Genomic DNA, 57671 nt, shown 5'->3' on the forward strand with positions numbered 1-57671 from the left:
GTTGCAGTACGCGCCGGTGCCAGCGGCCTTCGGGGCGTTGTTGGTGTGGCTGACGATCGTCTTGCCGCCGATGGAGACCTTGCACGTCACCGAGCCGGGGTCGCCGCCCGGGTGGATGCCGGTGAAGGTCAGCGAGCGGGCGCTGCCGTTGTAGTCGTAGGCGGCCGACCACGGAAGTCCGGCGACCGCGACGATCGGTTCGTCGTTGGCGCCGAAGTAGGACACCTGGACCCCGTCGGCGAACGTGCCCGTCAACTCGAAGACGACGGGCACCGCGGCCGATGCCGTACCGGGAGTCGCCACCAGCAACCCGGCGCCGAGCATGACCGCAGCCGTCAGAGACGTCATTCGCATTCGTCGATCATCCCACCGATTCACGGCGTCGCCTGCGGCAATTTCAGAGACGGCCCAGCCCCGGGATGATGTCGCGGAGGTCGAACGTCACCGGAACCTCGAGCTGGGCGTAGGTGCACGACCGGGGATCGCGATCCGGGCGCCACCGGTTGAACTGGGGGAGATGGCGGAACCGTTCGCCCTCCATGTGGTCGTAGCGCACTTCGACGACCCGCTCGGGTCGCAGCGGCACGAAGGACAGGCTCTTGCCGGCGTTCCACCGCGAGCCCGCGCCCCGCACCGACGCGGGCCGCGACTCTGCCTGGCCACCCCAGTTCCACGGGTGGCCATCGAAAGTGGTTCTCAGCGACTGCAATTCGGTGAAGAGCTCGCGCCGTGTCGCCATCGGGAACGCGCCGACCACACCGACCGAGGCCAGCGCGCCGTCGTCGCGGTACAGCCCCAGCATCAGCGAGCCGATCGCGTCGTCCCCGGACTTGTGCAGACGGTAGCCGGCGACGACGCAGTCCGCCGTGCGCTGGTGTTTGACCTTGAACATCACCCGCTTGTCCGGCTGATACGTCCCGTCGAGCGGTTTGGCGACGACCCCGTCGAGGCCTGCGCCTTCGAACTCGTCGAACCAGCGTCGGGCGACGGTGACGTCGGTGGTCGCGGGGGTGAGGTGGATCGGCGGGCGGCAGTCGGCAAGCGCTTCCACCAGGGCCGCTCGACGTTCGGTGAACGGCCGTCCGGTGAAGTCGTCGTCGTCGAGCGCGAGCAGGTCGAACGCGATGAACGAGGCGGGCGTCTGCTCGGCCAGCAGGCGCACCCGGGAGGCGGCCGGGTGCATGCGCAGCTGGAGCGCGTCGAAGTCCAGGCCGTCGTCGGTCGCGATGACGATCTCGCCGTCGACCACGCAGCGGTCGGGTAGCTCGGCGATCGCCGCCTCGACCAACTCGGGAAAGTAACGCGTCAGGGGTCGTTCGTTGCGGCTGCCGAACTGGACGTCGTCGCCGTCCTTGAACCAGATGGACCGGAAGCCGTCCCACTTCGGCTCGTAGGACCCGCCGCCGGGGATGCTGGTCACCGCCTTGGAGAGCATCGGCCGGACCGGCGGCGTCACGGGTAGGTGCACGGGCTCATTCTCGCACCGGACCCCCTCGGGCCCAGGTCAATCCGTCCGGCGCCTCGGTGACCACCCAGTCGGCGGCCGACCGCGGGTCGTGGCACGCGATGTAGTCGTCCTCCTGGGCGGCCCACCGATCCCAATGGGGTCGGTAGGTGTCGCCGTCGCGGAGCATTGCGCGCCGCTTGCGTTCGGCGTCGGGGGTGTCGACCCAGATTCCGAGATCGGCCAGGGCGCGACTTCCGGCGTTCAGTGCACCGACGCCCTCGACGATCAGCCGCTGCGCGGGGTCGACGGCGTGCCAGCGACCCGGGACGTCCCGCACCCAATTCCAGCTGCGCCACCGGCCGGGGCGCCCGTCGTGGCGGGGTGCGAGCAGTTCGGTCGTGACGTGGTCGGCGGCCCAGGCCAGGCCGTCCCATCCTGGGTAGACGTCGTCGAGTCGCAGGATCTGGCTGCCGTCCCACAGCCGCCGAAGGTGTTTGGCCAGCGTCGTCTTGCCCGACCCGGACCGGCCGTCGATCAGGACCGTGCGCGCGTCGGTCTCGGACAGCTCGCGGGCGACGTCATCGAGTCGCAACGAGGTTCCAATGCCCGGTCGCGACCGACGTCGCGATCGCGACCGCGACGATGACGAACGCCGCGCAGATCAGTGCGACTTCGCGACGGCCGAACGGTGACGGGCGCGCCCAGGTGCGGGTCGGGTGGGCTCCGAAACCCCGTGCCTCCATCGCGGTGGCCAACGTCGACCCGCGCCGGATCGCGGATACCAGCAGTGCAAAGGCTTGTCCGGCAGCACGTTTGACGCGCCCTTGGTCGGCCACCCCGCGGGCCCGGCGCGCGTATCCGAGGTAGCGCCAGTCCTGACCGAGCAGTCCGACCAGGCGCACACCCGCCAGGGCGCCGAGGACGAACCGTGCGGGCAGCCGCAGCACCTGCCCGAGTCCGTCGGCGAGCTCGGTGGGTTCGGCGTCGACGAACAGCAGCACCGACGGCAGGGCGATGGCGAGGACTCGCAGAAAGGTGGCGACCGCCAACGTGATCGAGCCGTCGCTGACGGTGATGAGCAGGAAGTGCCAGTACACCGTGCCGCGGGATTCGCCGTATAGCAGGATGGTGACGGCGGTCAGCGCGGCAGCCAGGGTCACCATCGCCGCGCGAGTGATCAAGGTACGCAACGGGACTCGCAGCACCAGCAGCAGGACCATCTCGAGAATCAGCGCGGTCAACGCCGACACCCAGTCGATGCTCAACACCAGGCCGACTGCGATGACCAAGGCGGCCGCGAGCTTTGCGACCGGGTTGACCCCCGTGAGCCGAGTCGGCGCCGCGGTAACGGTGCTCAACACGAGGCGTCCGCCGGGGTTTCGACGTGCCACGAACCCAGTTCGACCCGATGGTCGGCGAGCAGGGCGGCGAAGTCCAGGTCGTGGGTGATCGCCACGACCGCGGTTCCCTCGTCTGCGATCTCGGCGAGCAGGCGCATCAGTTCTTCCCAGGTGTTGCGGTCCTGACCGAAGGTGGGCTCGTCGAGGATGATCAGTCCGGGTGCGGTGGCCAGCACTGTCGCCACCGAGAGTCGCCGCTGCTCACCGCCCGAGAGGGTGTACGGGTTGACGTCGGCAATGTGGGTGAGCCGCAACCTCTCCAGCAGCGAGTCGCAGATGTCGGCGACCGCAGCATCGTCCTTCTTCAGTGCACGCGGGCCGAGTGCCAGCTCGTCGCGGACGGTGGCGGTGAGGAATTGGTGTTCGGGATTCTGGAACACACTGCCGATGCGGGTAAGTAGTTCCCGCGACTTCCACTCGACGGGTGCCCGGCGACGCGGTGCCGGTGCGAACGTCTCGTCGGCGGCGAGCGCCCCGCCGCGCGGGGGCAGCAGTCCGCCGAGGGTCAGCGCCAACGCCGACTTGCCGGTGCCGTTGGGGCCGGTGACGACGGTGATTGCGCCACGGGCTATTTCGAAGGTGAGGTCGTGGGAGCCGTCGCCCGCGCGGTAGCCAACTGCGAGGTTGGCGGCGTCCAGCAGCGGGGCACCAGGAGCGTGGTGGCGCGTGATCGCGGGCAACTCCGTGCCAGGCACCCAGACGCCGGCCCGCCGCAGCATGTCCCGCTGCCGGCCGAGGGTGTCTTCCGGAGGTCCGTCGGCCACCACCCGACCGTCGTCGCCGAGGACGATCACGCGGTCGACCACGGGAAGCCATACCGCCGTGCGGTGTTCGATGACGACGAGCGTCGCGCCGGTCTCCGCGGTGGCCGCGGCGACGGCGTCCCGGACCTCGACGACGCCTGCCGGGTCGAGGTTGGCGGTGGGCTCGTCGAGCAGGATGAGACCGGGGTTCATGGCGAGCACGCCGGCGAGCGCCAGTCGTTGTTGCTGTCCGCCCGAGAGTGCCGACGTCTCTCGTGTCAGTGGAAGGTCGAGGCCGACGGCGGCCAACGCCCGGCGCACCCGAGGCCAGATGGCGGCGCGCTCGACGTTGAAGTTCTCCATGCCGAACGCCACGTCGTCACCGACGCGCGAGAGGATCACCTGGGAGTCGGGGTTCTGCAGCACCATCCCGATCCGACTACGGCGGGTGGCCGGGGGCGCGCCGTCGACCAGGAGGCGACCGGTCTCGTCACCGTCCTCGTTGCTGTCGAGCAGGCCCGCAAGTCCTTGCAGCAGAGTGGATTTGCCGGAACCGCTGGCGCCGAGCAACAGCACCCGCTCGCCCGGTTCGATCGTCAGGTCGAGGCCGCTGAGCGCCCACTGTGCGCGGCCGGCGTGGCGCCAGTGCCAGTTCTGCGCGGTGACTGCGACACCGCCGGACTGCGGCGGCGGGACGCTCATCGCGTCAGGTTGGGCTGTGACCCCACTCTGCCGGACGGGAAGCGTGACAGCGCACCGGTCTTCGCCAGGCCACGGACCACGAACCAGGACAGGGCGCCCGCGATCAGCGCACCCGAGACGATCGCCGACACGACGTAGATCGCCGAGAACGTCGCCGTCGAACCGGGGTACCAGAGAATCAGGTCGTTGATCGCAAGCGCCAGGCCGGCGGCCGCGCCCGACAGCACCGCTACCGGCAGGTTCCACGCGCGGTAGAGGAACACCGCGAACACCAGCTCGGCGGCCAGACCTTGCACCAAGCCCGATTCCAATGTCAGCACGCCCCACTGGTTGCCGACGAGGGCCGAGACGGTGGCGGCGACCATCTCCCCGTACAGCGCCGCGCCCGGCTTGCGGATCACCAGCGCGGTGAGGACGCCGGCGAACAGCCACCCTCCGCCAAGCAGTGCCTGAAGGCCGGGCAGCACCGCGCCGAGGGGAGCGCCGATCGGGTTGGAGGCAATGTTCCACAACACGAACACCAGCCCGGCCGCGACGGCCAGCACGCTGGCCACGACGATGTCGACCACGCGCCAGCGGTAGCTCCGCGGACTGCTGGTTGGTCGATCGGAAACGATGTCGGTACTCATCTATTTCACTCCCTACGCCGGCATGATCCGGTCAGGTTCGTACGGTCGACGGCGCCAGCCGTCCTCTCAGCGCACTTGGCGTGCACTCCCGTGTGGGTCGCCTTCAATCTAGCTCAGTGCTGGCGGTATGCGAAGTTCCGTTCGACCGCGGACCGTGGGGTCAGGCCTTGACGGAGATCTTGAAGATCAGGGCGACGAGTGCGCCGAAGGCGCCGTGGGCGCTGACGTAGAGCCGTTTGGTGTCGTATCCGGCGACGTCCTTCATCGTTTCGGCGCCGAAACGGGCCGGGAGATTGCCGTCGACGACGGTGACGTCGGCGCCGAGCAGGGCGTGTCGGACGCGGTCCCGTTCGGCGCCGGTGGCAGTGGCCACTACTTCGCCGATGGTCCGCGCCGTGCCCGTGGTGGGGACCGCGGCGCAGGTGACGCCGTGCTCGTCGAGGTAGCGGTTGACCGCCTCGACGGTGGCCTCGGCGCCGACGACCAGGCTGAGGTTGCCGAGGTTGACGGCAACGCCGGTGTTGCCGCCGGTGGTCAGTGGGGCGTCGGGGTCGGGGGTCAGCGTGCCGGCGAGCGCGGCGCGGACCGCAGCACCGAACCCGGCGGTGTCGGGCTCGTCGGTCGACAGGTCGGGCAGCATGATCCCTGGGTTGAGCAGTCCGTCGGGGTCGAACGCCTTCTTGATCGAGCGTTGGGCGGCGATCTCGACCGGTGTGAAGCGCTTCGTCATGAACTGGATCTTCTCGGTCCCGACGCCGTGCTCCCCGGTGATGGTACCGCCCAATCCCAATGCGGCTTCGATGATTTCGTTGTTCGCCGCTACCAGCGATGACGCCGCCAGCGGGTTGTCCCCGTCGTAGAACGTGGTGGGGTGCAAGTCGCCGTCTCCGGCGTGGCCGCACACCGCGATGAACAACAGGCCGTCGGAATGGCGCGCCGCGGTGGCCTGGATGGCTACCTGCATGTCGGGAATCCGGTCGCGGGGCACGGTGACGTCGCCGATGAAGAAGCCCTTGCCGCTCTGCACCACCGAGTTGGGCGCGTTGAGGCGGCCGTACCAGAGGGTAGCGCGATCGTCGTCGCTCTCGGCGACCCGAACCTCGGTAGCCCGTTCCCGCAGAACCCCTTCCACGATCGCCTGGTCGTGGGACACCTCCGCTGCCGTGCCGTCGACGTCGACGAGCACGATCGAGTCGGCGTCCAGCGGGTAGCCGGTGTCGTAGAACTGTTGCAGCCCGGCGATGCCCGCGCGGTCGAGCCACTCCACGGCGGAGGGCACCACGCCGCTGGCGATCACCGCGGCGATGGTGTCAGCCGCTTCTCGGGCAGAGGCGAACGCGCCCATCAGGCTGTGGGTGACGGCGGCGAGCGGGCGAAGTGCGACCGTCACCTCGGTCACGATCGCCAGCGTCCCTTCGGATCCGATCACGACGCCGAGGAGGTCGGGCCCCTCGTCGTCGGCGGCGCAGGTGCGCGTCGAGCCGTCGGGCAGGACGACGTCGGCGGACAGGATGTGGTTGAAGGTGACGCCGTACTTCAACGCGTGTGGGCCGCCGGCATTTTCGATGAGGTTTCCGCCGACGGTGGCCAGATGCGCCGAGACGGGATCAGGTGAAAAGCACAGCCCATGTGGGGCGAGCGCCGACTGTAGGTCCGAGTTCACGACACCGGGTTCGACGCGAGCGCGTCGGTTCTCGACGTCGACGTCGAGGATGCGATCGAGACCGGAAAGGTCGAGCAAGACACGAGCCGCGGTGGGCATCATTCCGCCTGAGCAGTTCGACGCCCCGCCGCGCGGCACGATCGACACGTGGTGTTCGGCCGCAAGCCGCATGATCGGTGCGATGTCGTCGCGTCCATGGGGGCGTAGGAGAAGGCCCGCGAGCCCGCCGACGCCCCAGTAGTCGTGGCCGCGTTCGGTCAGCACGCGTTCGTCGGTGATCAGCTCGCCATGGGCGGCGACCGCCGCCGCGAACCGTTCGATGGCGGGATCGGTTGTGGCCGTCTGGTTCTGCGGACTCTGAGTGGTCATGTCAACCTGGGTCCTTCTGGTCTCGGAGCCACGCTTCTTCTTCGCCCGGATCTGGCAGGACTCGGCCACCCTCGATGGCGAGGTGCGCCGGACTGTTCTGGATGACGACGAGGACCTGCTTGGCCGGGATGCCAGTCACCCGGGAGGCGGCGGCGGCAATCTCGGCCACCAGCTGGCTACTCTGCGCTTCGGGGTGTCCCGTGCGCACCCATCCGTTGACCAAGAGTGGTTGTGCGGGTGCGCCGTTGGTGTACAGGTCGTCTGGCGGCAGCTCGTGGAAGACGACGTTGACGTAAGTGCCGGGGACGTGGTTGATCATCGAGTGAATCCTCGTGACCTCGCCGGCGAGGCTGGCCTTGGTCTCGGCGCTCAGCACCGATTGCACCGTCGTGCAGGTGTACACGGGCATCTTTCAGCCCAGGACCGGCAGGTGCGGCTGGGTGGGCACCACCAAGACGGTGGGTCCGTCGGCCGCAAGGGCGGCCTTGAACTCTTGGGTGAGCTCTTCGGTGCTCCCCACCGTGGCCGTTCGACAGCCGAATCCCGTTGCAAGTGATCCGATGTCGAGCCCGGGTAGGTCAAGGCCGGGAACGTTGGGTGTCTCCTCGAGAAGCGCAAAGGACTTCAGAACGCAGTATTCGCCGTTGCGCTGGACCACGAACACGATCGGGAGTTGGTGCTGCGCGGCGGTCCAGATGGCCTGAATCGAGTATTGGAAGGAGCCGTCGCCGATCGAGGCGACGACGGTCCGCTTCACACCGCGGGCCCGGTCTCCGAGCGCGATGCCCACCGCAGCGGGTACACCCCAGCCGATGCCGCCGCTGCCGGTCGCGAAGAAACTGCCGGTGCGCCGGGTTGGCCACCACCTGAGCAGGTCCGCCAGCGTGGAGGTCGACTCCATGACGACCGCCGCGTCCTCGGGTTTGACCGCACTCAGCACCGCGTAGACGGCGTCGGGCATCAGCGGCGCGGACCCGACGGGGAGGTCGCCGCTGAAGTCTCTGGTCAGTCCCCGCGGAGCCTGCCGGTCGACCGGTACCTCCACCAACTCCAGGAGCTCTTCCAGGGCGGTGTTCATGTCGCCGACCAGGCTGTCGCCCACCGGCGCGACCGCGGCGAGGTGAGGATCGCCGGTGATCTGGAGCAGTTCGGTTCCTTCTGGCAGATACTCGCCGGCAACGTAGGGGTAGTAGCTGAACACCTGTGCCCCGATTACGACGACCAGGTCGAAGCCCGTCACGGCCTCGTTGACACCGGCGATGGTCAACGGAAGCGGGCCCGCGTACAGCGGATGGTCCTCGGGGAACGAGCACCTTGGCGACAGCGGACCGCCGCGGACCGGCGCGCGTAGCTTCTCCGCGAAGGCGACACCGGCATCCCAGGCGCCGGCGCGGTCGACCTCTGGGCCGAGGACCAACAGCGGTCGCTTGGCCTGACTGATCCGCGTGGCGAACTCTCGCAGGCGCGATCTGTCGGGTTGGACGCGTTGGCTGACCGTCCTGACCACCGCAGGCCCCAATGCCGGCTTGTTCCAGTCGTCGAGGGGGATCGACAGGAACACCGGACCCGCGGGTGGCTGAGTGGCCACCGCATACGCCCGCATGAACGCCGCGGGCACGTCCTCGGCGCGCGCCGGTTCGAAGGCCCACTTCACCCACGGTTGGGGCAGCATCGTCGCGTCTGGGCTGTTCAAATACGGGTCGCACAACGACATTTCGCGGGTTTGCTGGCCGGCGGTGACGATCATGGGCGTGTTGGCCCGGTAGGCGGCGATGAGACTGCCCATCGCGTTGCCGGTGCCCGCCGCGGTGTGAAGATTGACTACGGCGGGCTTGCCGGTCACCTGGGCGAAGCCGTCGGCCATCGCGAGGACGGATGCCTCCTGCAGCCCAAGCACGTAGGTGAAGTCGTCTGGGAAGTTCTGCAGGAACGTCTGCTCCGTGGAGCCTGGATTGCCGAATATCGTTGTCAACCCCAGGTTTCGGAGCAGGTCGTAGGTGACGTCGTGGACGGTCTTGGTGTCGGCCATCGTGAAAAGCCCTTTCTAGCCAGGGTGACGAAACTCAACTGCTGAAATCACACACCCGACGATGCTTGGCCCACCCCGTGGAAACCACGGGTCGACGGAGTGCCCGGGGGCAGGTGAAGTCCGTTGAGCCGCCGCCGTTGTGCCCACTTCGAGGTACCGCTACCCCTCTGAGGTGGGAAGATGGCGAGCATGGGCCGGGAGACTCCGCGCGTGGCGCTCTTGGGGCGCCGACGCGAGCGAGACGTTCTGGCCGGAGTGCTCGCGCGGGCCAGGAAGGGACGCAGCGGCGTTCTGGTTCTGCGGGGCGACGCAGGCATCGGAAAGACGGCTCTGCTTGCCGACGCCACCGCAGCCGCCGCCGACCTTCACACCATCGCCATCAGCGGTGCTGAATCGGAGATGGAGCTTTCCTACGCTGGCGTGCAACAGTTGTGCGCCCCTCTGGTTGACCGAGTCGACCGGCTACCCACGCCCCAAGGGAAGGCGTTGCGGATCGCTCTAGGCTTGTGTGAAGGCGCCGTGCCCGACCGCCTTCTGGTGGGCCTTGCCGTGTTGACTCTGCTCGGAGACGCCGCTGGCGAATGCCCCGTCGTATGCGTCGTCGACGATGCCCAGTGGGTGGACCGAGCGTCCCTGCAAGCGTTGACGTTTGCTGCCCGACGGTTGGTCGCCGACCCGGTCGTGATGATCTTCGCCGCGCGCACACCGGTCGTCGATCCGGAGCTGGCCGGGCTCCCCGAGCTGAACGTGACAGGTCTCGCTCACGCGGATGCCAGCGAACTGCTCGCCGCGGTGTTGCCCGGTCCGATGGACGAGAACGTCAGGGAGAACATCCTGGCCGAGGCAAACGGTAATCCATTGGCGTTGCTCGAGCTCCGAACTGCGCTCGCCCCGGCGCAATTGGCGGGCGGATATGGTCTGGCCTCGGCAAAGCCGCTGGCGACACGGATCGAGCAGTCGTTCAGCAGCCGGTTGCGCGAACTACCGCCGCACACGCGCATGCTCCTCCTGCTCGCGGCCGCCGAGCCGACCGGTGAGCCGGCGTGGTTGTGGTCGGCCGCAGCGAAGTTGGGACTCGGGGTGGATGCCAGTGTCCCCGCCGAACGGAGCGGGTTGGTCAGCGTCGACACCACCGTCCACTTCCGGCACCCACTGGTGCGATCGGCCGTCTACCGCGACGCCGTTCCGTCCGAGCGACGCCAGGCTCATGCCGCGCTGGCCGACGTCGTCTCGGGGAGTGGCTCAGACGAGCACGCCGCGTGGCACCGTGCGCACGCGGCAAGCGGGCCCGACGAGGCGGTCGCCGCCGACCTGGTGCGGTCAGCCGCGCGGGCTCGCTCCCGTGGCGGTGCCACCGCGTCGGCCGCGTTTCTTGCCTACGCGGTAGACCTGACCCCCGACCCGGTACGGCGGTCCGAGCGCGCACTTCACGCGGCCGAGGCCAAGCTGGACGCGGCCGACCCGGACGCCGCCGCCGGGCTGTTGGCGTCCGTTGTGCGCGTGCGCAGCGACCTGCTGGATGCGCGCGCCGATCTGCTGCGGGCGAAGATCGCCTTCGCCGCGCGGCGCGGTCGCGACGCCCCGCCCCTGCTGCTCGCGGCAGCCGAGCGACTCCGGACGTCCAATCCGGCGCTCTCGCGCGAGACCTACCTCGAGGCGCTGATGGCGGCGATGATCGTCGGTCGGCTATCCGTCGGTGCGCACGCGTCGGCGGCCGCGATCGCCACGGCGGCGCAGCACGCGCCGCCACCATCGGATCCTCCGTCGGCGGTCGACCTCTTTCTGGAGGGGCTGATCGTGCGGCTCACTCGCGGGCACACCTCGGCGGTCCCGCTGCTGCAACGAGCCGTCCGTCAGTACTTGGCGGACACCGATGCCGGCGTGGCTGACCCGCGGTGGCACGACATCACCAACCGGGTCCTCCTCGACCTCTTCGACCAAGACACCTACGACGCCCTCAACGCCCGCCAAGCGGACATGCTGCTGTCGGCGGGGGAATTGACGGTTCTCCCCTCAGCGCTCACGACGTACGCGGGTGCCTGCGTCACCTCAGGCGACTTCACCAAGGCGGCCCAACTGCTCGACCAATCCGACGCGATCTCGTCGGCAACCGGGGCGCCGCCACACCGCTCGATCCGGACCTACCTCGCCGCTTGCCGAGGGCAGGACGAGGTTGGAAACGAATTGGCGCGGAGCACGATTCGAGAGTCCACCTCGCGTGGGGAGGGCAGCGAGGTCACCGTCGTACTCTTCTCGTTGGCCGTTCTGCACAACGGGCTCGCTCAGTACGACCAAGCGCTGGCGGCGTGCACGTCTGCGCTGGAGTACGACGACGTCGGCATGCACGGCCATCTGCTGAACGAGATGGTGGAGGCTGCCGCCCGGTCCCGCAACATGACACTCGCCGAAACCGCTGCTGCACAGTTGATCGAGATCACCGAGGCGTCCGGAACCCCGACCGCACTCGGCTATTCGGCGCGTGCCAGAGCGCTGCTGAACACCGGCGCCGAAGCCGACGGTGAATACCAGACCGCGATAACGGAATTGGAACGTTCACCGCTCAGAGTCCTGACTGTGCGCACACGCCTCCTCTATGGTGAATGGCTGCGCCGCGCGAACCGACGAGCCGACGCGTGCAGTCAACTGCGGATTGCCCACGAGGCGTTCCTGAACATGGGGGCCGACGGCTTCGCCGAGCGGGCGCGCCGCGAGCTCCACGCAGCTGGCGAGCCCCACCGACGGGACAGGGGTGGCACGTCGGCGGCCGGCCTGACCAGCCAAGAACGCTACATCGCCCGGCTCGCCGGCGACGGCTACACCAACTCCGAGATCGCCAGTCACCTGTTCATCAGTCCGCGCACGGTGGAGTGGCACCTGAGCAAGATCTACCCGAAGCTTGGGGTGACGTCACGACGCGAGTTGAGGCGCCTGCGCTTCTAATCGAGATGACGTTGATTGGGGCCCCGATCTCGACGCATACGGAACGAGCCTGCGCGAGTCAGGTCTGTTCGGGTGAGTTGAGCGGCGCGGTTTCGCGACGCTGTCGCCCTGGGTTCCGCGCTCATGGCAGACCCGATCGGCTTCGCCTAACCTGTTGGAATGAGCGAAGGTTCGTCAAGTCGGGACGAGCGGGCGGTGATTGCCAAGGCTGTTGACTTGCTTGAATCCCTAGCTGGGCAGCGGGCCGGCCTTGGGGTCAGCGAACTCGCCCGCCGAGCGGGGATCAGCAAGTCCACGGCCTTCCGTGTTCTGGGTTCCTTGGAGCGGGACGGGTTGGTCGATCGCGTCGGCACCGGCTATCAGATCGGCGGCGTGGTGCGTCGGCTGGCGCGCAACGCGGTGTTGCCGAATCCGGAGATCGTGAGGGATGCGCTGGTGCCGTTCGTTGCGGACCTCTTCGTTCTCACGGGGCAGACTGTGCACGTCGCCGTTTTGGACGGTGCCGAGGTGGTCTATCTGACGAAGCTGTTCGGCCACCGGCAAGCCCCGACCCGTCCGTGCCCCGACGACAGATTTCCCGCCCACGGGGTGGCGATCGGCAAGGCGCTGTTGGCATACGACCACGCTTCCTCGAATGACCTAGAAGCGGTTCCGCTCAAGGCATTCACCAACTGCACCACGACGGACCCTGCTGCGTTGCGCGCGCAGTACATGGAAATCCGTTCTGCCGGAATCGCATTCGACGCCGACGAGGCCCGCGTCGGGGTGAGTGCCGTCGCCGTACCTCTTCGCGGCCCCGACGGCGCCGTGGTGGCTGCCCTGTCGATCACGCACGCGAGCACCGACCCGGCCGCATCCCGGTACGCCGAGCACGTCCGCAATGCCGGGGCTGCTGCCGCCCCGGCATTGCGGCGGGCGCTGACTCAGCTGTCGGCCGGAGAATCGGGGTAACGGCCGCCCCGCACCTCCTCGGGATCGAAGAGCGCGCTCAGCTGGGCGACCTCGTCCGCGCTCAACGCCACCTCTGTCGCTGCGGTGTTCTCCCGCAGGTATGACACCCGCTTGGTACCTGGGATGGGCACCACGTCGAGCGGCTGTGCCAGCAGCCATGCCAGTGCGACCTGCCCAGGGCTTGCCCCCTTACGCGAGCTGAACAACTGTAGGCCGTCGACGAGCTTGGCGTTTCGGTCGAGGTTCTCGCCGGTGAAGCGGGGTAACACCGACCGGTAATCGGTGGAGTCGAAGACTTGGCCGCGCCGCACCTGGCCGGTGAGCATCGCACGGCCAAGCGGGCTGTAGGGCACCAGCGTGATGCCGGCGGCGCGGCAGGCGTCGACGACGCCATCCGCCTCAATTGACCGCTCCCACAGGGAGTATTCGCTTTGAAGCGCGGACAACGGAAAAGTCGAGTGGGCGCGGGCCAGCTCGTCGACCGGGAGCTCGCAGTGGCCGATTGCCCGCACCTTGCCCTGACGTACCAGTTCCCCCATCGCGCCGACGGTCTCCTCAATCGGAACGGTGGGGTCTTGCCGGTGGCAGTAGTAGAGGTCGATGTGATCGCTACGCAGCCTTCGCAGGCTCGCGTCGCAGGCCTGCACGACGTATGCGGGATCACCCGCGAGCCCGATGGCACCGTCGGCGCCCATCTGGACGGCGAACTTGGTCGCTATCACCACCTCGCTACGACGACCGACGATGGCTTCGCCGATTAGCTCCTCGTTGTGCCCAAAGCCCTTGATGGGGGCGCCAAACGCGGCGTCGGCGGCGCCGTAGACGTCCGCGGTGTCGAGCATGCCGACCCCGAGATCGATCGCCTCGCGGATGGTGGCGATGCTGGTCTCACGGTCGGCGTCACCGTAGGACTGCGACATCGTCATGCAGCCGAGTCCGATGGGCCGCATGACGATGTCCGAGTGTCCCAACGTCACCCGTGCCCGTACCAAATCCTCACCTGCAGTGACTAATTCATCCTGAGTCATGAGCTCAAGCCAAGCACGTCGGTTGCAGGTTGCTCAACGCATCGTGCCGAATGGCGGCACGCCCCGGCTGTCGGGTTGCCCAGCACATTCCCGGCCCGTCGGTCAGGGGATCAGCACGGTCGAGCCGTGCGTTCGGCGACCTTCGAGATCGCGGTGGGCCACAGCGGCATCTTCGAGGTGGTAGCGCTCACCGGTGGTCACCCTCACGATTCCTGCCGATATCGCATCGAACAGTTCCCCTGCACGCCAGGAGAACTCATCGTAGGAGCGATTGAAGTGGGTCCGCATGGGCCGGGTGAGGTACACCGAACCGGCAGCGTTCAATCGCTGCGGATCGACGGGCGGCACGGGCCCGCTCGCGGCACCGAAGAGTGCCAGGGTGCCACGAACCGCCAGGCTGGCCAGGCTCGCGTCGAACGTCGACTTGCCGACACCGTCGAAGACCGCCGCAACCCCGTCACCGCCGGTAAGCGCGCGCACCGCCGCGCCAAACTGCTCCGGGTCGACGGGGTAGTCCAAGACCTCAGCCGCTCCCGCCGCCCGCGACAGCGCGTTCTTGGCCGGGGTGGACACCGTCGTCAGGACCCGGGCGCCCTGGGCGGTTGCCCACTGCGTGAGTATCAGTCCGACACCACCGGCGCCGGCGTGCACCAAGATGTCGTCACCGGGTGCCACCGGGTAGACCGACTTGAACAGGAAGTGCGCGGTTAGGCCCTTCAACAATGCCGATGCCGCTGTCTCCGAGGGGATGGCGTCGGGCACGCGTGCCGTCAGATCGGCAGCGGCGACGCAGTACTCGGCATACGCCCCCTGCGCATCTGCGCTGGCGACCCGGTCACCCACCCGGACCGAGGTGACGTCCTCACCGAGGGCGGCGACGGTGCCGCACACTTCGCTGCCGATGATGAACGGCAACTCGCACGGATACAGTCCGGAGCGGAAGTACGTGTCGACGAAGTTGACGCCGATCGCCTCCGCTTTGATGAGGATCTGGCCTAGGCCGGGCGTTGGGATCGGACGTTCGACGTAGGTCAGGACGTCTGGGCCGCCCGTTTCGGTGATTTCGATGGCGTGCATGGCGGTCTCCTCAACCGAGGTGCGGCAGCTCTGGTTGGGTGGGAACCACGATCACGGTCGGGCCGTCCGCTTGCAGTGCGGCCGTGAACTCTCGCGCCAGCTCTTCGGTGGTGTCGACGTTGGCCGTACGGCATCCGAATCCCGTTGCCAGTGCCGCGATGTCCAAGCCGGGAAGGTCGAGCGCAGGTACACCCGGTGTGTTCTCCAGCAACGCAAACGATTTGAGGATGGCATAGGCCCCGTTGCGCAGCACTACGAAGATGATCGGCAACTCGTGCTGAGCGGCCGTCCAGATCGCCTGCACGGAGTACTGAAACGAACCGTCACCAATGGTGGCGACGATATGGCGCTTGACGCCACGCTCGCGGTCGCCAAGTGCCACGCCAACGGCTCCAGGAACGCCCCAGCCGATACCCCCGCTTCCGGTGGCGTAGAAGCTGCCGGGCCGCGTGGTGGGTAGCCACTGCAGGAGCTCGGCCATCGTCGACGTCGACTCCATGACCACCGCGGCATCGTGGGGTTTGACCGTGCTCAGCGTCGCATAGACCTCGTCGGCGGTCAGGGGCTCCGACGGTGCCGAGGACCTTACGGCCCGATCCCTGTTCAAGGGTGGATTCATGGGTCGGCCAGTTGGTTCGTCGATCAAGTCGACCAGTTGTTCCAGAGCTACCCGAACGTCGCCGAGGAGGCTGTCACCAACGGGGGCTACCGAAGCCAGGTGAGGATCGGCGGTGAGCTGGATGAGTTCGGACCCCTCTGGCAGGTACTCGCCCGCAACGAAGGGGTAGTAGCGGAACGCCTGCGCACCGATCACGATGACGAGGTCATGCCCATGGATCACCTGGTTCACCCCGGCGATCGTCATGGGCATCGGGCCTGCGTACAGCCGATGGTCTTCTGGGAACGACACTCGGTCGGTCAACGCGCTAGCGCGCACGGGTGCCCCAAGCTTCTCGGCGAAGGCGATGCCGGCGTTCCACCCACCGGCACGGTCCACCTCCGGTCCGAGAACCAGCAGCGGGTTCTGCGCCCGGTTGATCCGCTCGGCGAACACGTTGAGCCGCAGTGTATCTGGTGAGGTTTGCTGGCTGACCGTTCGCACCGTTGCCGGGCCGAGGGCTGACTTCTGCCAGTCGTCCAGCGGAACGGACAGAAACACCGGTCCGGCCGGCGGCTGCAGGGCGACGGCGTAGGCCTGCATGAACGCCGCCGGAACGTCCTCGGCGCGAACGGGCTCGTACGCCCACTTGACCCACGGTGAAGGCAACACCGTCGCAGCCCTGTTGTTCAGGTAGGGGTCGCCCAGCGACATCTCGCGGGTCTGCTGCCCAGCCGTGACGATCAGCGGGGTGTTTGCGCGGTAGGCGGCCACCAGGCTCCCCATCGCGTTGCCCACGCCCGCGGCGGTATGCAGGTTGACCAGAGCCGGCTTGCCGGTGGACTGCGCGAAGCCGTCGGCCATCGCCAGTGCGGACGCCTCCTGCAACGCCAACACGTAGGTGAAGTCGTCCGGAAAGTCCTGCAAGAACGTCTGCTCGGTCGAACCGGGGTTCCCGAACACCGTCGTCAGACCGAGCGTACGGAGTAGCTCGTAGGTGACGGCGTGCACCGTTTTTTGATCAGTCATGTAAAACACCAGCTTTCGATGGGCCTGACGATTGCGGAGATGCCGGTACTCCGGCGAGGTGTCGGCGGCGACGAATCGCGTTGAAGCTCCGACTATTTGCCGCTGGGAGGTGATGCAAGCAGACGCATCCTCCATTCTCCTGATCAACCTTCAGATGGCCTGTACCAGCACTACCGACCCGCTGGTGACAACAGAGGCGAGGGGGAGTCGTCTCCTCCGGCAGCTTCGATGACGGCGTTTCGCGACTGAAAGTGAAGCGGCTCGTCGGGAAACTCCACCCGGCAAAGGTCGGCCTTGTCTGCCCAGTAATCCTGCGAGTGACGCCAGATGGGCTTGTCGCCTCGTCTGGGCAATGTGCTGGCCGCGCGCTGTACGTACCCGGGGTTGAATTCTTCGGTGTCCAGGTATGGCAGAAGGGCCATGTCGGCATCTTCTGGGCGAAGCCGCGGGATGACTGCGTCGACCCCGTGGCGCCGCATGTGATTGAGCAGTCTGCATACGAACGCTCCGACGAGGTCGACGCGCAACGTGTACGGGGCCGAGCGGAAATAGCCGACAACCCAAGCGAAGTTGGGGGTTTCGGTGAAGAGGATGCCGCGATAGGTCACGGTGTTGCGCATGTCGAACGGCACGCCGTCCTGCGATATCGCGATGTCACCGAACGCGGAGACGTTGAAGCCGGTCGCGGTGATGATCACGTCTGCCTCGAGCACCGCACCGGACTTCAGACGCACGCCCTCGGATACGAAGGCATCGATCTCGTCGGTGACGACGTCCGCCGTGCCCGACCGAATCGCGTCGAAATAGTCGTTGTCAGGCACGTAACACACTCGCTGCCGCCACGGCTTGTACTGCGGGACGAAGTCGTCGGTCAGTTCACCGCCGAGTGCTTCACGCACGCCGGCGAGCAAGTCTTGCTTGGCGTCCTCCGGGTTCGCCAGACTGTGTTTGACCCATTCATCGTGGTCCGTGAGGACCTGTTGACGCACGATTTCGTGTATCCACTCCTTGGGAATGTCGAGCTTGCGAAGCCGAGTGGCCAGTTCGTTCTCGTTCGGTGCTGCCACGAAGTACGTCGGGGAGCGCTGAAGTTGCGTCACGTGTGCAGCGGTGTCGGCGAGAGCCGGGATGATCGTGACCGCCGTTGCGCCCGAACCGATTACCAGCACCCGCATGCCGGAGCAGTCGTATCCCTGTGGCCAGCGCTGCGGGTGCAGGACGTCCCCGGAGAAGTCGCTCAGACCCGGCCAATCGGGGATGTATCCCTCGAGGTGTCGGTAATAGCCCTGGCACATCCAGAGAAAGGTGGCGGTGTATCTCTCCGTGCGGCCGTCCCGGCACATGGCGGTGACGACCCAGTGCGACTTCTCCGAGGACCAATCCGCGGCCGTGACTTTGCGCGAGTACTGGATGCGGTCCTGCAAGCCATGCTCGTCGATGACCTCGCCGATGTAGTTCCTGATGGGCCCACCTCTGGCGATCGGGGCACCTTCCCACGGCTTGAAACTGAATCCGTAAGTGAACAGGTCGGTATCGGAGCGGGCGCCTGGATAGGTGTTGGATCGCCAGGTGCCTCCGGGACCGTCGAAGGCGTCGAGAATGGCGAAATCAGCCCAAGGGCACTGCTTGGTGAGGTGGACGGCCGACCCCACGCCGGAAAGTCCCGCCCCGATGATCAGGACGTCGAGATGTGTTGCCACGGGCCACTCCCTGCCTACTGGGAATCGCCGACGCCGTCCGTCCGTCGCCGGTCGATCGGCTCCCAGGATGCGCGCTCCAATCTGCAATCGCGGAGTGCTTTACACGCCAACAATGTGGCAAAATGAGCCAGATGGTGGATGCCTACGGCCTGCCAAGCCCGATCGGCTACTTCCGCACGATCCAGCGTGCGCTTGGTGCTGATGGCGACTTTCTCGAAGGAACCGGCCTGACTCAAGCCCAGGTGGAGTCCTCCACGGTGGACATCGACCTTGGCAGGCAACTCCAGCAGATCAGGAACGTCGTGGATCGGTGTGGACGCGACTGGGTGTTCCAGCAGCCGGAGATCTGGGGCGCTGCGATGCACGGCGCAGTTGCAATCGCAGCCACCTCTGCTCCCACCATCGGCCGTGCACTCGAGGTCATGCAGCGCTTTGGCAGGTCGCGCGCGAGCTGGTCGGAGACCCGCATAACGTCGACGAGGCAACACATTTGCTTTGATCTCGACCTCAGTGTTCCGCTGGAGGTGGACGAATGGCGTCACCTGATCGAAGTTCACTTCGTGACGGTCCGGTATCTGGTGCAAAGTGCACTGGGGCGGGAGCCGAAGGAGATGAGCTTCTTCTTCCGCTGTCCTCAACCTGACTACGACGGCAGGATCCGGCAGGTATTGGGGCACGACGTCCAATTCTCGGCGTCGGCGAATCGTGTTCGCATTCCGCGTAACTGGGGCTCCATGCGTCCGGTCGGAGAGGATCCGCGACTGCATGCGCAGGCGATCGACGAACTGTCGGGGTCGGCCGACATTGCTGCAGACACCGCGTACTTCAAACTTCGCGTCGAGCGGACTCTGCGCGGTTCGCCGCAGGGCAGGCTCTCTGCCGACGACGTTGCGAAGTCGCTGGCGGTATCGCGTCGGACGATGGCACGACGACTACTGGCAGAGGGAACCACCTTTCGAGTGCTGAGCGACAACGAGGCCAAGCGGAGGGCGCGCGCCATGAGCAGGGCGGGCCTTACCCGCGAGGTGATGGCAGTGCGCCTCGGCTACGACGATCCGACGAGTCTGAGCCGGGCGTGGCGGCGCTGGGCGGCGCAGGACTCTGTCGAGACATGACCGTGGGAGGCGGGTGGTACGTCTGCCTGCCCGGATACGCGTACGCTGTACCTCTAATTGGCGACCTGGATGGTGTGGCGGAAGGCTGGTGCGGAGTGCGGGCTCGCTTCACCGTCGACGAGATCGCTCAGTGTGCCCTGAACATCGTCGAGCGTGACGGCGTGGGCGGACTGACGATGCGTGCAGTGGCTTCCCAATTGAAGACGGGTCCGATGACGTTGTACAACTACGTCAGCGGGCGGGAAGGTCTCGAAGATCTGGTGGTCGGTGCGATCATCGAGTCGCTGGTGCTGCCAGAGACCACCGACGATTGGCGGACCGACCTTCGGGAAACGGCAACGGCCCTGTGGGAGGTGTTGCGTGCGCATCCGAACGTCATCCCCCTCATTCTGATGCGCCGCGCGGTGTCGTTGTCTGCCTTCGCTCCAGCCGAGCAGATGATCGCCGCGCTATCCCGGTCGCATTTGAGCGAACGTGACGTATTGGCCGCGTTTCGCGCCATCCTGGCGCTGGTGACGGGGTCTGCCCAAGCGGAGTTTGCCGGGCTCTTCGCGGGCACGTCGGAGCACGATGAGGCGAACGCCGCCGGTGCTGCGAGGGTCGGCGAACTCGCCCGCGATCAATATCCGCACATCGCAAAGTTGGCGAAGGTCAGCGATCGATCGACGGCGGCTGCCGATTTCCAACGCGGCCTCGCGATCTTCCTGCAAGGCCTAGGCGCCGTCGAGGAGCAGCCTGGGGCGAATCGAGTTCAGAAGCCGACCCGACGTGGAACCCGCTCATAGCCGCCCAAGAGCATGCCCGCCGCTTCGTCACAGCAGGGCCCTGGACATGACGACTCGTTGAATCTGATTGGTACCTTCGTAGATCTGAGTGATCTTGGCATCGCGCATCATGCGTTCCACGGGGAAGTCGGTGGTATAGCCTGCCCCACCGAACAATTGGACGGCGTCCGTGGTCACACTCATGGCGACGTCGGAGGCAAAGCACTTACATGCTGAGGAGATGAAGCTGAGGTCGTCCTCGCCACGCTCGGCGCGGGCGGCGGCGGTGTACACCATGAGTCTGGCCGCTTCGATCTTCATCGCCATGTCAGCCAGCATGAACTGCACGGCTTGGAAGTCCGAGATGGAACGTCCAAATTGATTGCGCTCCTTGGTATATGCGATAGCCGCATCCAGAGCACCCTGCGCAATCCCCACGGCTTGAGCTCCGATGGTCGGACGGGTGTGGTCCAAGGTGGCCAACGCGGTCTTGAATCCGGTACCGGGTGCGCCGACGATCCGGTCTCCGGGAATGCGGCAGTCGGTGAAGTACAACTCGGTCGTCGGAGAACCCTTGATGCCAAGCTTGCGCTCCTTGGCGCCCACCGTGAACCCATCGTCGTCCTCGTGAACCATGAATGCCGATATTCCGTTTGGCCCCTTGCTCGGATCGGTGACGGCCATCACGGTGTACCAGCTCGAAGCGCCGCCATTGCTGATCCAAGCCTTGGCTCCGTTGAGGATCCAATCCTCACCGCTGGCCCGGGCCCGCGTCCGCATCGCTGCGGCGTCGCTACCGGCCTCTCGTTCGGACAGCGCGTATGACGCCATGGCCGTGCCGGATGCGAGGTCGGTGAGGACCTGCATCTTGAGTTCCTCGGCGCCGTTCAGGATCAAGCCCATCGTGCCCAGTTTGTTCACTGCGGGGATCAAGGATGCTGAGGCATCCACCCGGGCGACCTCCTCAATGAGGATGCACGTTGCCACCGAGTCTGCACCCTGTCCTCCGTAGGCTTCGGGTACGTGCACTGCGTGAAACCCTGCGGTGGTCAAAGCCTTCAGGGCCTCGTGTGGGAAGCGCGCGTTCTCGTCCACGTCGGCGGCGTGGGGGGCGATCTGCCTCTCGCACAGGACGCGTAGCGCCCTCCGCAATTCTTGGTGCTCCTCGGGTAGTTGGAACAGATCGAAATCTGACGTCAGGGACATGGCGGCTCCCGGGTGGAAGTGATGTGGCCGAACAGGTCAAGCGTCACGTCGGGCGTGGCCGGATGGTGCGACGATCCTGGAGCTGAGAGTTGACACTCCGTCGCCGGAAAGAAAGGCGAGTGCACGTGGGCGTCCCGCCAGCGCCGATGCGAGGTGCGCTGCTCTTCCCTCGACCACGCCGAATGCGTTGCCATCGGCCGTTGACGTCCAGCCCGTGTCCGTTGCGCGGAGGGTCAGGCCCGCTGCGTTTCGCTTCGCGGGAACGAAGGGATTGGGTAGGCCAACCTCCGTGGCGAGAACCGCGTCGACTATCTCCTCGGGCACGTCGGCTGGTCTGCTCAGTGCCAGGGCAATGTCGAGATGATGCAGGACGTGGTCGCCCAGCAGCAGCCCGGGCGGGAACACGCGTCCGATCCCATGCCTATGGTCGATCAGCAGTTCGAAGGAGCCGATCAGTTCCTCTGGAGTGCAGCGGTGTGCAAGGCGCTGCGCCAGTGAGGTATTGGTCTCGTCGAAATCCATCCGATGCCTCGCCATCGACCAGCAGAGCGATGGCACGGAGATGCTGTATCCGATGACGAGGTGAGCGAGGACGTCATGTGTGGTCCACTCGGAGCACAGGCTCGGCCGCGTCCACTCCACGGGCGTCAGCGAGCGGGCGAAGTCCACGAAGTGGTGGTCTTGGCGCTTGAGCAAGTCACGGTTCGACACGCAGTTCCCTACGTAAGAAGGCTGTTTGGTCGGCCACCAACGTGTGCACTAGCGGGGGATGGTAGATCTCGAAGTGGTCACCGTCATAGGAACGGACCGTCGTCCTCGGAGCGGCACCAGCCACGTCGTACACGTGCTTGACATCCATCAAGTTCTCCTTGGAGGATACGCAGATCATCAGCGGGGCTTTGATTTTCGATGCCTTGCGCTTCGCGCTGATCACTGCGAGACCCAGGGCGTTGGCCGCCGCAATCCGGTTGTCGAACGGAGAATCCTGGGGCGCCGTGGAGTTCCAGCCTTGGAGTGCGCCTGGCGCGGTGACCACGGCTGTGCCCCCCGGGGCGCCAACGATGGGAATGTACTTGCGTGCGGATCCGGTGGCGGCGCGAACCACGTCTTCGATGATCGGCGGGGTCATCCTGAACACGGGTCCAAGTCCGGAGTGCAGTGCGGCGCCCGGGCCGTACACGATCGGGCACTGAACCACGACTGCGGCGACGTCACTGCGTTCGCTGGACAGGCGCAGCGCATGCATGGCGCCAAGGCTGGTGCCCCACAGGCCCACCCGCCGGGCGTCGATGTGCGAGTCGGACTTGAGGAAATCGTAGGCAGCCTGCGCGTCGGCGTGTTGGCGCCGCATTGACAGCCGCTGGCGAGGGCTGCCCGCGGAGGCTCCCGTGGTGCGGTAGTCGAAAGCGAGTGTGGCTACTCCCGCTGCGCTGAAAGCCTGTTCGTACTGCTCCAACATCATCTGATGTGTCGCGCCAAGACCGTGGATCAGGACGACCGCCGGGTGCGGTCCTGGCCCATCGGGGTAGGTCAACCAGGCCGCACACCGGGTGCCGTCTGAATCGAAGCTCGCGTCGGTCGTCGTCGTCATGTCCTCTTTCCCCTCAATCGGAACGCACAATAAGTACGGCGTACGCATCAATGAGTACAACGTACTGATCCGAGTGTCAACACCCCCGGATTTGGCGAAGCCGGAGGGGGCCGGTGAGGCGTACGGTGTACCTATGAATGGGAATCATCGATGGAGCGGTCTCGGCGAGCGCACGCCGTCACTTCTCGGTCGCGCTTGCGCGATCGGCTGCGCAGGAGGGCGCCATGTCTAGAAAGTCGTTGAGGCACACTGCAAAAGGTGAGCACACCCGGCAACGAATCGTGGAAGCGGCTGATCGTCTAATCGGATGGCGCGGCGTGACCCGCGTGACCCTGGAGGACGTTCGCGCCGAGGCGAACGTGAGCAGCTCCCAGATCTACCACTACTTTGCCGACAAGCAGGCCTTGATCGCCGCCGTCGTCGACCGTCAGGACTCCCTGTCGTCGGTCGGTGAGTCGATGCTGGGCGCTTTCGAGTCGGCGGACGCCGTGAGGTCGTGGGGCCGACGCCTCGTCGAGGCGCAGCGCGAGTCGCGGTCGGCAGGTGGTTGTCCCATCGTGACGCTTGGCACCGGGTTGATGGATCTCGACGTCGACACGGTCGGCCAGCTCGCGCGGATCTTTCGCCGATGTGAGGACGGAATTCGCGCTGGATACCGAACCATGCACGCCAACGGGGAGCTCCCGCGCAGCGCTGATCCAGACGCCCTCGCGACCATGACGTTGGCTACCGCCATCGGTGGGCTCGTGCTCACCCAGCTGAACGGCGACCCCGAGCCGCTGCAGGTGGCGTTGGACGCCATGCTCGACTGTCTGCAGTCCCGTCAGGCACTAACGCCAAAGACATTGGTGCCAAACTAGATTGGATTGGAAGTTCCAAAAACTTGTGTCTACCGTTCGGGATATGACTTTGGACTTGGCAGGATCGACGGCGTTGGTGACGGGTTCGACGAGCGGCATCGGGACCGCGATAGCAACGGAACTGGCTCACCGTGGGGCCCACGTATTGGTCTGTGGACGCGACGCGGAACGGGGCGAGCGGGTCGTCGGCAACCTGCGCGGCGCCGGCGGCCGGGCGGACTTCATTCCTGCTGACCTCGGGGGAGGTGCTGCGGCAGCCAAGGATCTGGCCGCTCGGGCTCAGCAGATCGCGGATCGAAACGTAGACATCCTGGTCAACAATGCGGCAGTGGGGATCATCGCTCCGACGGCGGACATGCCCGAGAGCGGATTCGATGCAGCAATCGCGACCAACCTCGCCGCGCCCTACTACTTGGTCGGTGCATTGGCACCTGCGATGGCCGAAACAGGTAGGGGGGCAATCGTCAACGTGGCCAGCATGGCAGGCGAATTCGCGCTGCCCGGAATGTCCGTGTACGGCGCAACCAAGGCTGCGTTGCTGTTCTTGACCAAGAGCTGGGCTGCCGAATTCGGGCCGCGAGGCGTTCGGGTCAATGCAGTAACCGTCGGCCCGACGCGTACCCCCGGTTCGGCTGAACTGGGTGAGGCGCTCGACGCGCTGGCCGCGCAAGCGCCTGCGGGTCGCGTTGCCGACCCCGCCGAGATCGCCTCGGCCGTCGTATTCCTGATCAGCGACGCAGCGAGCTTCGTGCACGGCGCAGCGCTGTCCGTTGACGGCGGCCGTACCGCGGTGTGATTTTTCGGGCATCCAGCATGGACGGGGCCAGCATGGCGAATCTCGCACTCAACCTTGTAGATTCGGCGCAGCGCCATCCTCTCCGCATCGCCGTGATCACCGAGACGGTCAACATGACCTACGCGGAGGTTGACGCCGCTGTTGCGCGGTTGGCGACACTGTTGCACCGCAGCGGCGTTCGAGTGGGAGATCGGGTCGGCGTCATGTTGCCCAACATCGCGGCGGCGCCCATCTCGTACTACGCCATCTGGCGGGTCGGCGCCATCGCAGTGCCCATGAATCCACTGCTACAAGCAGGCGAGGTGGAGTTTCAATTGGCCAACACGGCGGCCCGGCTGTTGATCGGCAGTGTCGGATTCGCTTCCGCCGCGACCGAGGCGGCCGAGCGTACGAATACGGTGTTGCATCTCGTCGACGACGCATTGCTGGCAGCCATGACGGCGGGCCTGCCCTCTTTTGGCGATCCCGTCGAGCGCGGATCACAGCACACCGCGGCAGTGCTGCACACTTCCGGCACCACGGGCACTCCCAAGGGCGCAGAGCTGACGCATGGCAACCTGGGAGGCAACCAAAATACGTTTCGTAGCAGTCTAATCCGACTCACCGAGATGGACGTGGTGCTCGCGTGTCTGCCCTTGTTTCACGTGTTCGGCATGACCTGCGCGATGAACGCCGCCATCGCGTCCGGTAGTACGTTGTCGCTCCTGGCGCGGTTTGATCCAGCGTTGGCGATTGGGCGGATTGCCACTGACCAGGTCACCGTGTTCGCAGGCGTGCCCACCATGTACACCGCTCTGCTCGCAGTCGCAGATCAGTTACCGCGGGGATCAACCGCGTCTCTGCGCACGTGCGTCTCCGGGGGCTCGGCATTACCAGTTCAAGTGCTCAAGGACTTCGAAAAGACCTTTGGTGTAATGATCCTCGAAGGCTACGGGCTCTCCGAGACATCGCCCGTCACCACCTTCAACCATCCCGGGGAGGAACGTCGGCCCGGCTCGGTTGGCACCCCGGTTCACGGTGTGCGGCTACGCCTGGTCGACGACGAGGGGAATGAGGTGCCAGAGGGGAGTGCGGGTGAGATTCAGGTCAAGGGCCCCAACGTGATGAAGGGCTACTGGAATCAACCCGAAGCCACCGCGGAATCACTGCGCGGAGGATGGTTCTCGACCGGTGACATTGCCGTAGTCGATCGCGATGGCCACTACTTCATCGTCGACCGCAAGAAGGACTTGATCATTCGCGGCGGATACAACGTCTATCCTCGCGAAGTCGAGGAGGCAATGCACGAGCATCCGGCGGTCGCAGAAGTAGCCGTGGTTGGCATACCGCATGAATCCCTCGGCGAGGAGATCGGCGCCGCCGTGGTACTCAAGTCGGGATTGTCGGTCGACGTCGAGGAATTGTCCGACTTCGCCAAGGAGCGGGTTGCGGCCTACAAATATCCGCGCCACATCTGGTTCGTCGACGGTCTGCCAACCGGTCCAACCGGGAAGATACTGCGCCGCGAGGTGAAACCACCGCCGACGGTGATGGGATGGCAGACGCGACGATATGACGTGTCTCGCAGCGGTGATGAGTTTCGCCCTAGCGGGTAGTCCCTTCCTTGGGCAGCAATGGGCCGGCCCGCATTGACTGATGAGCCAGGATGGGAACCATGGACCTCCCCGTGATGCCGCCGGTCGAGCCGATGCTGGCCAAGGCGGCGGTCAACGTGCCCGACGAGGCCGGGGTCTGGTCCTATGAGCCCAAGTGGGACGGCTTCCGGGCGCTGGTCTTCCGCGACGGCGACGACGTGGTGCTGCAATCGCGCAGCGGCAAGGAACTCGGGCGGTACTTCCCCGAACTCGTCGAGTCGCTGCGTGACGAGCTCGCGCCCCGCTGCGTCCTCGACGGCGAGGTCGTCGTGCCCCGGGAGGTCGACGGACGCATCCGCCTTGACTGGGAGTCGCTGAGTCAGCGCATCCATCCCGCCGAGAGCCGCGTGACGATGCTGGCCGAGCAGACGCCCGCACACTTCATCGGATTCGACGCGCTTGCCACCGCCGACCGGTCGCTGCTCGACCAACCGTTCCGCGTGCGCCGGGAGGCGCTCCTCGAGCTGGTCACCGAGAAGACGTGGTGCCACGTCACCCGCACCACCGAGGACCCGCAGCTCGGGACACAGTGGCTGACCACCTTCGAGGGGGCCGGGCTGGACGGGGTGATCGCCAAGCGGCTCGACGGACGTTACCTTCCCGGCAAGCGCGACATGGTCAAGGTCAAGCACAAGCGCGACGCCGACTGCGTCGCCATCGGATACCGCGTCCACAAGAGCGGCGAGGGCGTCGGATCGATCCTGCTCGGTCTGTACGACGACGACGGCGAGCTGCAGATGATCGGCGGCGCAGCGTCTTTCAGCGTCAAGGACCGCATCAAGCTACTGGCCGAGCTGGAGCCGCTGCGCGATGGCGACGCGCGCGACGGCGACCCCAGCCGGTGGAACTCCGCGGCCGACAAGCGGTGGATCCCGGTGCGTCCGGAGCGGGTGGCCGAGGTGGCCTACGACCAGATGGAGGGCAACGGCCACAGTGGTCGGCGCTTTCGGCACGCGGTGAAGTTCCTGCGCTGGCGGCCCGACCGTGAACCCGCAAGCTGCACCTTCGCCCAGCTCGACGTCCCGCTGAACTACGACCTTTCCGACGTATTGGAGAGCTGAATGGCCAGTCCTGCAACCGAAGTCGACATAGACGGCGTGGCCGTCCGGTTGACCAGCCCGGACAAGGTGTACTTCCCCAAGCTCGGCGCCGGTGGCACCAAGCGGGTGCTCTTCGACTACTACCTCGCCGTCGCGCAGCCCATGGTTGCGGCGCTGCGGGACCGCCCCACGCATCTGCAGCGCTTCCCCGACGGCATCGACGGCGAGGAGATCTACCAGAAGCGTGTTCCTGCAAAGCATCCCGATTACCTGGAGACGTGTCAGGTGACCTTTCCGTCGGGCCGGACCGCCGACGCGTTGAAGGTGACCCACCCGTCGGCGATCGCGTGGGCCGCGCAGATGGGCACGATCACGTTCCACCCGTGGCAGGTGCGGTGCCCCGACGTCGAACATCCCGACGAGTTGCGCGTCGACCTCGACCCGCAGCCGGGCACCGACTTCACCGACGCAGCCGAGATCGCCGTCGAGGTGCTCAAACCCGTGCTCGACGAACTCGGCCTCGTCGGCTACCCGAAGACGTCCGGTGGCCGCGGCGTGCACGTGTTCATTCGGATCAAGCCGGACTGGGACTTCATCGCCGTCCGGCGGGCGGGGATCGCGCTGGCCCGCGAGGTGGAGCGGCGCGCGCCGGACCGGGTGACGACGTCGTGGTGGAAGGAGGAACGGGGCGAGCGGCTCTTCATCGACTACAACCAGAACGCCCGCGACCGGACCTTCGCGTCGGCGTACTCGGCGCGGCGCACTCAGATCGCCACGGTGTCCACCCCGCTGTCGTGGGCGGACCTGTCCGGGGCCGACCCCGACGACTACACGATCTCCACCGTGCCGAAACTCGTTGCCAGCCGGAAGGATCCGTGGGCCGACCTCGAGAAGGTGGCGCACTCCATCGAGCCGCTGTTGGAGATGGTGGCCGCCGACGAGGAACGCGGCCTCGCCGACCTGCCCTACCCGCCGAGCTATCCCAAGATGCCGGGCGAACCGCCGCGCGTGCAGCCGAGCAAGAAGGTTGCGGCCCACTGGAAGGACGACGGCAGTCCCGCGACCTGACCTACGCCGCAGCGATCACTGCAACGCGCCGACGGGGACGTCCTCGCCGCCGTCAACGGTCACGGGGACTTCGTCGTCGTCGGCAGCCAGTTCGTCGGCAACCGCCACGGGCTCGACCTCGGCACCACGTGATCTGCGGCGAATGGACAGCACGACTTCGACACCGAGCACCACGAGCACCGATACGCCGAACGCGGGATAGAGCACTCCCAAGAAGACTGCAGCGATCGACACTGCCTTCACTGCGCGCTTCGGGGTGGCGGCGCGGGTTGCGGCGTTGGCGGGCTTGGGCAGACCGGTGCCCCCTGTGGGTCGACGTTTCCACCACATCAGGAATCCGGTCACCACGCTGGTCAGCACCCCCAGGCATGCCAAGGTGGCCGAGATGCGGGTGAGCACGCCGAGTTGGTTGCCCATGTGCATCGCGATGCCGAAACTCGTCAACCGCGACAGTGCCCCGTCCTGCGCCGTGGTGGCATTGGTGATGGTCGCCCCGGTGAACTGGTCGAGGTAGAGCGTTCTCTGTTCGGACAGTTTCTGCGGCCAGCGGTTGACCACTGTGTAACTGCCCCAGGTGGTTTCGCCGCTCTCGGTGGAATTCGAGGGTGGAATGATCGCGTAGCCGGGGACCATGCCCTCGTCCTTCGCGATCCGGTCGACGTCGGCGAACGATATTGGACTCGCCGTCGGGCCGCCGGGTTGCGAGGCGTACACCGGGTCGTCGGTGGCCGCCCACGCGATGCGCCGACCCAACCGGTCGTAGTCGCCCATCTTCGCGGGCGTCGAAGGTGCGTCGACGGACGTCGACGGGGCGACGGTAGCCGAGAACGCCCGCCAGTTCTCGCCCCAGTACCGCGACCACGTCAGCCCCGACAGGACGTAGCAGATCAGAATCACCGAGAGCACGACCCCGGTCAGCGCGTGCAGGTCGCGCCAGCGGATGCGACCGCCCTTGCCCCACCGGATCTTCAGCAGCGGCTTGGCGCTTTGGATGGCCCTCGGCCACCACAGGTAGAGGCCACTGCCCAGGAGCACCAGAATCCATCCCGCCGTCACCTCCATCCAGAGATTTCCGATGCCCACGGGAATGGTGGCGTCAGGGTAGGACGTCGGGTCGATCAGGTGCCCGAGTGATGGCAACTGGATCTTCGGCCCGTCGTTGCCGAACATCCGGTGCACCTGGTTGGCGTAACCGACGAGTCCCGACAACGCGCTGCGCTGTCCGAGGTAGTTGCCGGTGTAGGGGTCGACGAAGACCTGCGTGTTGTTGGCTTCGCCGGCCGGGTAGGCGGGAGCATCGGGAGGCAGGAAGTCGACCCGCGTGGAGTGTCCGGGAGCATCGGGCGGGGTGACGGCTTCGAGTGTGTAGCCCTCGCCGACCTGTCGCTGCGCGGTGGCCACCTGCTGGTCGAGAGGTACCGTTTCCGGTCCCTGGGTGACTGTGAGCAGGTCGCCGTTCAGCCAGTTGTCCAACGGTTGGCTGTACAGGATCACCAGTCCGGTGCAGGCCAGCACCACCAGCACGGGCGCTGCGAACAGGCCTACCCAGAAGTGCAGTCGGAATATCCGGCGCAGGACCGCTGCGTCGCCGCTGCGCGTCGAAGTCGTCGTCGAGCTCATTCATTCCCCTCGGGCTTGGCGGACATCGGCGGGCAGGCAGACATCGCGTTCACGGCATTAGTCGCGTCGATGCCCCCCATGGTTCCCGGGGTGGTGCCTTTCATCCGCTGGCGGGTCGATCCAGCGGATGGCCTGGCGGCTCCCAGGAACCAAACAGGTCCGCGGTGCGACGAATGTGATGGCACTCGGGGCAACGAGCCAAGAACGAACTCACCCTCTCAAACCGCGCAAGAGATGGAGTCTGATGAGACGCACGAGTATTGCCGCCCTCGCCGTGTGGGCGGCTCTGACGGTGTCAGGCATCGCAACCACCTATGACGCGGCGCCCGCGAGGGCGGAAACCGTGTTCACCCTCCCGCCGCTGCCCTACGCGCCCAGCGCCTTGGAGCCGGTTATCGACACCGAGACGATGACGCTCCACCACGACAAGCATCATCAGGCCTACGTTGACGCACTCAACAAGGCGGTGGCGGCGGATCCCGCACTCCAGGACAAGTCCTTGGAGCAGCTCGTCGAGGCCGCTGGCACGCTTCCAGACGTGGTGCGCAACAACGCAGGCGGCCACTGGAATCACAGCTTCTTCTGGGCGACGATGGCGCCGCCGGCGCAGTCCGGCCAGCCCTCGGCAGCGCTACAGGCCGCGATCGACCGTCAGTTCGGCTCGACCGATGCATTCGAGGCGGCGTTCGACGACGCGGGGACGAAGCGGTTCGGTTCGGGCTGGGTGTGGCTGATCGTCGGGCACGGCGGTGAACTGGCGATCACCTCGACACCCAATCAGGACAACCCACTGATGGACGTCGCTGACGTGAAGGGTGCACCCATCCTCGGTAACGACGTCTGGGAGCACGCCTACTACCTGAAGCACCAGAACCGCCGGGCTGAGTACCTGACCGACTGGTGGCAGGTGGTGAACTGGGCGACCGTATCCGACCGCTACGCCGCGGCCACCGCTCGCTGACGAGCTGCTTCGGGAACCATCCCAAACCGACGTCGACCCCCGACCTGAAACGGAACGGGGGTCGACGCCTGTTGCCGCTAGTTGTCCAGGACCGCGAAGTTCCCTTCTGCGTCCAGTGCGGACTGCACTTGGGCCACGGTCACCTGCTCGGCGGCGTCGATCTCGACGGTCGACGACCCCGTGGTGTCGAGGACGACTCGTACGGACCTCACCTCGGCCAGTCCTGAGATGGCAGAGGAAACGGTGTCCGCGCACCCCTGACAATGCAGGCCGTCGACGGAGAACGTCTGAACCATGTAGAGCTCCTTTCGCTTGCTTGCGTTCCCTCGGCGACCATGCGCCAGGGGTATGTGGGCCGGGGTCAGGGTCGCGAAGATCCTGGCAACGCATTCTCTCGATCGAGGGACCTCCGATGACGTACCAGTCCGATCAGGACGTCCGCGCATAGGAAGGCCGCGAGACTGATCCCGAGGAGGGGGACGAACCAACCGATCACGACGGCGGCGACCACCGTGGTGACTGCGGCACCCGGCGGCAGATGCGTCAGCACCCCCCGGCGGGGTGGCCGCCCACCGGTACGGCCGCCGGTGGTGGGCCTGCGCCGCGACCACATCAGGTAACCGCGGATGATGACGGTGACGAGCGCGGCGGCAAGGGCGACGAGCACGAGCTGATTGGCCAACCCGAACAGCGAGCCCATGTGGAGTTGAATGCCCCAGGCCGACAGTTTCGCCGCGAGTGGCCAGTCGGCGAACCAAGACGCGTCGGTGATCCGTCCGGTGGCACCGTCGACGGCGACGGCGTTGTTCGACATGACCCACGGCTGTCGAGTTTGGGCCACCGTGAACGCGGTGCCGGGCTGTGAGGGAATGCTCACCTCGACCTTGCCGCCGATGCCCGCAGCCCGAGCGGCCTCCACCACGTCGTCCAGCTCGTCGACACGGGGCGCGGAAGCCGTTGCAGGCTGGTCGAATTCGCCGGCAGCACCATGGTCGTGCCCGACGTGGGCGGACTCCTCAGCCGACGCCGCGGTCGCGCCCCCGTCTTCCAGGGTGGTGGTAACCGTCGGTGTCGTCCACGACATGGCCGCCCGCAAGGAGGTGATGTTCGCGCCCGCGTACGTCGACCAGGTCAGTCCCGTCGCCGACAGGAACAACAGGCCCGCCGCGATCCAGAGGCCCACTGCACCATGCCAATTGAGGGTCAGGGCCCGTCCCCGAGCGCTTCGTTCCACGGTCAGCAGGCGAGCCTCGGCGGGACGGCGGATCTTCGTGCGGCGGTAACGGCTGACCCACAGGGCGAGCCCGGCGAGGGCGATGACCCAGAGCCATGATGCAGCCAGTTCGCTGTAGATGCGGCCGGGGTCCCCCAGGTGCAGGCTTCTGTGCAGGTTGCTGATCCAGGTTCGTACTGGCAATGCGCCGCTGCTGCCGTAGACGGTCAGCTCCCCGAGGGATTCACCCTTCACCGGGTCGACGAATACGCCGCGGCGTTCGGACGGTCCCAGCGTCGGATCGCTGAACATCACCCGCGTCGTCTCGCCGGGCTCGGCGGCCGGCCGGACGGCGGTCACGGTGAGGTCGGGCCGAACCCGTTGCGCAATGCGCACCTGATCGGAGAGCGGCAGGGCGGGGCCGGTGGCGTCGACGTGGAGATGATCGCGGTAGACGAGCTGCTCGATGCTTGGGGCCATCGCGTACAACCCGCCGCTGAGTGCTGCAACCAAGAGAAACGGACCAACGAACACCCCGGCGTAGAAGTGCAAGCGAAGGAAGAAGGCGCGATACCCGGACTTGTCGGCTGCCGGCATCCGGCCCTGCCGCTCGGTTTCGGTGATGGCCATCGCAGATCGGATCTCCAATGTCAGTTCTCGGGCATGGAAAGGTGTCGCGCGGGGCACACGCCAGCGCGAACCCCACGCTCTCACAGCCGGTCTCACCTGGGCAAACATGATGACTCCGGGAACCAACCGGGCCCAAATCACGACTAATGCAGCCATTTCGAGGCGGGCTTCACATCTGCCGCAGTCGCCGGGTGCGGGGAACAATCCGGCGATCGTGAGCGACTATAGAAGGGTGAATTGCGACGTGGCCCGGGACGCGCTGTCAGCGCGGATCGACGGCGAGCGCGAGCCGGTGCCCGCTGCCCGGGTGGACGAGCACCTCGGTGGCTGTGCGGATTGCCGGGTCTGGTTCGAGCGGGTGGCCGTGCAGGCTGCGAGCTTGCGCCGAATCGCTCAGCGCCCGGTAGCGCTACCGGATCAGAGCCTCGGCCGCGTGCGCGGAATGCCGCGTCTACGGATGTCCTGGCAGCGGTGGGCGTTGGTGGGGGTCGGCGTCGTGCAGATCGCCGTTGGCTCCATCCAGGCGCTGGGATTGAGTGTCGGTTTGAGCCATGAGCACGGCATGGGATCGGGTGGACATCTGTTGAACGAGTCCACGGCATGGTCGATCACGCTCGGCGTGGTCATGGTCGCCGCGGCCGTGTGGCCGAGCGTCGCCGCGGGCTTGGCCGGCGTGTTGGGCGTGTTCGTCGGGCTGCTGACGGTCTACGTCGTCGCCGATGCGATGTCTGGGACCGTGACCGCCACGCGGGTGCTGACGCATCTTCCGATCGTCATCGGTGCCGTTATGGCGATTCTGCTGTGGCGCCAGACCGCCATCCCACCCCCGGAAGCGCGCGTCGCGGAGCCCGAGCCAGAGATCATCTTGCCGGGCAACGCTTCCCGCGGCAGAAGGCGTGGACACCTGTGGCCCACTGATGGTTCGGCTGCCTAAACGCTAGAGCATCGCCCCGAACATGAGGGCCATTCCTGCGGCCATCATCGCTTGGGAGGCGGTCCCGAGGAATCGGTGGGACGGTTGCGACGGTTCGGCCTTGCGCTCGCCGAAGTATCGGTAGAGCCACCACAACACCGCGAGAGCGAAACCCACGGCGCACAGCCAGTTGACACCGGTGATGAACGGTGGAGTTCCGGAGCTGTCCGCGGCGTCGGGCATCTCCATCCCGGGCATGCCGGGCATGGAATGGTGCCCGCCAGGGCCCCCGGCCGGACTCGTACCGCCGCTCGTCGCGGGTAACAGGCTGCCGCTCATGACGGCATACATCCAGACCATCGCCAGCATCATCGCCGCGTGGTACGCGTTGATGCCGCGGTGGCCGGAACGAGCGAGGGTGAAGGCGAAGAACCAGACCGCTGCCACCGCGAAGAAGAGCATCGGACCCGTCGTGGGTAGCGTCATTCCCCAGGGCCACGCCATCACCACCATCGCCAGGGCCATGACGAGGTGCAGCACCTGGCTGACGATGTGCGTCCACACCCGCCGCCCAGTGGCGATGGCGTACCCGCATTCGGCCGCGCTCAACAGGAACAGCGCGGTGACGATCCAGCGCAACAGCAAATCCGGGATCATCGTGGTCCCGGCTGACTTGGGCGGTCGGATTCGTCTGCTGAGGTGCGGTTCACGCTGTACAAGGCTCCGTTTCGACTGTCGGGGTTCGTGTGCAATGGTCGGAGCCGACGCAAGGAAAGTTCCGACGACTTCCAAGGTCTACGACCAGCCGTCGTAGTCTGGACGCAGTACCCGTGCGCTGGTGAAAGGTCGTGACCGTGAAAACTGGGCACACACCGAAACTGGATTCCGGGGTGACGATACTTCGCCCGGTTCCGACGCTGGTTGCAGCTGTGGTGGCCACGGCGGCCGGCCTAGCGTGGTACGCGCTGGTGACAGGCGGGCGCGTCTACGCCTCGACGGGGAACTCCTATCCCGGTGTCCTGACGGCAGTGGTCGAACCCGTCGGGTACTTCCTCGCGACGCTGGCCGGTGTGCTGTCGTTCGGTGGCCTGGTGTTCGTCGTCACGACTGCGCTTCCCGATGCACGGGGTGTGATCGACGGGGGTGCGTTCCGCGCCCATCTGATGGTCGAACGGGCATCAACGCTGTGGGCGATCGCGGCGACGGCGATGGTGCTCGTCCAAGCCGCTAGCGACGCCGGAGTGTCGGTGACGCGCTTGCTCGTCAGTGGCAGGGTGGCGGAGTCGCTACAGGCCTCGGAGATGTCGCGGGCGTGGGTCGTAGTGGCGATTGCCGCCGTCGTCGTGACGTTGGCAGCGCGGCTGTCGGTGCGATGGGTCACCCACGCGCTGCTGCTGCTTCCGGCTCTCATCGGGGTCGTGGCCGTCCCGGTGAGCGGAAATGCCGGGCAGGGGCCGGACCACGACTACGCGACCAGTGCCGCCATCGTGTTCGTAGCGGCACTCGCGACGCTTGTCGGTGTCAGAGTGGCGGCGGCGACTGCACCGCCGGTGAAGGAATCCGGCTACCGCATCATGGTGATGCAGACGGTGTGCGGCGCGATCGTTCTTGGCTACGGCGCCATGCTGTTGGCGTCATTGCTTGGCTCAGGCGGTTTGTTTGGCACGACGTACGGATGGGCCGGAGCCATCAGCGCGGGAGTGCTGCTGGTGGTGTGGGCGAGCGACCTGATCGCGCTGGCGTCGTTGCGGCGCGGCGGACGCTCATCTGGCTCCACGGGCCAGGTCGCGGGCGCGGTGGCAATGATCGCCGTGGTGGCGTTGACCGCGTCGATGGCGACCCAGCCTGCGCCGAGATTCCTCGAGCACGAGTTCACCACGTGGGACATCTTCCTGGGGTACGACCTGCCGGACCCGCCGAGCGTGCTGACGATCCTGACCGTGTGGCGCTTCGACGCCTTCATCGGAGTTGGCGCGGTCCTGATGGGCAGCGCGTACGTGCTCGGCTACGTCCGACTGCGTCGGCGCGGTGACGCCTGGCCGGCCGGTCGGTTGCTGGCCTGGCTGGTGGGCTGCCTGATGCTGCTGTTCACCAGCAGTTCGGGGGTGAAGGCCTACGGCTCGGCGATGTTCAGCGTGCACATGGCCGAGCACATGACGTTGAACATGTTCGTCCCAGTGCTTCTCGTGTTGGGCGGCCCGGTCACCCTGGCGCTGCGGACGCTGCCGTCCGCGGGGGACGGCAACCCCCCGGGTCCTCGGGAATGGGTGTTGTGGCTGGGGCACTCGAAGGCGACCGCGCTGCTCGCCAACCCGATCGTGGCGTTCATCCTGTTCGTGGCTTCGTTGTACGCCGTCTACTTCACGCCGATCTTCGACACCTTGATCCGCTATCACTGGGGTCACGAGTTGATGAGCGTGCACTTCCTGCTGGTCGGCTATCTGTTCTTCTGGGGAATCATCGGAATCGACCCGGGTCCCCGCAAGCTCCCGTTCTTGGGCCGGCTCGGGCTTCTGTTCGCCGTCATGCCGTTTCACGCGTTCTTCGGGATCGCGACGATGACGATGAACACCGCGATGGGTGAGCAGTTCTATCGATTCGTCGGTCTTCCGTGGTTGTCGAGCATCCAGAGCGACCAACATCTCGGCGGCGCGATCGCGTGGGGATCGAGCGAATTGCCGGTGATCCTGGTGGTCGTCGCGCTCGTCGCTCAGTGGGCGCGGCAGGATCGGCGGGTATCCGTTCGGTCCGATCGGCGTGCCGAATCCGACTATGCCGACGACGAATTCGACGCCTACAACGCGATGTTGCGCGAACTGGCCCGCACTCGTCGCTGAAAATGAAAAACCATCCAAATTGCTAGGGAACTCGTCGGTGCCGCCGTGCGACTATTCACCAGGGGGGCAGGTCGCGTCCCGGTGGAGGAAAGGCGGGCGCCGCAGTGCACATCGAACCGGGAATCGTCGAGGGTCCGAAGATAATCCTGAGTTACGTCACTGCCGGTGGCGCTGGGGCCTACGCGCTATACCTGGCGGGACAGCTGTTCAAGGATCGCGGACTGGGTGCGCTGGTGGCCCGCACGGCGGCGACCACCGCCCTGGTGTTCGTCTTCTTCCAGGTGTTCCCGCACTACCCGGTGGGCGTGTCGGAAGTGCACCTCATCCTGGGCTCGACGCTGTTCCTCATCTTCGGTGCGGCACCGGCGGCGTTTGGTTTGGCCGGTGGCCTGTTGTTGCAGGGACTGTTCTTCGCGCCCTTCGACCTGCCGCAATACGGCATGAACGTGACCACGCTACTGGTGCCGCTGTTCGCCCTGCAGTTCGTCGCACGCAAGGTGATCGCTCCGGAGACTCCCTACGTGCAGCTGAAGTACCGTCAGGCACTTGCACTTTCGACGACCTACCAGGCGGGGATCGTGTCGTGGGTTGCCTTCTGGGCCCTTTACGGTGAGGGTTTCGCCAGTCAGACCGTCACAGACATCGTGACCTTCGGCGCCGCCTACATGCTAGTGATCATCGTCGAACCCCTCGCGGATCTCGGTGTCCTGGCAGCCGCCAAGGGGCTGCACAAGATGCAGAACAACCCCATCCTCGAGCGCCGCCTGTTCAACCCTGCCTAGACGCCGGAACCATCACCCCGGTTCGTCCGACTACTGATTGGGCCCGTCGACCGCGCCCAGTTGAGGAGATGGACGTGGCCGGTAAGGCGCGCACTGTCGAGCGCATGCTGGACGACATCGAACACCACGTGCTGGAAGAAGTCTGGCTCGGACGCCGCCGTTCGGTGATTGGATGGGCACTCGTGGGATCGCTGTTTGCGACGGTGATGTTGTGGCGGATCGACGTCGCGGGCTACGTGCCGACCGCCGCCGTGGTGATGCTCTCAACCGCATCGATTCTGTCTGGACTGGCGCTTGCCGTGCGTCGCTATCGTTGGTGCTGCGTCGCGGCGTACAGCTGTGGACTCGCATCGGTCGTCGGGATTGGCGCCTTTTGGTGGGTCCGGACGGGCCGCCCCGACACACCTTTGACATGGTTGATCATCGCTGACATCGCCGTCGTGACGCTAACCGTCCATTGGCTCGCGGTGATCGTCACACCCATTGAACGGTCGCAGCCTGATATAAGGTTCGCGAATCCTTGAGTGAGAAGTGCAATCTACGGCCGAGTCGCCCTCTTATGCAGTAGTTTTCGTCATCGGCTTATTGCAGCTCACTTCTGAGTGAGCACTGTCCGAACAGCAGGGGCAGTCCTTTTCGTATCGCAGCGTAGATCCGCATTCACTGCATTCGTACCGATCTCCGGACTTTCGAACCATCTGGCGTCCTCCTGCTTCGTGAAACTGCCCCACGTTGGGGCGTACACCGCATCGGCGGGAGGAGCTATTCTGCACCTAGACGGCGCGCCATTCGGCGTAGTCGTCGCCGGAGGCGACAGTCACCCCGTTCCGCCGTCAACGTCGAACGTCCGCCGCGTCGACGGCGTGTTCTTCCTGGGCCGCGGTGCGATCTCGGTGCGGCCCGAAGTTGCGCAGCCGCAAGCTATTCGACACCACGAAGAACGACGAGAACGCCATCGCCGCCCCGGCGACCAACGGGTTGAGCAGTCCCAGTGCGGCGACGGGGATGGCGGCGACGTTGTAGGCGAAGGCCCACACCAAGTTGGTTTTGATCGTGCGCATCGTGGCGGCGGCGAGGTCGAGTGCTTGCGGCACGACCGCCAGGTCGTCACGGACGAGGATGATGTCGGCGGCGCCAATGGCGACGTCGGTGCCCCGACCGATGGCCATGCCCAGGTCGGCGCAGGCCAGTGCGGGTCCGTCGTTGATGCCGTCCCCGACCATCGCCACCACGCGGCCGTGCCCGCGGAGTTGCTCGATGACGTCGACCTTGCCGTCCGGCAGGACGTCGGCGATGACCTCGTCGATGCCAACGCGCGCGGCGACGGCGGCTGCGGACTCGGGGTTGTCACCAGTCAGAAGGACGGTCCGCAGTCCGCGTGCATGCAAGGCGGCGACGGCATCGGCCGCGGTTTCCTTCACGGTGTCGGACACCGCGATGACACCACATGGCTCGCCGTCGACTTCGACGAAGACCACGGTCTCGCCCCGGGTTTCGGCATGCCGCCGGGCTGCAATCATGATCTGGGATTCGCGCGCCGGCGCGATCCACGACGGCTTGCCGACACGCACCGATCGGCCGGACACCACGCCCGTGACACCGCGGCCCGGCACCGCGCGAAAGTCGTCAACCGTCCCGTAGTCGGCAGACGCCGCAGTGATCGCAATCCCGACGGCATGTTCGGAGGCCGATTCGACGGCCGCCGCGAATCCGAGGACGGCATCCGCATTCCATCCGTGTGCCGCCACCACGGCGCTGACCGTCAGCCGACCGGTCGTGAGGGTGCCGGTCTTGTCGAAGACGACGGTGTCCACGGCACGCGTCGCCTCCAGCGCCCGGTGGCCCTTGAGGAAGATGCCCAGTTGGGCCCCCCGGCCCGACGCCACCATCATGGCAGTCGGTGTGGCCAGGCCCAGCGCGCATGGGCAGGCGATGACCAGCACCGCCAGTGCCGCCGCGAACGCGCGGTCGGGTCCGCCGCCAGCGATCAACCACACGGTCGCGGTCAGGGCTGAGATGACGAACACGCAGGGCACGAAAATCGAAGCAATGCGGTCGGCGAGACGCTGCGTGTCAGCCTTCTGCGTCTGGGCCTCCTCCACCAGGCGGACCATCCCGGCGAATTGAGTGTCGGCACCAACTGCGGCGGCCTCGACGATCAGCCTGCCGTCCAACACGACCGTGCCACCGATGACACTGTCGCCCGGATCCACCCGCAGCGGCTTTGCCTCCCCGGTCATGGCGCTCATGTCGACGGCGGCCGAGCCCTCCATCACGAGACCGTCCGCGGCGATCGTCTGACCGGGGCGCACGACGAAGCGGTGCTGCTCCTTGAGTTCGTCGGCCGGGATGGTCATCTCCGACCCGTCGGCCAGCAGGATGACGACGTCCTTTGCGCTCAGCGCCGCCAGAGCGCGCAACGCTCCGCCCGCCTTGGACTTGGCGCGGGCCTCGAAGTACCGCCCGGCCAGGACGAAGACGGTGACGCCCGCTGCGACTTCGAAGTAGATGGCGTCACTGCCCAGCAATGCCTGCCAGATGCCGCGGCCGCTGCCGCTGGAATGGTGGTTTCCGAACACGGTGTAGAGCGACCAGATGCTCGCTGCGGTGATGCCAACGGAGATCAGCGTTTCCATGGATGCGTTGCCATGGCGAGCCTGGCGCAGAGCCGCCCGGTGAAAGGGCCAGGCGGCCCACGTCACGACGGGCACGGCCAAGGCGGTGAGCACCCATTCCCAACCGGTGAAGCGAGTGCTGGGCACGACGGCGAACATCACCGACAGATCGGCCAGCGGGACGAAGAGGACTGCCGCGACGGCCAATCTGATCATCAGGTGGCGGGCGTGGTCGGAGTCGGGATCGACGTCGCGGTCACCACCCGTTACGCGAGGCTGCGCTTCGTAGCCAGCGCGCTCGACGGCGTCGCACAATTCCTGCGGGGACAGATCCGAGCCTGCCTCGACCGTGGCCACCCGGGTGGCGAAGTTCACTGATGCCCTGACTCCGGGGAGTTTGTTCAACGACGACTCGACCCGGCCCGCACATGCAGCACACGACATGCCCGCTACGTCGAGTTGCACTCGGTGTGCATCGGCCGTGCCATCGCTCGCCACGGCGGTTGTCATGGACATCGTCGACTCCACCTCATCTTCAACCGACTGCGCCCCTTGGCGCCCTAGGAAACAAAGTCGTCACAGTGCTGCGAAGAGTTCCCGAAGCCGATGCCTTAAGCTCCGTACTCGTGGCGACATGCGATGATGACGAGGTTACTCACCTCGCCAAAGCTGCAGGCCGAGGCGACCGTGCCGCTCTCACCCAGTTCATCGAGGCCACCCAGCGCGACGTCTGGCGGACTGTCGCCTATCTGGCCGACCCGGCCAGCGCAGACGACCTGACGCAGGAGACCTTCCTGCGGGCGATCAAGTCCTTGCCCCGTTTCAGCGGCCGTTCGACGGCGAAGACCTGGTTGATGTCCATTGCCCGTCGGGTGGTCGTCGACCAGATCCGCTACAACACCAGCCGGCCCCGACCTGCGTACGTCCTGGATTTGGACGACGTACTAGGCGCCCGCCGGGGCGGCGACCGGATCGAAGAGATGGTCGAGATCCGAATGCTTCTCGACGGACTGGACGCCGAGCGCCGCGAGGCCCTCGTGCTGACCCAGGTTCTCGGGCTGACCTACGCCGAGGCCGCCGAGGTCAGCGGGTGCCCCATCGGCACGATCCGCTCGAGGGTGGCCCGGGCGCGCGACGATTTGTTGCGGGCTGTCAACGAGGAAGGCTGCGCGGGATAGCTCCGAGGTACCGGGCCAAGCTGGTCTCACCCGCGCGCTAGTGCATCGGCGGCATGGCGATCGCAAGGAGCTCCATGCCGTAGAACATGTAACCCATCGACAGCGCCATGATCGCCATCAACGTGCGGTTTTTCCAATCAGACACGACGAGGTGACCGCCGGTGTGACATTCCCGATCATGGCGCACCTCTGCGTTTGTCGACTGTGATGTCGCTGAACCTGCGGTCGCGGGTTGTCGCATCGTCACTCGTTGTACGGCAATCCCTTTGGGCACCAGCTCGTAAGGGAGCCAATGGCGGTTCTCCCGGTGGCGAACGTCATCCGGCAGGACGTTCCCAGCCCAGCCGAACGTCTCGATGGCGAACCACGACACGAGAACGAAGACCAGGATCGCGTTCCAGTCCGTCATCGGGTACCACATGTAGGCCATCGCCGCCTGCTGCGCCAGCAACAGAATCCAGAGCAGGTTCACGCTCTGTCCGCGGACGAACTTGGTGAGCAGATAGCCGACGATCGCGATCGACGTGGCCATGAAGAACCACATCTGCCACGCGGACGGCAGCCAGTTCCAGTGGTACGACATCGACAGGAACATGTAGATCATCGACAGCGCCATCGCGGTGTGTCCGGCGTGGAACCACCTGTTCGCGTGCCCGAAGATCAGGCATGGTAGGTGATGAAGGACGCCGAGGGCGAGGCCGACGGAGAACACGATGCTCACCCAGCCGGGAAAGTAATCCGGGCCGGAGGTCAGGACGTCGGGCATGGAACGGCTCCTTGGTTGAACGTCTCGAGGCGGTGACCGTCGACCTCGGCAAGCGCGCGCCGCAGCGCGGCGGTCTCGTCCAGTCCGACCTGTCCGACGAAGTGCACGAGCGCGGCCTGCCGGTCAACCCGGTCGGCGACCTGGTTCAAGGCGTCGACCATCAAACGGGCCACCAGTTCGTCACGCCCGTGGACCGGGGCGTACCGAAAGGCTCGGTCGTCTCGGATTTCCCGCACCAGATTCTTGCCGGCAAGCCGGTGCAAGACGGTCATGATGGTGGTGTAGGCCATTTCACGGCGGGAACAGAGGGCCTCCCGGACCTCGCGTACCGTCTGCGGTCCGCCGGTATCCCAGAGGTGGTCCATCACCGCCCGTTCGAGGTCGCCCAGACGTCTCAGCTTCGCCATGTCCCCGTTTCCGTTTCCGTAGCCACTGCAGGGGCGTTTGGTACTAAGTCGTGAGAAGACGAGGGTTGGTTCCCCGCTGGTCGTTTTGGGGCTCATCGAACACGGGTGAAAAGAGCAACAGGTGGCGTCGCTCCTCGGGTCACGGGTGTCCGGACAGGAGTGATCCGACACCCGTGCCGGGGCCGACACGATCGAGTGGCCCGGCGCCAACGAATGGTCAATCGGTCGGCGACTGCACCTGCCAACGCTTCTCGACGCCGGCGGCCTTCCAGTAGGTCACTGCGCACAGCCAAGTGAGAACGAACAGCCCGACGATGGCAAACCCGGCGTTGTTGAGGTCGATCGCGCTGACCCAGTTGGTGAACGGATCCTCCAGATCGAGGTCGTCGTGCAACACCGAGACCAGTTCGATCGTTCCGATGAGTAATGCGACCGCAACGGACAGCCCGGTGATCGACAGGTTGTAGTAGATCTTGCGGACCGGGTTGGCGAAGGCCCAGTCGTAGGCAACCGTCATGAAGAGCCCGTCTGCGGTGTCCATCAGGCTCATCCCGGCGGCAAACAGCACGGGAAGTACCAGTACGGCGTACCACGGCAGTCCGGCAGCTGCGCCGGTGCCGGCCAGCGCCAGTAGTGCGACCTCGGTCGCAGTGTCAAAGCCCAGACCGAACAGGACGCCGACCGGGTACATCTGGGCGGGCCTCTTGATCCGCGTCATGACCGGACGCAGGATGCGGGCGAGGAATCCGCGGCTGTCGAGAGCCTCCTCGAGTTCCTGCTCGCTGAACCGGCCCTCGCGCAGGCCGGTGAACACCCGCCAAATCCCAATCAGGGCAACGAGGTTGATGATGCCGATCAGCCACAGGAAGCCGCCGGATGCCACGGTGCCGGCCAGGCCCAGGGCATGTTTGGTCGGCGAATCGTCGTCGAGCAGAGAGCTGACGGCACGGGTGCCGGCAACCACGAGGACTGCCATCAGCAGCACCATCGTCGAATGTCCCATGGCGAACCAGAATCCGACCGATTTCGGCTTGCTGCCGTCGGCCATCAGCTTGCGGGTGGTGTTGTCGATGGCGGCGATGTGGTCGGCGTCGAAGGCGTGGCGAAGCCCGAAGGTGTAGGCGGTGACACCTAGTCCGATACCGAAGACCTGCGTGCCGACCTGGTAGTGGTGCGGTGCCACGAACAGGATCAGGGCACCGAACCCGACGACGTGCAAAGCCGCGACGACGGCCGCCAACGCGCCGACTTCGAGCCAGTCTCTTCGGGTCCAGGCGGCGGCCAGGCGGCGGAGTGCCGTTGCGTGAGGAGGTGTGGCGGGGGGTGAATCGGGCATGGTCGGGCCCGTCCTTCCGGGGTGAGCGCGCCCCATCGTGGGTCCGTGAGCGACGGGTCTGGCTTCCCCGCGAACCGACTCTCGAGTCGACCGCGGGTCACAGTGGCGCGACCGCACCGGGATTGCACCGGTTTCCGCACCGCTCACGCTGAACGAATGGACCATACCCGGGGCGTCATCGAAAAGTCCCTGCTCACAGTGCATTCCCAGGGAACCATTCGATCGCCGATCGCGACTTCTTGAGTATGGAGATGGCCTCGGCGGCGCTGCGGTGGGCGCTCACGGGTGTGTTCGTCGCGTGTGCGGGTCTCTACCTCGCCCGGGTGCTCGCGGCTGGCGGGCGACTGGCTCAGGTGGCCTGGTCGCTGCACGTGTTGATGGCGGTCGCGATGTTGGCGATGGCTTGGCCCTGGGGTGTGTACGTCTCCCCCCTGGCCTACGTTCTGCTCTTCACCGCAGGTGCCCTCTACTTCGCCTACCTTGCGCTGTTCGCCGCCGACATCGGTCACACCGTCTATCACGGCGTGATGATGGCCTCGATGGTAGTGATGGCGTTGGTGATGTCCTCGACGTCACTGCCGGCGGCCCCGGCGGTCGGCGCTATGCGCGCGATGCCCGGGATGGACATGGCCGGTGGGAGTGGTCCCGGTGCCCCACCGTCCACCCCGATCTGGGTGATCGTCACCTGTGGCGTCGCCGTGGCCTTCTTCCTCGGCGCTGCCCTGCGGTCGTTCTTCGTCGTGATCCGGGGTCCGCAACGTCCGCTCGCCGACCTGCTGATGGCAGCGGGGATGGGGGTGTCGTTCGCGGCTCTCATCATCTGAATTCAGCGAATTTACCTGTACGACAAGAGGAATCGAATCATGAAGCGAATGATACGCACCACCACCGTGGCGGCGATGGCTACCGCAGCGGCAATCGGATTCGCCGCGCCCGCCCTGGCCCACGTGGAGGTCTCCGGAACCGACGCCACCCAGGGGGGCTATGGAGTCGCGACGTTCCGGGTGCCGTCGGAGTCGGACACTGCATCTACGACGGAGATCCGGGTGACCCTGCCCGACGACACTCCGATCCTGTCGGCGTCGGTTCAGCCAAAGGCCGGTTGGACGGCGACGGTGACCAAGAAGAAGTTGGCCACCCCGCAGAAAGACGATGACGGCAACACCGTTACCGATTACGTTTCGGTGGTGGACTGGAAGGCCGACACTCCGCAGGCTGCGATTCCGCCCAATCAGTTCGACGAGTTCAACCTGTCTGTCGGTCCACTGCCCAAGGCGGCATCGGTGTCGTTTCCCGCCGAACAGTTCTACAGCGACGGAAGCACGGTGAACTGGAACGAGAAGGCCGCCGAGGGGCAGCCGGAGCCGGAGCATCCCGCGCCCGCCCTGACGCTCGTGCCGGGTTCGGGCGAGACGGCTACCCCCGTGGCTGCGGAGCCCGCGTCCGCCGCACCCGCGAGTGCACCCGCGTGGCCGGGAATCGCCGGGCTGATCGTCGCCGTCCTCGCCGTGCTGCTCGGCGTGGCGAACTTCGCGTTGCTCCGCCGCAAGAATTGAGACCGGTTGCGGCGTTGCTGACAGCCGTGGTCTTGGCGTTTGCCATCCTCGGTCTGGCGGCAGCGCCCGCAAACGCCCACGCCGTTCTCGTGGCCAGCTCGCCAACGGACGGGGCACGCGTGGCGTCTGCTCCGGCAACGGTAACGCTGACCTTCGACGAGTCCGTGAGGTTGGTTCCGGCAGCGGCACAGGTCATTTCGACGACGGGTGAGAGAGCTGACGAGGGAACGGCTCATCTCTCCGCCGACGCGACGACCATCGTGATTCCGCTACGCCCGGAACTTCCCCGCGGGGGCTATGCGGCGACCTGGCGCGTCATTTCGGCGGACGGCCACATCGTCTCTGGATCGGTGAGTTTCGGTGTCGGTCAGGATGCCGGCGCTATGCCACCTGCACCTCCCAACCGTTCGGGCCAGCTGACCCTTGCGTCCGACCTCGCCCGCGGGGTTCTTTACGTCGGGTTGGTGCTGGCGGTAGGGGTGTCGCTGGTGTGTCGAGTCTTGTGGCCATGGGCGCTCGCACTGGCCCGGATGAGAATGCTGATCGCCGGTGGGTGGGCCTCGATCGCGGTCGCCACCATCGCGCACTTCCTGCTTCAAGGACCCCAGAGCCTAAACGCCAGCTGGTCGGCGGTCCTCACAGGAGACGCGCTGTCCGACACCCTCTTCAGCAGGACCGGGGCAATCCTCGTCCTGCGGGCCATGCTAATCGCGGCACTTGGCGTCGCCCTGCGCCTTCAGCGCCGTGGTTCCACGAGCGTTCTCGCCGTGTGCTCGGTGGGGGTGGCCCTGACCGTGGCGGTCGAGGGTCATGCCGGAGTTGGGGACCAGGCTTGGTTGGCGACCGTGATCACGGCCTTGCACTTGCTGGCTATGACCCTGTGGTTGGGGGGTCTCGTCACGCTCTGTTTGGCCGTGTTGCCAGCGCGACGCGTGGACAATCTGCACCGCTGGTCCCTGATCGCCTTCGGATGTGTTTCGGTGTTGATCCTCAGCGGTGAATACCAGGCATGGCGCCAGGTTCGACCTGTCGAGGCGATGTGGTCCACCGGATATGGCATCACCCTGTCGGTGAAACTGGCGATCGTGGCCCTGATGTTGGCACTCGCCCGTCTAGGGCAACGGCGCTTGGACCCGAGGACGTTGCGCCGTACGGTGCCCGCGGAGATAGCGCTCGGGCTGGCCGTCGTCGCGGTGACCACCGCGCTGGTGTCCCAGCCCCCGGCGCGTGCCACCTATGGCCCTCCGGTGACACTGAGTGCACCACTGGACCGCCGATCGGCGCAGGTCCGCCTCGACACCACCCGGCGCGGTCCCACCACGATTTCGGTGAAGGTTCTCGACGCCGCGGGCCATCCGATTCGGGCCACGTCGGTGAGCGGCACACTCTCGTCGGAGGACGCGAGAATCGCAGCGCTCAACGTCAAGTTCGAACGGTCCGCCGACGACGAATGGCACAGCTCCAACGCCGTGGTGCCCCTTCCGGGTTCGTGGACATTGAAGTTGGTCGTGGAGTTCAGCACCTCCGACGCCATCGCCACCGCGGCGCACTTCCGCGTCTGGTAGCGGCATACCGCGAAGACGAAGAGCGGCAATTACCACCGAATCGTTGTCGCCGAGCGCCGCTTGGCTGAGGGGACGACCACGGACTCTGGCAAATCTGCACGGGCACAAGCGAACTCATCGTTCGCTGGCGGCATGAGGATACCCTTGACTTCAAACAGGAGCCGCGCTAAGGAGCGCTCCCATCGACGGTATGCGACGGGTGATGTCTCGCGACTGTGGATGCAATGGCCTGCAGGATTTCCGGTGTGCTCTTACCCGTGCTCACCTCCATGCCCATCAGGAGCAGCCCAGCCAAGTTGACGAGTCCCGTGATCAAGCCGGGGTGCCCGCCTGGGGCCGACGAGTAGGCGGCGATTCGCTCGTGGACGAAATCGCTGTCGCTGTCGTGATCGACCCACGCGGTCATCACGTCAATCGCCCATCGGGTTTTCTCGTCGTCAGCCATCACAGGACCCCAAATTGTCGAACGTACGAACTCGGCCAGATGCATCCGCACGATGTTCCGGCCTATGCGTGGATCGCGCCCGAATCCGCAGTTCCCCTTGATTTGCAACACATTTCAGTTGACGGCACCTCCGGCAACCCGGTACGAGCTTCACCTCAAGGCACGCCATGAATCCGAACGGTCGCGCATGGCATTGCTCCCGCCCTTGGGCTGGCGCTATGCGACGTAGTGCACCTCTCGTCCTAATTTAACACACGATATGAACATATGGACAGATGACAACGATCCGCCCCAGGCCGCGCATCACCACGAACCGCATTCGTATGCGGGGCTTACCGTCGCGTCGTCATACGGTGGCTTGGGCGGGGGATTGGACCTGGGGGACAGGCCGGAACGATCAGCCGGCGATCCATTGCTTGACGCCGCCGTTCTCCGCGCAGGTCGCCCCACGTTTCGGGCTCTGGGTGAACGTGTACGAGTCGTCCTTGCACAGGTACACCTTCACGCCAGGCGGCGGCGGGGCCGGGGTAGGTGGCGCCTCCCACCCGCATCGGTTGATCACCGGGGGATCGGTCACCGGGCAGCCAGGCTCCGGACTCGACGGGTCGGCGCTGGCCGACCACGGGCTCATTGCGGTCGCCGCCGCGGCAAGCGCGGACGCGAGGAGCAATCGAAGTGCCATGCGCGCCAATCTACTCAGTCCTCAGGACGCGAGGGTTGCCTTGCCGGTGAGCTGCTGGCCCGACCGGTCGATCCACACCAGGTCGACGACGTCGCCGGGATAGTGGCGGTCCAAGACGTTGGTCAACTCCGTCGCCGAACCGAGTTGCTCCCCGTCGATGCTGAGCAGGACGTCACCGTCGTGCAGACCCGCCTGCTGGGCCGGACCGCCGCGAAGCACCTCGAAGATGATGACGCCCGGCAGGTCGTTCGGCTGATTGCGGGAATTCACCCCGACCCCGAGCAGTGTCGGAGGCCCGATGTGGACCGTGCTCGACGGCGATCCCGAGCGAATCTGATTGGCCGTCGCGAGGGCGTCGTTGATAGGGATGGCGAAACCGGAGCCGCCGGGATCCATCCGGAAGTTGACCGTCGCCGCGGTGGTGACGCCCATGACCTGGCCTGCGGCGTTGACCATCGGGCCGCCGGAGTCGCCGGCACGCACCGGTGCAGCGAACTCGATCAACCCAGTGGCCTGACTCGAACTGCCAGTCAACTCGTCCTTGGCGTTGATGGTGCGTCCGAAGCCGACCACCTCGCCCGCCTCCTGAGTCAGCGGACTTCCCGAGCCCCTTGCGTTGCCGAGCGCGACGACGGGATCACCCACCGCGAGCTGCGACGAATCGCCAAGCACCGCGACCGGTAGGCCGCCCGCGCCGCGCAGCTGCAGCACGGCGATGTCCCTGTTGCGGTCGTAACCGACCAGGTCGGCGAGGTAGGGCCGGCCGGAGACCGTCGCGGTGATGCTGTCCGCGCCCTGCACGACGTGGAAGTTGGTCAAGAGGGTTCCGCCGGGGTCCAACACGATGCCCGTACCAGCGCCGATGGCGTGCTGGTAGTTGATGGTCGTGTCGATGCGCGCCACGGCCGGCTCCACCTGGGCGGCGACGCTCGACAGATCGATGGGCGCGGCTGACACCACCGCAGGTGCGACGACCGTCGACGTCGCGGCGGCCGTGGCCACGACGGCGACGATGAATCGCCATCTGGTGTGGAACCTGCGCATGGGGCACCTTCCGCCGTGTCTAGCTCGAGTTCATACCCACGATTCTGACGTTGACACCGTGGGCTGTCGACGCAACGGCCCCGTGAGGTCAGTCGTCGAGTGCCACTCAGAGGCGCGAGCGCCCGAACAGCCGCGAAGTCGACTTGCCGCTCGGGCGTCGGTTGCGCAACTTGCTATCGGACTCATCGGCGGTGGACTCGTCGGCGTTACCGGTGTCTTCAGCGGTTTCAGCAGGCACGGCGGTCTCGGAGGGCGCGGCAGGCTCAGCAGCCACGGCAGCCACGGCAGGCTCAGCGGTCTCACTGGCCTCGGGAGTCTCGGAGACCTCGGTGGTCTCAGCCGTCTCGGCGACCGTGACGGGTTCCGGGACGTCCTCTACCTCGGTGTCGCTCACGGGCTCGTCGACGACCCCGGCTTCGGTGGTCTCGACGTCGTCCGATTCGTCGACTTCACCCGTTTCGTCGACTTCGTCGACGGTGTCGATGTCGGCACCCCGACCGCGACGGCGAGTTTGGGCCTTCGGGCGCAGCGGCTTCGGCGGGGGTGGGGGCAGTTCGGCGGCGTAGGCCAAGTAGAAGCTCAGCGCGCCGAGAACCGCGATCGCCGCCGCGGCCCCGTAGATGCCGAACAACGTTGGACCAGCGGCGTCCAGGCTGACCCAGATCTCACTGACGGCGGCGCCGATGATCAGCGCACCGGCGAGAACGTGCAGGACGATCGACCAAAACCTCAGCGTGAGCGCCAGCTGCGGCGTCCCGAACTCAGGTCGCCGGGACTTCAGGAACGTCAGCACGACGGGAAGGGCCGCCAGACCGATCAACGCACCACACACGACGCGGATCGGCAGCCCGAGACCGGACGACCATGCGCCGGTCAGCTCGAACCAGCGGGGCAAGACGAAGAAGAAGTACAGAGCTCCGGCGATGACGAAGAAAGATGCGTGCCACAGGACCGCGATCCAGCGCCGCATACTCCTCCTCGAGTCGGTGGGCCGTGCAAAAGGGTCAAGGTATGGCCAGGCTCAAGAAGCCTGGCCATACCCGGACCAGCGCGGAGGATAGGGGATTTGAACCCCTGAGGGCTATTAACCCAACCCGCGTTCCAGGCGAGCGCCATAGGCCACTAGGCGAATCCTCCGCGGGCCATGTTAGCCGACCGAACCGCCCACTCTTCACGAGCGGCATGCGTCACCGCCGACGCCGGGGTATTACACTCGCTGTCGGACCCCGCGCGGCGTCCATCCTGTGAACTCCCCCAGGGCCGGAAGGCAGCAAGGGTCAATGGGCTCTGGCGGGTGCGCGGGGTCCCCTTTCAATTCACGGCCCAGCGGAAGGCCTGCCTTGTCGTTTCTGTCCCTCGGTCGTGACGAACTGGATGCGCAGCACGAGCTGCAGCGCCGCAACTACGCCGAGCTGCAGGCCAAGAAGCTCAGCCTGGATCTCACCAGGGGCAAGCCGTCTCCTGAGCAGCTCGACCTGGCCAACGACCTGTTGACGCTGCCTGGCGCCGATTTTCGCGACGGTGAGGGCACCGACACCCGCAACTACGGGGGTCTGCACGGGTTGCCGGAGCTGCGGGCCATCTTCGGGGAACTGCTCGGCATCCCGGTGCAGAACCTGATTGCGGGCAACAACGCGAGCCTCGAGATCATGCACGACCTGGTGGTGTTCTCACTGCTGCACGGCGCCGTCGACTCGCCGCGACCGTGGAGTCAAGAACCCGTGGTCAAGTTCCTCTGCCCGTCGCCCGGCTACGACCGCCACTTCGCCATCACCGAGACCTTCGGCATCGAGATGATCCCGGTGCCGATGCTCGAGGAAGGTCCCGACGTCGACCTGATCGAGGAGCTCGTCGCCGGCGACCCCGCCATCAAGGGCATGTGGTGCGTCCCGGTGTTCTCCAACCCGACTGGCGTCACCTACTCCTGGGAGAACGTGCGCCGACTGGTTCAAATGCGGACCGCCGCAACCGATTTCCGCTTGTTCTGGGACAACGCCTATGTCGTGCACACGCTGACCCACGACTTCGTCAAGCAGGTCGACGTCCTCGGGCTGGCCGCCAAGGCGGGCAACCCGAACCGCCCCTACGTCTTCGCCTCGACCTCGAAGATCACGTTCGCCGGAGCCGGCGTCAGCTTCTTCGGCGGCTCGCTCGGCAACATCGCCTGGTACCTGCAGCACGCCGGCAAGAAGTCGATCGGACCAGACAAGGTCAACCAGCTGCGTCACCTTCGCTTCTTCGGCGACGCCGACGGGGTACGGCTGCAGATGCAGAAGCATCAGCAGCTGCTGGCGCCCAAGTTCGCACTCGTCGGCCAGATCCTCGAGGACCGTCTCGGCGAGTCCAAGATCGCCTCGTGGACCGACCCGAAGGGCGGCTACTTCGTCAGCCTCGACGTGTGGCCCGGCACGGCGCGGCGGACGATCGCTCTCGCCAAGGATGCCGGCATCGCGGTGACCGAGGCGGGAGCCGCCTTCCCCTACCGAAAAGACCCGGAAGACAAGAACGTTCGCATCGCTCCGTCCTTCCCGTCGGTACCCGATCTCAACGAGGCGGTCGACGGTTTGGCGACCTGCGCGCTGCTTGCCGCAACCGAGTCCCTGCTCGCCGGTGACTAGGGCGCCGCGCGTCGGAGAGTCTGAGTAACCTGCTTCCGTGGCTCTCTACCGCAAGTACCGACCAGCGTCCTTCGCCGAGGTGGTCGGTCAAGAGCACGTCACCGAGCCGCTGTCGACGGCACTGACCTCAGGGCGCATCAACCACGCCTACCTCTTCTCCGGTCCGCGTGGCTGCGGCAAGACGTCGTCGGCCCGCATCATGGCCAGATCGCTGAACTGCGAACAGGGGCCAACCCCGACGCCGTGCGGTATCTGTGACTCCTGCGTCGCGCTGGCGCCCAACGGGCCCGGCAGCGTCGACGTCGTCGAACTCGACGCGGCGAGCCACGGTGGCGTCGACGACACCCGCGAACTGCGGGACCGCGCGTTCTACGCCCCGGCCCAGTCGCGCTACCGCATCTTCATCATCGACGAGGCGCACATGGTCACCACGGCGGGCTTCAACGCCCTGCTGAAGATCGTGGAGGAGCCGCCGGACCACCTGATCTTCGTGTTCGCGACCACCGAACCCGAGAAGGTGCTGCCGACGATCCGCTCGCGCACCCACCACTACCCGTTCCGGCTGCTGGCGCCCAAGACGATGCGCGGCCTGCTGGAGCGCATCTGCGCCCAGGAGAACGTCGGCGTCGACGACGCGGTCTACCCGCTGGTGATTCGCGCTGGCGGCGGCTCGCCACGCGACACCCTTTCGGTGCTTGATCAGCTGCTGGCCGGCTCCGACGGCAAGCAGGTGGCCTACTCGCGAGCGCTGGCCCTGCTGGGCGCCACCGACCTGGCGCTCATCGACGCCTCGGTCGACGCGCTTGCCGCCGGAGACGCAGCGGCGCTGTTCGGTGCCGTCGAGGCGCTCATCGACGCGGGCCACGACCCTCGTCGGTTCGCCGTCGACCTGCTCGAGCGGTTCCGGGACCTCATCGTCCTCCAGGCCGTTCCCGACGCCGCGGCGCGCGGTGTCGTCGACGCACCGGACGACGTCGTCGAGCGGATGCGGGAACAGGCCGCGACGCTGGGCTCCGCGACCCTGACCCGCTACGCCGAAGTGGTCCATGCGGGGCTGGGCGAGATGCGCGGGGCGACTGCACCGCGGCTGCTGCTCGAGGTCGTCTGCGCGCGTCTGCTGCTGCCGTCGGCCAGCGACACGGAAGCTGCTCTGCTGCAACGCATCGAGCGACTCGAAACCAGGATGAACGTCTCCATCCCGGCCGGGGAGGCGGCCCATTCGGCCGCCGTTGTCGCCGAGGCGGAGGCGGCGGCACCTGCCAAACAATTCGTGCGCAGGAGCAACGCCGCCCCCGAGGCGTCGGCACCGCCGCCGCAGGAGGAGCGACCCGCGCCCCCTTCCGTGACACAGCCGCCGGTGGCCCAGCCGCCGGTCGCCCAGCCGCCCGTCACACCGCAGCCGGCACGGCCCGAGCCCGCGGCGCCACCACCACCGGTGGCACCCACGCCACCACCGGTGGCCCAGCCGCTCGTTGCACCGCCGCCACCCGCTCCGTCGGCCGCCGCTCCCGCGGCTCCGGGCCAGCCGGATGCCGCCACCGTCCGCACCATGTGGTCGACCGTTCGGGACAAGGTGCGCGAACGCCGGCGCCCGACCGACGTCATGCTCGACGGCGCCGTCGTGCTCGCGGTCGAGGGCGACACCCTCGTCCTCAGCCACGTGTCGGCGCCGCTCGCGGCCCGACTCAACGAGGTGCGCAACGTCGAGATCATCAGGGACGCGTTGAAGGACGCGCTCGGTGTGGACTGGAACATCCGCTGCGAAGCGGGCTCGCCGACCGCGCCGGCGCCCGTCGCCCGCCCTCGTCAGGTGGAGGAGACCCCACCCCCGGTCGAGGAGGACGACGAGGAAAGCATGCTCGCCCAAGCCGTCCACGAAGAGCCAGGGCCACGTCGCGACCCGGAAGAGGTCGCACTGGAGCTACTGCAGAGCGAACTGGGCGCCCGGCGGATCGAGGGAGCTTAAGCTGGCGGCGTCTCCGGCTGCCAGCCTGCCGACTGGGACGCCTTGGGAGGCATCGTGGGACGCGACGATTACGCGTTCGCCATCGGTGCCCTGCGGTGGAGCGGACATTCGGGAGCTCTCAAGGTAGCGATCAGCGGACTGTGCCTGTCGATGGCGGTGCTCGGATTCGTAGTCGAGTTGCACCCTTTGAGCCCGGCGACGCCAGTCGCCATGCTGGTGCACCGGGCTGTCGTGGCGTCCTCGGTGGTCGTCGGCATTGCGTGGCTGCTGGCCCCGATGCCGGGCTATCGCATGGCAGTTGCGTTCGTGGTGTGGGCCGACGTGTCGATCGGCGTTGCGGCGACCGTTCTGTCGGCGCCCGAGGCTCGGTTGTGCGCGACCCTCCACATGGGCCTGATCGGGGTGTTCGCGGCGTTCCTGCTTGGCGCCGGGATTCTGATGGCGCATTGCGTGTTCAGCACAGTGTTGATCGTCGGCCTGACGGCCTGGGCGGTGGTGGTCGAGGGGTACGGCACCTTCGACCTGTTCATCTTCTACGCGCCTGCCCTGTCGACGGTCGTATTGCTGCCCCTGCTCATCCAGGCGGTCATCGAGGGCGGACGACGGGCGATCGCGCGCGTCACGAATTCGGCCGGACGCGATCCACTGACCGGGTTGCGAAACCGCAGGGCATTGCACGCCGAAGCGGACGTGTTGCTGCGGAGCGCCAGGCAGGGGGCGGTGGTGGTGGCCGCGGTGTGCGACATCGACGAATTCAAATCGTGCAACGACGAGTTCGGCCACGCGTTCGGTGACCAGACGCTGCTCGCCGCTGCGCGCCGATTGACGTCATCGGTACGACGAGGTCACGACATCGTCGCCAGGCTGGGCGGGGACGAGCTGGCGGTGATCGCACTTCTCGAAGACGCCACCGGGTTGCCCAACCTCGTCGACTGGCTCACCAGCCTCGCGACGTTTCGCCACGAGGGCGTGCCCGTGACCATGAGCATCGGGGTGGCCGCCCGGTGGAACACCCAAAGTCCGCTATTCCTCGACGATCTGCTGTCGCAGGCCGATCGAGAAATGTATCGGGTGAAGCGTGCAGGAGGGGGCGACTGCAGCGTTGACGTCCAGCTGGAGAACGGCGTCCCGCCGACCTAGCGTCAAGCCGTCCACCACGGACGCAAGGGCAGCCCGCCGTCGCCGCCCTTGTTGTCCAGCTTGACCGCCAGAACCTGGTGCAGCTGAACGACGTTCGTCTCGAAGCCGAGACGCGATCCGGCCATGTACAGGCCCCACACCTTGGCGGTCGGGAGCCCGACCTCGGCCACCGCCTCGTCCCAATGCTCGACCAGGTTTGCGCACCAGTCGCGCAGCGTCAGCGCGTAGTGGTGGCGCAAGTTCTCCTCGTGCAGCACCTCGAGGCCGACGTCTTGGACCTCGGTGATGATGCGGCCGGACCCGGTGAGTTCGCCGTCGGGGAAGACGTACCGGTCGATGAAGCCGCCTGCGCCCGCACCAGATCGGTTGTCGGGGCGGGTGATGCAGTGGTTCAGCAGCAGGGCGCCGGTGCGCATCTTCGACTTGAGGAATCGGAAGTACGACGCGTAGTTCTGCACGCCGATGTGCTCGGTCAGCCCGATCGAGGACACGGCGTCGAACCCGGACTCGCGCACGTCGCGGTAGTCACCGTGACGGACCTCGGCGAGGTCGGAGAGCCCCTCGTCGGCGATCGCCTTCTGCGCCCACGCCGCCTGCTCCTTGGACAGCGTCACGCCGACGGCCTTGACACCGTGGCGTGCTGCGTAGCGCACCATGCTGCCCCAGCCGCAGCCCACGTCCAGCAGTCGATCGCCGGGCTGAAGGCGGAGCTTCTCGAACACCAAGCGGTACTTGTTGTCCTGGGCTTCTTCCAGGGTCACGTCGGCGTCCGGGTAGGCCGCGCAGGTGTAGGTCATGGACGGCCCGAGGACCCACTCGTAGAACGTGTTCGACACGTCGTAGTGATGGTGGATTGCTTCGGCGTCGCGAGTCTTGCTGTGCCGCAATCCCTCTGCGACGCGACGCCAGCGGGGCAGCGCCTCCTGCGGCGGCGGGGCGATCGGTCGCAGATGCTCGAAGCCGATCGACCGGACGATGTTGGCCAGCACCCGGGCCGACGGCCGCTTGAAGTCCATGTTGTCGCCGAGGGCGCGCAGCAGCTCGTAGGGATCGCCGGGATGCACGCCGGTGGGCACCACGTCGCCCGAGACGTACGCACGGGCCAGCCCCAGCTCGCCGGGCGCGGTCGCCAGGTACGTGGTGCCGCGGGGGGTGCGCAGGTCGAGCCCCACCTGAGCGTCGGCGGGGCCCGCCGAGCTGCCGTCGTATGCGGTGAACTTCATCGCCAGGTCGTCACCGGCCGTGAGCACCTCGAGGATCTCGGCCAATGTCAGCTTGCCGGTCGTCACCGAATCGTCTTTGTAGGTCGTCATGCCGGTCCTTCACTGTTCGTGCAAGCGCTCAACGGTGTTCTCTGCTCATCGGTGAGCTCTCATCGCCTTTGCACGGCTTTCGAGTACAAGTCGAGCAGGCGCGAGTCTGGGTCGTAGGTCTTCTTCACCGTGGAATAGGTTTCCCCGCCGTAGAGCTCGTCGAACTCCTCCGGCGAGTAGTAGGCGTCGGAGTACAAGGATTTGTGGCCGTCGAGCTCGCTGACCTTCTCCTCGATCAGGCGGTTCGTCTGTCCCTCTACCGAGCCGGCGGGCACCGACGACCAAAAGCCTATGTTGACGTAGGTGTGATGCGCGGCAATTGGGTAGAGCGGCCAGCCCTCGTCGTCGCGCAACCTCAGCGGACACAGCCAGATGGGTTCGATCGGCACGTTGTCGAGGAACCACTCGACGAACTCGGCGGTGCGCCCGATTGGCACCTCGATGTCCTGCACGACGCGCTCCAGCGGGGGCCGGCCGTTGCGCTTCTCGATGCGGTCGGCGATGTCGAACCGCCGGTCGTAGCCGATGAGCTTCCAGTAGAAGCTGCTGCGCCGCAGCCGACGGGGCCAGAGGCGCCGGATCGTCGGGTTCTGGGCGCCGAACGCCCGCGAGCACCAGAACCAGTCGGTGTCCCACCGCCACAGGTAGTCGTGAATCGTCAGCCGGTCGCGCTTCTCGCCGTCGGCGTGCTGGATCGAGCGGTAGTAGACGTCTTGGCCGGTGTAGTCGCTGACCGGGCCGGGCGTCGCGGTCCGCACGCCGATGCAGAGATAGGACTCGTCGGCGCTGAACACCACGCCGTCGAGGTAGTCGACGGGCGAGTCGTCGTAGCGTTGCGCGTCGACGATCTGATCCATGGTGGCGACGAGCTCGGCCACCGAATGGAAGCGCACGTGCGTCAACGCGACGAACGGCTTGACCGGCTCGAGCTCGATCTTGAGGCGCACCGAATAGCCAAGCGTGCCATAGGAATTCGGGAAGGCGTGAAAGAGGTCCGGATTGAGGTCGCGGCTTGCCGTCACCACCTCGCCAGTGCCGGTGAGGATGTCCATCTCCAGCACCGACTCGTGCGGCAGGCCGTTGCGGAAGGATGCCGACTCGATGCCGAGCCCCGTCACGGCGCCCCCGAGGGTGATGGTCTTCAGCTGTGGCACCACAAGCGGCGACAAGCCATACGGCAGAGTGGCGGCGACGAGATCCTCGTAGGTGCACATTCCCGCGACGTCGGCGGTGCGCGCCTCTGGGTCGACGGAGATCACACCCGTCAGACCGGAGACGTCGAGACCCTTGACGGTCGACTTCTCGCGGGCCCGGAAGAGGTTCGAGGTGGGCTTCGCCAGGCGGACCGTCGCGCTGGGCGGGATCGCGCGGTAGCTCGCCAACAGTCTCTCCACGCCTACTGCGTGGGCCGACTGCGCTTCGTTCGCTGCAACAGTCACACACGTACGCTAGACCTCGGTCGCACCCGATGCGACAGGACCGACCCGGGATTACCCCCGTTCACCCTCAGATCTAGGAGTCTTCACCGATGGGACAGGTCAGCGCCTCCAGCACTGTCTTGATCAACGCCGAACCCGACGTCGTGCTCGCAGCCGTCGCCGACTACCAGACGGTTCGCCCGAAGATCCTCTCCTCGCACTACCGCGACTACCAGGTCCTGGAGGGCGGGCAGGGCGCAGGCACCGTCGCCACCTGGAAGCTTCAG

General features: G+C 66.4%; 52 protein-coding genes, 1 tRNA gene, 1 other RNA gene and 2 riboswitches (1 of these 56 running past the window's edge). Of the genes, 23 read left to right on the forward strand and 31 right to left on the reverse strand.

Features of this window, described 5'->3' with window-relative positions:
• From B1790_RS01225 to mdlC (B1790_RS01265), 9 genes are all read right to left on the reverse strand, one after another.
• On the reverse strand, positions 1-348 hold a 348-nt coding region (locus tag B1790_RS01225), incomplete at its 3' end, for a hypothetical protein (protein WP_142270950.1).
• 49 nt (positions 349-397) lie between these two features.
• Positions 398-1468, reverse strand: a complete 1071-nt coding sequence (locus B1790_RS01230) for an ATP-dependent DNA ligase (RefSeq protein ID WP_079921326.1) — start codon at positions 1466-1468, stop codon at positions 398-400.
• A gap of 4 nt (positions 1469-1472) precedes the next feature.
• On the reverse strand, positions 1473-2039 hold the full coding sequence (locus tag B1790_RS01235) for a hypothetical protein (protein WP_079921327.1): 567 nt from the start codon (positions 2037-2039) through the stop codon (positions 1473-1475).
• Entirely contained in the window at positions 2026-2805 is a 780-nt protein-coding gene (locus tag B1790_RS01240; protein WP_079921379.1) for an energy-coupling factor transporter transmembrane protein EcfT, read from the reverse strand. The genes B1790_RS01235 and B1790_RS01240 overlap by 14 nt, the downstream gene beginning before the upstream one ends.
• Positions 2802-4292 carry an ABC transporter ATP-binding protein gene (locus B1790_RS01245; RefSeq protein ID WP_079921328.1) on the reverse strand — a complete coding sequence of 497 codons (1491 nt, stop codon included), beginning with the start codon at positions 4290-4292 and terminating at the stop codon, positions 2802-2804. Before B1790_RS01245 ends, B1790_RS01240 begins: the two co-directional genes overlap by 4 nt.
• Complete coding sequence (locus tag B1790_RS01250; RefSeq protein ID WP_079921329.1) at positions 4289-4921, reverse strand: ECF transporter S component; 633 nt, start codon at positions 4919-4921, stop codon at positions 4289-4291. The genes B1790_RS01245 and B1790_RS01250 overlap by 4 nt, the downstream gene beginning before the upstream one ends.
• Positions 4914-5023, reverse strand: a riboswitch (TPP riboswitch). Its footprint overlaps the gene before it by 8 nt.
• Before the next feature lie 58 nt (positions 5024-5081).
• Positions 5082-6953, reverse strand: coding sequence for an FAD-linked oxidase C-terminal domain-containing protein (locus B1790_RS01255; RefSeq protein ID WP_079921330.1), 1872 nt, complete (start codon positions 6951-6953; stop codon positions 5082-5084).
• A gap of 1 nt (position 6954) precedes the next feature.
• A complete protein-coding gene (locus tag B1790_RS01260) occupies positions 6955-7362 on the reverse strand; it encodes a tautomerase family protein (protein ID WP_079921331.1) in 408 nt (135 codons plus the stop codon).
• Positions 7363-7365: 3 nt separating this feature from the next.
• Complete coding sequence (gene mdlC, locus B1790_RS01265) at positions 7366-8982, reverse strand: benzoylformate decarboxylase (protein ID WP_079921332.1); 1617 nt, start codon at positions 8980-8982, stop codon at positions 7366-7368.
• 180 nt (positions 8983-9162) lie between these two features.
• Between mdlC (B1790_RS01265) and B1790_RS01270 the strand changes: the two genes are divergently transcribed.
• Positions 9163-11922, forward strand: a complete 2760-nt coding sequence (locus B1790_RS01270) for a LuxR family transcriptional regulator (protein WP_142270951.1) — start codon at positions 9163-9165, stop codon at positions 11920-11922.
• Between the two features lie 159 nt (positions 11923-12081).
• On the forward strand, positions 12082-12873 hold the full coding sequence (locus tag B1790_RS01275) for an IclR family transcriptional regulator (protein WP_079921333.1): 792 nt from the start codon (positions 12082-12084) through the stop codon (positions 12871-12873).
• Here the strand turns inward: B1790_RS01275 and B1790_RS01280 are convergent.
• From B1790_RS01280 to B1790_RS01295, 4 genes are all read right to left on the reverse strand, one after another.
• Positions 12846-13850, reverse strand: a complete 1005-nt coding sequence (locus tag B1790_RS01280) for an aldo/keto reductase (protein ID WP_255407237.1) — start codon at positions 13848-13850, stop codon at positions 12846-12848. The two genes, B1790_RS01275 and B1790_RS01280, sit on opposite strands and share 28 nt — an antisense overlap.
• A 153-nt stretch (positions 13851-14003) precedes the next feature.
• Positions 14004-14978, reverse strand: coding sequence for a quinone oxidoreductase (locus tag B1790_RS01285; RefSeq protein ID WP_079921335.1), 975 nt, complete (start codon positions 14976-14978; stop codon positions 14004-14006).
• Positions 14979-14988: 10 nt separating this feature from the next.
• Positions 14989-16605: a benzoylformate decarboxylase gene (gene mdlC, locus B1790_RS01290; protein ID WP_079921336.1), complete on the reverse strand. Its 1617-nt coding sequence runs from the start codon at positions 16603-16605 to the stop codon at positions 14989-14991.
• Between the two features lie 170 nt (positions 16606-16775).
• The gene (locus B1790_RS01295) at positions 16776-18305 is read right to left on the reverse strand and encodes an NAD(P)/FAD-dependent oxidoreductase (RefSeq protein WP_198951879.1); all 1530 of its coding nucleotides are present in this window, start codon (positions 18303-18305) and stop codon (positions 16776-16778) included.
• Here B1790_RS01295 and B1790_RS01300 point away from each other — a divergent pair.
• Both B1790_RS01300 and B1790_RS01305 read left to right on the forward strand, forming a co-directional pair.
• On the forward strand, positions 18296-19420 hold the full coding sequence (locus B1790_RS01300; protein ID WP_198951880.1) for an AraC family transcriptional regulator: 1125 nt from the start codon (positions 18296-18298) through the stop codon (positions 19418-19420). The two genes, B1790_RS01295 and B1790_RS01300, sit on opposite strands and share 10 nt — an antisense overlap.
• On the forward strand, positions 19417-20205 hold the full coding sequence (locus B1790_RS01305; protein WP_233164877.1) for a TetR/AcrR family transcriptional regulator: 789 nt from the start codon (positions 19417-19419) through the stop codon (positions 20203-20205). The genes B1790_RS01300 and B1790_RS01305 overlap by 4 nt, the downstream gene beginning before the upstream one ends.
• Positions 20206-20232: 27 nt before the next feature.
• Here the strand turns inward: B1790_RS01305 and B1790_RS01310 are convergent, their stop codons facing one another.
• Genes B1790_RS01310 through B1790_RS01320 form a run of 3 tightly spaced genes read right to left on the reverse strand, consistent with a single transcriptional unit; the run spans position 20233 to position 22981 of the window.
• The gene (locus B1790_RS01310; RefSeq protein WP_079921339.1) at positions 20233-21390 is read right to left on the reverse strand and encodes an acyl-CoA dehydrogenase family protein; all 1158 of its coding nucleotides are present in this window, start codon (positions 21388-21390) and stop codon (positions 20233-20235) included.
• Between the two features lie 36 nt (positions 21391-21426).
• Positions 21427-22101 (reverse strand): maleylpyruvate isomerase family mycothiol-dependent enzyme, encoded by a 675-nt coding sequence (locus B1790_RS01315; protein ID WP_079921340.1) that lies wholly within the window; start codon positions 22099-22101, stop codon positions 21427-21429.
• The gene (locus B1790_RS01320) at positions 22088-22981 is read right to left on the reverse strand and encodes an alpha/beta hydrolase (protein ID WP_079921341.1); all 894 of its coding nucleotides are present in this window, start codon (positions 22979-22981) and stop codon (positions 22088-22090) included. The genes B1790_RS01315 and B1790_RS01320 overlap by 14 nt, the downstream gene beginning before the upstream one ends.
• A gap of 224 nt (positions 22982-23205) precedes the next feature.
• Here B1790_RS01320 and B1790_RS01325 point away from each other — a divergent pair, with 224 nt between their 5' ends.
• The 5 genes from B1790_RS01325 to ligD are packed head-to-tail and all read left to right on the forward strand — an operon-like array spanning position 23206 to position 28379.
• Positions 23206-23841 (forward strand): TetR/AcrR family transcriptional regulator, encoded by a 636-nt coding sequence (locus B1790_RS01325; RefSeq protein ID WP_079921382.1) that lies wholly within the window; start codon positions 23206-23208, stop codon positions 23839-23841.
• A 43-nt stretch (positions 23842-23884) separates the two neighbouring features.
• A complete protein-coding gene (locus B1790_RS01330; RefSeq protein WP_142270952.1) occupies positions 23885-24637 on the forward strand; it encodes an SDR family NAD(P)-dependent oxidoreductase in 753 nt (250 codons plus the stop codon).
• A gap of 32 nt (positions 24638-24669) precedes the next feature.
• Positions 24670-26232: a long-chain fatty acid--CoA ligase gene (locus tag B1790_RS01335; protein ID WP_079921384.1), complete on the forward strand. Its 1563-nt coding sequence runs from the start codon at positions 24670-24672 to the stop codon at positions 26230-26232.
• Positions 26233-26282: 50 nt separating this feature from the next.
• On the forward strand, positions 26283-27332 hold the full coding sequence (locus B1790_RS01340) for an ATP-dependent DNA ligase (protein WP_079921342.1): 1050 nt from the start codon (positions 26283-26285) through the stop codon (positions 27330-27332).
• On the forward strand, positions 27333-28379 hold the full coding sequence (gene ligD, locus B1790_RS01345) for a non-homologous end-joining DNA ligase (RefSeq protein WP_079921343.1): 1047 nt from the start codon (positions 27333-27335) through the stop codon (positions 28377-28379).
• A gap of 15 nt (positions 28380-28394) precedes the next feature.
• On the opposite strand, the gene B1790_RS01350 is transcribed toward ligD, so the two are convergent.
• Positions 28395-29999: a PepSY domain-containing protein gene (locus B1790_RS01350; RefSeq protein WP_079921344.1), complete on the reverse strand. Its 1605-nt coding sequence runs from the start codon at positions 29997-29999 to the stop codon at positions 28395-28397.
• Positions 30000-30243: 244 nt separating this feature from the next.
• On the opposite strand from B1790_RS01350, the gene B1790_RS01355 reads away from it, so the two are divergent.
• Positions 30244-30960, forward strand: a complete 717-nt coding sequence (locus tag B1790_RS01355) for a superoxide dismutase (protein WP_079921345.1) — start codon at positions 30244-30246, stop codon at positions 30958-30960.
• A 77-nt stretch (positions 30961-31037) separates the two neighbouring features.
• Here the strand turns inward: B1790_RS01355 and B1790_RS34555 are convergent, their stop codons facing one another.
• Positions 31038-31256: a heavy-metal-associated domain-containing protein gene (locus tag B1790_RS34555; RefSeq protein WP_158083729.1), complete on the reverse strand. Its 219-nt coding sequence runs from the start codon at positions 31254-31256 to the stop codon at positions 31038-31040.
• A gap of 65 nt (positions 31257-31321) precedes the next feature.
• A complete protein-coding gene (locus B1790_RS01365) occupies positions 31322-32803 on the reverse strand; it encodes a PepSY domain-containing protein (RefSeq protein WP_079921347.1) in 1482 nt (493 codons plus the stop codon).
• A 232-nt stretch (positions 32804-33035) separates the two neighbouring features.
• On the opposite strand from B1790_RS01365, the gene B1790_RS01370 reads away from it, so the two are divergent.
• Positions 33036-33737: a zf-HC2 domain-containing protein gene (locus tag B1790_RS01370; RefSeq protein ID WP_079921348.1), complete on the forward strand. Its 702-nt coding sequence runs from the start codon at positions 33036-33038 to the stop codon at positions 33735-33737.
• 3 nt (positions 33738-33740) lie between these two features.
• On the opposite strand, the gene B1790_RS01375 is transcribed toward B1790_RS01370, so the two are convergent.
• Positions 33741-34373: a DUF5134 domain-containing protein gene (locus tag B1790_RS01375; RefSeq protein ID WP_079921349.1), complete on the reverse strand. Its 633-nt coding sequence runs from the start codon at positions 34371-34373 to the stop codon at positions 33741-33743.
• 233 nt (positions 34374-34606) lie between these two features.
• Here B1790_RS01375 and B1790_RS01380 point away from each other — a divergent pair, with 233 nt between their 5' ends.
• From B1790_RS01380 to B1790_RS01390, 3 genes are all read left to right on the forward strand, one after another.
• Complete coding sequence (locus B1790_RS01380; protein WP_233164878.1) at positions 34607-36553, forward strand: cytochrome c oxidase assembly protein; 1947 nt, start codon at positions 34607-34609, stop codon at positions 36551-36553.
• Positions 36554-36657: 104 nt separating this feature from the next.
• Entirely contained in the window at positions 36658-37335 is a 678-nt protein-coding gene (locus tag B1790_RS01385) for an energy-coupling factor ABC transporter permease (protein ID WP_079921350.1), read from the forward strand.
• A gap of 74 nt (positions 37336-37409) precedes the next feature.
• On the forward strand, positions 37410-37859 hold the full coding sequence (locus tag B1790_RS01390; protein WP_142270954.1) for a hypothetical protein: 450 nt from the start codon (positions 37410-37412) through the stop codon (positions 37857-37859).
• Positions 37860-38168: 309 nt separating this feature from the next.
• Here the strand turns inward: B1790_RS01390 and B1790_RS01395 are convergent, their stop codons facing one another.
• The gene (locus B1790_RS01395; RefSeq protein WP_079921386.1) at positions 38169-40460 is read right to left on the reverse strand and encodes a cation-translocating P-type ATPase; all 2292 of its coding nucleotides are present in this window, start codon (positions 40458-40460) and stop codon (positions 38169-38171) included.
• A gap of 116 nt (positions 40461-40576) precedes the next feature.
• Here B1790_RS01395 and B1790_RS01400 point away from each other — a divergent pair, with 116 nt between their 5' ends.
• Complete coding sequence (locus tag B1790_RS01400; protein WP_079921352.1) at positions 40577-41128, forward strand: sigma-70 family RNA polymerase sigma factor; 552 nt, start codon at positions 40577-40579, stop codon at positions 41126-41128.
• A 37-nt stretch (positions 41129-41165) separates the two neighbouring features.
• On the opposite strand, the gene B1790_RS01405 is transcribed toward B1790_RS01400, so the two are convergent.
• The 3 genes from B1790_RS01405 to B1790_RS01415 form a co-directional block, all read right to left on the reverse strand.
• A complete protein-coding gene (locus tag B1790_RS01405; RefSeq protein ID WP_079921353.1) occupies positions 41166-41894 on the reverse strand; it encodes a DUF5134 domain-containing protein in 729 nt (242 codons plus the stop codon).
• Positions 41879-42301, reverse strand: a complete 423-nt coding sequence (locus tag B1790_RS01410) for a BlaI/MecI/CopY family transcriptional regulator (RefSeq protein ID WP_079921354.1) — start codon at positions 42299-42301, stop codon at positions 41879-41881. The genes B1790_RS01405 and B1790_RS01410 overlap by 16 nt, the downstream gene beginning before the upstream one ends.
• Before the next feature lie 217 nt (positions 42302-42518).
• The gene (locus B1790_RS01415) at positions 42519-43637 is read right to left on the reverse strand and encodes a HoxN/HupN/NixA family nickel/cobalt transporter (RefSeq protein ID WP_079921355.1); all 1119 of its coding nucleotides are present in this window, start codon (positions 43635-43637) and stop codon (positions 42519-42521) included.
• Between the two features lie 56 nt (positions 43638-43693).
• A riboswitch (cobalamin riboswitch) is annotated at positions 43694-43773 on the reverse strand.
• Positions 43774-43888: 115 nt separating this feature from the next.
• On the opposite strand from B1790_RS01415, the gene B1790_RS01420 reads away from it, so the two are divergent.
• The 3 genes from B1790_RS01420 (at position 43889) to B1790_RS01430 (ending at position 46758) form a co-directional block, all read left to right on the forward strand.
• On the forward strand, positions 43889-44461 hold the full coding sequence (locus B1790_RS01420) for a DUF5134 domain-containing protein (RefSeq protein WP_158083730.1): 573 nt from the start codon (positions 43889-43891) through the stop codon (positions 44459-44461).
• 39 nt (positions 44462-44500) lie between these two features.
• A complete protein-coding gene (locus B1790_RS01425) occupies positions 44501-45193 on the forward strand; it encodes a YcnI family protein (protein ID WP_079921357.1) in 693 nt (230 codons plus the stop codon).
• An 89-nt stretch (positions 45194-45282) separates the two neighbouring features.
• Positions 45283-46758 (forward strand): copper resistance CopC/CopD family protein, encoded by a 1476-nt coding sequence (locus B1790_RS01430; RefSeq protein WP_142270960.1) that lies wholly within the window; start codon positions 45283-45285, stop codon positions 46756-46758.
• 166 nt (positions 46759-46924) lie between these two features.
• On the opposite strand, the gene B1790_RS01435 is transcribed toward B1790_RS01430, so the two are convergent.
• The 5 genes from B1790_RS01435 to B1790_RS01455 all read right to left on the reverse strand — a co-directional run bounded on the left by B1790_RS01435 (position 46925) and on the right by B1790_RS01455 (position 50066).
• On the reverse strand, positions 46925-47203 hold the full coding sequence (locus B1790_RS01435; RefSeq protein ID WP_079921358.1) for a hypothetical protein: 279 nt from the start codon (positions 47201-47203) through the stop codon (positions 46925-46927).
• Between the two features lie 397 nt (positions 47204-47600).
• Positions 47601-47885, reverse strand: coding sequence for a hypothetical protein (locus B1790_RS01440; RefSeq protein WP_079921359.1), 285 nt, complete (start codon positions 47883-47885; stop codon positions 47601-47603).
• Positions 47886-47906: 21 nt separating this feature from the next.
• Positions 47907-48929: a S1C family serine protease gene (locus B1790_RS01445; protein ID WP_079921360.1), complete on the reverse strand. Its 1023-nt coding sequence runs from the start codon at positions 48927-48929 to the stop codon at positions 47907-47909.
• 106 nt (positions 48930-49035) lie between these two features.
• On the reverse strand, positions 49036-49899 hold the full coding sequence (locus B1790_RS01450) for a hypothetical protein (protein WP_079921361.1): 864 nt from the start codon (positions 49897-49899) through the stop codon (positions 49036-49038).
• Between the two features lie 81 nt (positions 49900-49980).
• A tRNA-Ser gene (locus tag B1790_RS01455) sits at positions 49981-50066 on the reverse strand.
• A gap of 80 nt (positions 50067-50146) precedes the next feature.
• On the opposite strand from B1790_RS01455, the gene ffs reads away from it, so the two are divergent.
• From ffs to B1790_RS01475, 4 genes are all read left to right on the forward strand, one after another.
• An RNA gene (gene ffs / locus B1790_RS01460) (signal recognition particle sRNA small type) lies at positions 50147-50243 on the forward strand.
• Positions 50244-50269: 26 nt separating this feature from the next.
• Positions 50270-51547 (forward strand): aminotransferase class I/II-fold pyridoxal phosphate-dependent enzyme, encoded by a 1278-nt coding sequence (locus B1790_RS01465; protein WP_079921362.1) that lies wholly within the window; start codon positions 50270-50272, stop codon positions 51545-51547.
• A gap of 37 nt (positions 51548-51584) precedes the next feature.
• Positions 51585-53513: a DNA polymerase III subunits gamma/tau gene (locus B1790_RS01470; RefSeq protein ID WP_079921363.1), complete on the forward strand. Its 1929-nt coding sequence runs from the start codon at positions 51585-51587 to the stop codon at positions 53511-53513.
• A gap of 54 nt (positions 53514-53567) precedes the next feature.
• Positions 53568-54653: a GGDEF domain-containing protein gene (locus B1790_RS01475; RefSeq protein WP_079921364.1), complete on the forward strand. Its 1086-nt coding sequence runs from the start codon at positions 53568-53570 to the stop codon at positions 54651-54653.
• Between the two features lie 2 nt (positions 54654-54655).
• Here the strand turns inward: B1790_RS01475 and B1790_RS01480 are convergent, their stop codons facing one another.
• Both B1790_RS01480 and B1790_RS01485 read right to left on the reverse strand, forming a co-directional pair.
• Entirely contained in the window at positions 54656-55966 is a 1311-nt protein-coding gene (locus B1790_RS01480; protein ID WP_079921365.1) for a class I SAM-dependent methyltransferase, read from the reverse strand.
• Positions 55967-56025: 59 nt separating this feature from the next.
• On the reverse strand, positions 56026-57405 hold the full coding sequence (locus B1790_RS01485; RefSeq protein WP_079921366.1) for an FAD-binding oxidoreductase: 1380 nt from the start codon (positions 57403-57405) through the stop codon (positions 56026-56028).
• Positions 57406-57494: 89 nt separating this feature from the next.
• Between B1790_RS01485 and B1790_RS01490 the strand changes: the two genes are divergently transcribed.
• Positions 57495-57671, forward strand: the beginning of a protein-coding gene (locus B1790_RS01490) for an SRPBCC family protein (RefSeq protein ID WP_079921367.1). It continues 264 nt past the right edge of the window; 177 of the gene's 441 nt are visible here — the first part of the coding sequence; it begins with the start codon at positions 57495-57497; its stop codon lies off the right edge, out of view.

It is taken from the genome of Mycobacterium sp. AT1 (assembly GCF_002043095.1).
Lineage (GTDB): Bacteria > Actinomycetota > Actinomycetes > Mycobacteriales > Mycobacteriaceae > Mycobacterium.

Bases quoted from the DNA above. Each gene is read 5' to 3' on its own strand.
- B1790_RS01245 (WP_079921328.1), bottom strand. From the start codon at position 4,292: ATGAGCGTCCCGCCGCCGCAGTCCGGCGGTGTCGCAGTCACCGCGCAG.
- B1790_RS01250 (WP_079921329.1), bottom strand. From the start codon at position 4,921: ATGAGTACCGACATCGTTTCCGATCGACCAACCAGCAGTCCGCGGAGC.
- B1790_RS01255 (WP_079921330.1), bottom strand. From the start codon at position 6,953: ATGACCACTCAGAGTCCGCAGAACCAGACGGCCACAACCGATCCCGCC.
- B1790_RS01260 (WP_079921331.1), bottom strand. From the start codon at position 7,362: ATGCCCGTGTACACCTGCACGACGGTGCAATCGGTGCTGAGCGCCGAG.
- mdlC (WP_079921332.1), bottom strand. From the start codon at position 8,982: ATGGCCGACACCAAGACCGTCCACGACGTCACCTACGACCTGCTCCGA.
- B1790_RS01270 (WP_142270951.1), top strand. From the start codon at position 9,163: ATGGCGAGCATGGGCCGGGAGACTCCGCGCGTGGCGCTCTTGGGGCGC.
- B1790_RS01275 (WP_079921333.1), top strand. From the start codon at position 12,082: ATGAGCGAAGGTTCGTCAAGTCGGGACGAGCGGGCGGTGATTGCCAAG.
- B1790_RS01285 (WP_079921335.1), bottom strand. From the start codon at position 14,978: ATGCACGCCATCGAAATCACCGAAACGGGCGGCCCAGACGTCCTGACC.
- mdlC (WP_079921336.1), bottom strand. From the start codon at position 16,605: ATGACTGATCAAAAAACGGTGCACGCCGTCACCTACGAGCTACTCCGT.
- B1790_RS01305 (WP_233164877.1), top strand. From the start codon at position 19,417: ATGACCGTGGGAGGCGGGTGGTACGTCTGCCTGCCCGGATACGCGTAC.
- B1790_RS01310 (WP_079921339.1), bottom strand. From the start codon at position 21,390: ATGTCCCTGACGTCAGATTTCGATCTGTTCCAACTACCCGAGGAGCAC.
- B1790_RS01320 (WP_079921341.1), bottom strand. From the start codon at position 22,981: ATGACGACGACGACCGACGCGAGCTTCGATTCAGACGGCACCCGGTGT.
- B1790_RS01325 (WP_079921382.1), top strand. From the start codon at position 23,206: ATGTCTAGAAAGTCGTTGAGGCACACTGCAAAAGGTGAGCACACCCGG.
- B1790_RS01330 (WP_142270952.1), top strand. From the start codon at position 23,885: ATGACTTTGGACTTGGCAGGATCGACGGCGTTGGTGACGGGTTCGACG.
- B1790_RS01335 (WP_079921384.1), top strand. From the start codon at position 24,670: ATGGCGAATCTCGCACTCAACCTTGTAGATTCGGCGCAGCGCCATCCT.
- B1790_RS01340 (WP_079921342.1), top strand. From the start codon at position 26,283: ATGGGAACCATGGACCTCCCCGTGATGCCGCCGGTCGAGCCGATGCTG.
- ligD (WP_079921343.1), top strand. From the start codon at position 27,333: ATGGCCAGTCCTGCAACCGAAGTCGACATAGACGGCGTGGCCGTCCGG.
- B1790_RS01350 (WP_079921344.1), bottom strand. From the start codon at position 29,999: ATGAGCTCGACGACGACTTCGACGCGCAGCGGCGACGCAGCGGTCCTG.
- B1790_RS01355 (WP_079921345.1), top strand. From the start codon at position 30,244: ATGAGACGCACGAGTATTGCCGCCCTCGCCGTGTGGGCGGCTCTGACG.
- B1790_RS34555 (WP_158083729.1), bottom strand. From the start codon at position 31,256: ATGGTTCAGACGTTCTCCGTCGACGGCCTGCATTGTCAGGGGTGCGCG.
- B1790_RS01365 (WP_079921347.1), bottom strand. From the start codon at position 32,803: ATGGCCATCACCGAAACCGAGCGGCAGGGCCGGATGCCGGCAGCCGAC.
- B1790_RS01375 (WP_079921349.1), bottom strand. From the start codon at position 34,373: ATGATCCCGGATTTGCTGTTGCGCTGGATCGTCACCGCGCTGTTCCTG.
- B1790_RS01395 (WP_079921386.1), bottom strand. From the start codon at position 40,460: ATGACAACCGCCGTGGCGAGCGATGGCACGGCCGATGCACACCGAGTG.
- B1790_RS01405 (WP_079921353.1), bottom strand. From the start codon at position 41,894: ATGCCCGACGTCCTGACCTCCGGCCCGGATTACTTTCCCGGCTGGGTG.
- B1790_RS01410 (WP_079921354.1), bottom strand. From the start codon at position 42,301: ATGGCGAAGCTGAGACGTCTGGGCGACCTCGAACGGGCGGTGATGGAC.
- B1790_RS01415 (WP_079921355.1), bottom strand. From the start codon at position 43,637: ATGCCCGATTCACCCCCCGCCACACCTCCTCACGCAACGGCACTCCGC.
- B1790_RS01420 (WP_158083730.1), top strand. From the start codon at position 43,889: ATGGCCTCGGCGGCGCTGCGGTGGGCGCTCACGGGTGTGTTCGTCGCG.
- B1790_RS01425 (WP_079921357.1), top strand. From the start codon at position 44,501: ATGAAGCGAATGATACGCACCACCACCGTGGCGGCGATGGCTACCGCA.
- B1790_RS01435 (WP_079921358.1), bottom strand. From the start codon at position 47,203: ATGGCTGACGACGAGAAAACCCGATGGGCGATTGACGTGATGACCGCG.
- B1790_RS01440 (WP_079921359.1), bottom strand. From the start codon at position 47,885: ATGGCACTTCGATTGCTCCTCGCGTCCGCGCTTGCCGCGGCGGCGACC.
- B1790_RS01445 (WP_079921360.1), bottom strand. From the start codon at position 48,929: ATGCGCAGGTTCCACACCAGATGGCGATTCATCGTCGCCGTCGTGGCC.
- B1790_RS01450 (WP_079921361.1), bottom strand. From the start codon at position 49,899: ATGCGGCGCTGGATCGCGGTCCTGTGGCACGCATCTTTCTTCGTCATC.
- B1790_RS01480 (WP_079921365.1), bottom strand. From the start codon at position 55,966: ATGACGACCTACAAAGACGATTCGGTGACGACCGGCAAGCTGACATTG.